Annotated in this window: 36 protein-coding genes and 1 riboswitch (1 of these 37 only partly in view); of the genes, 8 read left to right on the forward strand and 28 right to left on the reverse strand. The window is 59.9% G+C overall.

The window, feature by feature from the left end; genetic code table 11:
- Both rbsK and FE782_RS24780 read right to left on the reverse strand, forming a co-directional pair.
- Window positions 1–68, reverse strand: partial view of a ribokinase gene (gene rbsK / locus FE782_RS24775; protein ID WP_138197045.1) — the 5' end (the start) only. 883 nt of this gene lie to the left of the window's left edge; 68 of the gene's 951 nt are visible here — the first part of the coding sequence; the start codon lies at window positions 66–68; its stop codon lies off the left edge, out of view.
- Window positions 65–994 carry a nucleoside hydrolase gene (locus FE782_RS24780; protein ID WP_138197046.1) on the reverse strand — a complete coding sequence of 310 codons (930 nt, stop codon included), beginning with the start codon at window positions 992–994 and terminating at the stop codon, window positions 65–67. The genes rbsK and FE782_RS24780 overlap by 4 nt, the downstream gene beginning before the upstream one ends.
- A gap of 131 nt (window positions 995–1,125) precedes the next feature.
- Here FE782_RS24780 and FE782_RS24785 point away from each other — a divergent pair, with 131 nt between their 5' ends.
- Window positions 1,126–1,902 (forward strand): AraC family transcriptional regulator, encoded by a 777-nt coding sequence (locus tag FE782_RS24785; protein WP_158299531.1) that lies wholly within the window; start codon window positions 1,126–1,128, stop codon window positions 1,900–1,902.
- A gap of 704 nt (window positions 1,903–2,606) precedes the next feature.
- Here the strand turns inward: FE782_RS24785 and FE782_RS24790 are convergent.
- The gene (locus FE782_RS24790) at window positions 2,607–3,728 is read right to left on the reverse strand and encodes an aminopeptidase (protein ID WP_138197048.1); all 1,122 of its coding nucleotides are present in this window, start codon (window positions 3,726–3,728) and stop codon (window positions 2,607–2,609) included.
- A gap of 147 nt (window positions 3,729–3,875) precedes the next feature.
- On the opposite strand from FE782_RS24790, the gene FE782_RS24795 reads away from it, so the two are divergent.
- On the forward strand, window positions 3,876–5,324 hold the full coding sequence (locus tag FE782_RS24795) for an aminotransferase-like domain-containing protein (RefSeq protein WP_138197049.1): 1,449 nt from the start codon (window positions 3,876–3,878) through the stop codon (window positions 5,322–5,324).
- On the opposite strand, the gene FE782_RS24800 is transcribed toward FE782_RS24795, so the two are convergent.
- The 6 genes from FE782_RS24800 to FE782_RS24825 all read right to left on the reverse strand — a co-directional run bounded on the left by FE782_RS24800 (window position 5,307) and on the right by FE782_RS24825 (window position 14,429).
- Window positions 5,307–7,340, reverse strand: a complete 2,034-nt coding sequence (locus FE782_RS24800) for an alpha-L-arabinofuranosidase family protein (protein ID WP_238392655.1) — start codon at window positions 7,338–7,340, stop codon at window positions 5,307–5,309. The two genes, FE782_RS24795 and FE782_RS24800, sit on opposite strands and share 18 nt — an antisense overlap.
- Window positions 7,341–7,367: 27 nt before the next feature.
- Window positions 7,368–8,291 carry a carbohydrate ABC transporter permease gene (locus FE782_RS24805; RefSeq protein ID WP_138197050.1) on the reverse strand — a complete coding sequence of 308 codons (924 nt, stop codon included), beginning with the start codon at window positions 8,289–8,291 and terminating at the stop codon, window positions 7,368–7,370.
- Window positions 8,285–9,142 carry an ABC transporter permease gene (locus tag FE782_RS24810; protein WP_138197084.1) on the reverse strand — a complete coding sequence of 286 codons (858 nt, stop codon included), beginning with the start codon at window positions 9,140–9,142 and terminating at the stop codon, window positions 8,285–8,287. Before FE782_RS24810 ends, FE782_RS24805 begins: the two co-directional genes overlap by 7 nt.
- 132 nt (window positions 9,143–9,274) lie before the next feature.
- Window positions 9,275–10,894, reverse strand: a complete 1,620-nt coding sequence (locus FE782_RS24815; RefSeq protein WP_138197051.1) for an extracellular solute-binding protein — start codon at window positions 10,892–10,894, stop codon at window positions 9,275–9,277.
- A gap of 146 nt (window positions 10,895–11,040) precedes the next feature.
- Window positions 11,041–12,687 (reverse strand): response regulator transcription factor, encoded by a 1,647-nt coding sequence (locus FE782_RS24820; protein ID WP_138197052.1) that lies wholly within the window; start codon window positions 12,685–12,687, stop codon window positions 11,041–11,043.
- Window positions 12,684–14,429: a sensor histidine kinase gene (locus FE782_RS24825; protein ID WP_138197053.1), complete on the reverse strand. Its 1,746-nt coding sequence runs from the start codon at window positions 14,427–14,429 to the stop codon at window positions 12,684–12,686. Before FE782_RS24825 ends, FE782_RS24820 begins: the two co-directional genes overlap by 4 nt.
- A gap of 164 nt (window positions 14,430–14,593) precedes the next feature.
- Between FE782_RS24825 and FE782_RS24830 the strand changes: the two genes are divergently transcribed.
- Complete coding sequence (locus tag FE782_RS24830; RefSeq protein ID WP_138197054.1) at window positions 14,594–14,869, forward strand: hypothetical protein; 276 nt, start codon at window positions 14,594–14,596, stop codon at window positions 14,867–14,869.
- Between the two features lie 65 nt (window positions 14,870–14,934).
- Here FE782_RS24830 and FE782_RS24835 read toward each other — a convergent pair whose 3' ends face one another.
- A complete protein-coding gene (locus FE782_RS24835; RefSeq protein WP_138197055.1) occupies window positions 14,935–16,443 on the reverse strand; it encodes a sulfatase family protein in 1,509 nt (502 codons plus the stop codon).
- A gap of 127 nt (window positions 16,444–16,570) precedes the next feature.
- Here FE782_RS24835 and FE782_RS24840 point away from each other — a divergent pair, with 127 nt between their 5' ends.
- A complete protein-coding gene (locus FE782_RS24840) occupies window positions 16,571–17,443 on the forward strand; it encodes a helix-turn-helix transcriptional regulator (RefSeq protein ID WP_158299532.1) in 873 nt (290 codons plus the stop codon).
- Here the strand turns inward: FE782_RS24840 and FE782_RS24845 are convergent.
- From FE782_RS24845 to FE782_RS24880, 8 genes are all read right to left on the reverse strand, one after another.
- Complete coding sequence (locus FE782_RS24845; protein ID WP_138197057.1) at window positions 17,433–17,990, reverse strand: NUDIX hydrolase; 558 nt, start codon at window positions 17,988–17,990, stop codon at window positions 17,433–17,435. The two genes, FE782_RS24840 and FE782_RS24845, sit on opposite strands and share 11 nt — an antisense overlap.
- A gap of 132 nt (window positions 17,991–18,122) precedes the next feature.
- Entirely contained in the window at window positions 18,123–20,747 is a 2,625-nt protein-coding gene (locus tag FE782_RS24850; RefSeq protein WP_138197058.1) for an exo-rhamnogalacturonan lyase family protein, read from the reverse strand.
- 15 nt (window positions 20,748–20,762) lie between these two features.
- Window positions 20,763–21,464 carry a DUF1961 family protein gene (locus FE782_RS24855; RefSeq protein ID WP_138197059.1) on the reverse strand — a complete coding sequence of 234 codons (702 nt, stop codon included), beginning with the start codon at window positions 21,462–21,464 and terminating at the stop codon, window positions 20,763–20,765.
- Window positions 21,465–21,477: 13 nt separating this feature from the next.
- Window positions 21,478–22,749 carry a rhamnogalacturonan lyase family protein gene (locus tag FE782_RS24860; protein WP_138197060.1) on the reverse strand — a complete coding sequence of 424 codons (1,272 nt, stop codon included), beginning with the start codon at window positions 22,747–22,749 and terminating at the stop codon, window positions 21,478–21,480.
- A 77-nt stretch (window positions 22,750–22,826) separates the two neighbouring features.
- The gene (locus FE782_RS24865; protein WP_138197085.1) at window positions 22,827–24,416 is read right to left on the reverse strand and encodes an extracellular solute-binding protein; all 1,590 of its coding nucleotides are present in this window, start codon (window positions 24,414–24,416) and stop codon (window positions 22,827–22,829) included.
- 68 nt (window positions 24,417–24,484) lie between these two features.
- Complete coding sequence (locus FE782_RS24870) at window positions 24,485–25,369, reverse strand: carbohydrate ABC transporter permease (protein WP_138197061.1); 885 nt, start codon at window positions 25,367–25,369, stop codon at window positions 24,485–24,487.
- A gap of 22 nt (window positions 25,370–25,391) precedes the next feature.
- Window positions 25,392–26,366, reverse strand: a complete 975-nt coding sequence (locus FE782_RS24875) for an ABC transporter permease (protein WP_138197062.1) — start codon at window positions 26,364–26,366, stop codon at window positions 25,392–25,394.
- 155 nt (window positions 26,367–26,521) lie between these two features.
- Window positions 26,522–28,849, reverse strand: a complete 2,328-nt coding sequence (locus FE782_RS24880; RefSeq protein ID WP_138197063.1) for an AraC family transcriptional regulator — start codon at window positions 28,847–28,849, stop codon at window positions 26,522–26,524.
- Between the two features lie 412 nt (window positions 28,850–29,261).
- Here FE782_RS24880 and arfA point away from each other — a divergent pair, with 412 nt between their 5' ends.
- Both arfA and FE782_RS24890 read left to right on the forward strand, forming a co-directional pair.
- Complete coding sequence (arfA, locus tag FE782_RS24885; RefSeq protein ID WP_202914601.1) at window positions 29,262–30,770, forward strand: arabinosylfuranosidase ArfA; 1,509 nt, start codon at window positions 29,262–29,264, stop codon at window positions 30,768–30,770.
- A 234-nt stretch (window positions 30,771–31,004) separates the two neighbouring features.
- Window positions 31,005–32,729 (forward strand): cellulase family glycosylhydrolase, encoded by a 1,725-nt coding sequence (locus FE782_RS24890; protein WP_138197065.1) that lies wholly within the window; start codon window positions 31,005–31,007, stop codon window positions 32,727–32,729.
- 47 nt (window positions 32,730–32,776) lie between these two features.
- Here FE782_RS24890 and FE782_RS24895 read toward each other — a convergent pair whose 3' ends face one another.
- From FE782_RS24895 to FE782_RS24905, 3 genes are all read right to left on the reverse strand, one after another.
- The gene (locus FE782_RS24895) at window positions 32,777–33,661 is read right to left on the reverse strand and encodes a bifunctional 5,10-methylenetetrahydrofolate dehydrogenase/5,10-methenyltetrahydrofolate cyclohydrolase (protein ID WP_138197066.1); all 885 of its coding nucleotides are present in this window, start codon (window positions 33,659–33,661) and stop codon (window positions 32,777–32,779) included.
- A gap of 57 nt (window positions 33,662–33,718) precedes the next feature.
- Window positions 33,719–33,797, reverse strand: a riboswitch (ZMP/ZTP riboswitch).
- A 48-nt stretch (window positions 33,798–33,845) separates the two neighbouring features.
- Window positions 33,846–34,337, reverse strand: a complete 492-nt coding sequence (locus FE782_RS24900; RefSeq protein ID WP_138197067.1) for a DUF3221 domain-containing protein — start codon at window positions 34,335–34,337, stop codon at window positions 33,846–33,848.
- A gap of 77 nt (window positions 34,338–34,414) precedes the next feature.
- Complete coding sequence (locus FE782_RS24905; RefSeq protein WP_138197068.1) at window positions 34,415–35,698, reverse strand: adenylosuccinate synthase; 1,284 nt, start codon at window positions 35,696–35,698, stop codon at window positions 34,415–34,417.
- Window positions 35,699–35,807: 109 nt separating this feature from the next.
- Here FE782_RS24905 and FE782_RS24910 point away from each other — a divergent pair, with 109 nt between their 5' ends.
- Window positions 35,808–36,686 carry a LysR family transcriptional regulator gene (locus FE782_RS24910; RefSeq protein WP_138197069.1) on the forward strand — a complete coding sequence of 293 codons (879 nt, stop codon included), beginning with the start codon at window positions 35,808–35,810 and terminating at the stop codon, window positions 36,684–36,686.
- 118 nt (window positions 36,687–36,804) lie between these two features.
- Entirely contained in the window at window positions 36,805–37,791 is a 987-nt protein-coding gene (locus tag FE782_RS24915) for a glycoside hydrolase family 43 protein (RefSeq protein WP_138197070.1), read from the forward strand.
- Window positions 37,792–37,837: 46 nt separating this feature from the next.
- Here the strand turns inward: FE782_RS24915 and FE782_RS24920 are convergent, their stop codons facing one another.
- The 7 genes from FE782_RS24920 to FE782_RS24950 all read right to left on the reverse strand — a co-directional run bounded on the left by FE782_RS24920 (window position 37,838) and on the right by FE782_RS24950 (window position 44,084).
- Window positions 37,838–38,236, reverse strand: a complete 399-nt coding sequence (locus tag FE782_RS24920; RefSeq protein ID WP_138197071.1) for a DoxX family protein — start codon at window positions 38,234–38,236, stop codon at window positions 37,838–37,840.
- Window positions 38,233–39,945 carry a proline--tRNA ligase gene (locus FE782_RS24925; RefSeq protein WP_138197072.1) on the reverse strand — a complete coding sequence of 571 codons (1,713 nt, stop codon included), beginning with the start codon at window positions 39,943–39,945 and terminating at the stop codon, window positions 38,233–38,235. Before FE782_RS24925 ends, FE782_RS24920 begins: the two co-directional genes overlap by 4 nt.
- 325 nt (window positions 39,946–40,270) lie before the next feature.
- A complete protein-coding gene (locus FE782_RS24930; protein ID WP_138197073.1) occupies window positions 40,271–40,810 on the reverse strand; it encodes a hypothetical protein in 540 nt (179 codons plus the stop codon).
- A 111-nt stretch (window positions 40,811–40,921) separates the two neighbouring features.
- Window positions 40,922–41,452 (reverse strand): GNAT family N-acetyltransferase, encoded by a 531-nt coding sequence (locus FE782_RS24935; protein ID WP_138197074.1) that lies wholly within the window; start codon window positions 41,450–41,452, stop codon window positions 40,922–40,924.
- Between the two features lie 54 nt (window positions 41,453–41,506).
- Window positions 41,507–42,292, reverse strand: coding sequence for an ABC transporter permease (locus FE782_RS24940; RefSeq protein ID WP_138197075.1), 786 nt, complete (start codon window positions 42,290–42,292; stop codon window positions 41,507–41,509).
- 5 nt (window positions 42,293–42,297) lie between these two features.
- Window positions 42,298–43,101, reverse strand: coding sequence for an ABC transporter permease (locus FE782_RS24945; protein ID WP_138197076.1), 804 nt, complete (start codon window positions 43,099–43,101; stop codon window positions 42,298–42,300).
- Window positions 43,098–44,084, reverse strand: a complete 987-nt coding sequence (locus FE782_RS24950; protein ID WP_338016916.1) for an ABC transporter ATP-binding protein — start codon at window positions 44,082–44,084, stop codon at window positions 43,098–43,100. Before FE782_RS24950 ends, FE782_RS24945 begins: the two co-directional genes overlap by 4 nt.
- Window positions 44,085–44,394 lie beyond the last annotated feature (310 nt).

The following is a 44,394-nucleotide window of genomic DNA, read 5'->3' on the forward strand; positions in this document are numbered from 1 at the left end:
ATCCGGCGGGAGGAGACGACGAGATCCATGTTCAGGCTCCCGACGACGACGATGTTCGGCGTCTTCATTCCGTCCGCGCTCCCCCGGCGATCTTGCGGAACAAATCCCGGAAGATCGGGTCGCGGTGCAGATGGCGGACGTACCGAATCGGATGCCGGGTCGGATCTTGAATCCAGCGGCCGTCGTCCGAGATGCGCGGGCTCGGCGCCAGGTAGCTGGGCGCCCAGTCCGGGTTCGCCAGCCAAGCGATCGTCGAGATGTCCCAGATGACGCGCGTATAGGCGTAATGGTCTTTCGCGCAGTTCTTATACGTTTCGTACAGGTACTCGCCGATCGGGCCGGAATCCTTGACGTAATCTCGAATTTCCGAAAGCGACGTGTGCAAATGCGACGCGACGCCCATGCACGGTACCAAGACGACCGGGGCGCCGCAGTCGAAGACGACGCGGGCGGCGGGAACGTCTTGGTACAGGTTAAACTCCCTCGTGTCCGGCCATGAGAAAGCGTGTCCGCCCAGCCAAACGACGACGATGCGGCCTGCGATCGACGGCTCCATCCGGATCGCCGACGCGACGTTCGTAATCGCGCCGATCGCGACGACGTACAGCGGATCGGACGGGTCGCTCGCGAGCGCCCGTTCGACGAGGTCGCTGGCGGCCTCGCTTTCGACGAAGCCTTCCTCCTTCGGCAAATACGACGTCGAGCCGCGGTAAACGGGCACGTCTTCTCTGCCGAGGAGCGGCAATATTTTCAATATTTCTTGGTAGCTCTTCTCCATGCCGTCGGCGGGTCCCGTCGACAGCTCGTTGAAGAACGGCGCGGCGTACAGCGCTTCGACGGCGACGCTGTCCGGCGACGTAAGCGCGTATGTAACGGCGAACTGGTCGTCGATTTCGTTGAACGTATCGGTATCGAGCACCATCCGGATCTTCCTTCCGGGGTGTCGCAGATGGCGGATCAGCCGTTCTTCGTCGATCGCGGGATAAGTCGTCATACGTAGTCCCTCCGTATCATGATTTGGTCCGTTTCCTTCTACATCATAAATAAAAACGGACCGTTACGGTATCACGAATCGGTCCTTTTATTGTATGATTTGGCTATGACGTTCCGATGGAGGGATCAGAGATGGAAGCGACGCTGGATTTCCTGTTTCGCGTCGATCGGCGCGCGGAGGAGACGATTCCGTTCCACCGGCACCGGTGCTACGAGCTCGTCTACTATGTCGCCGGCGAGGGATTGACGCGGATCGGGCGGCGCGAATGGGCGTACCGACCGGGCGACTTCGCGCTCGTGCGGCCGCATACGCTGCACGACGAGCGGCGAACCGCCGCGGCCGACGTCGTCTGCGTCGGCTTCGCGCTGCCGGAGTCGGCCTTGCCGCCGCTGCCCGAGGGCGTCTTCCGCGACGCCGGGGCGGAGCCGCTGCTGCCGCATCTCGCGCGGATGCTCGAGGAGCTGCAGGGGCAGCGCCCCCGCTTCGGCCGCATGCTCGACTTGCTCGCAAGCCAGCTCGCCGTCGAGCTCGAGCGCCGGCTGCCGGCCGAGGCGCCGCCGGCGGCGGAGGACCCTTTTCAATATACGCTGAATTATATGAACGAGCACTTCTCGCAGAAGATCGACTTCGCCTCGTTGTCCGCGCTCGCCGGCTACAGCTACGACCGATACCGGCATCTGTTTAAGGAGCGCACCGGCTTTTCGCCCGGCCAATACGTCGTCAACAAGCGGCTGGAGCACGCCTGCAAGCTGCTGCGGCAGACGGGCTTGTCGGTCTCCGCCGTCGCGATGGAGTGCGGCTTCTCGAACGACGCGCAGTTCTGCAGCGTCTTCAAGCGCGAGCAGGGCATGACGCCAGGACAATACCGCGAGCGTGGCCTCGAGGGGTCGCCGGCGCATGCGACGTAGTTCGTCCGGCGCCGCGGCATGTTCGCGCTAAGCGCCGGGCTTTCCCGACTGACGCTGATTCCCACGCGAATTGCACTGCGATGCAGCACCTATTGCACCATGACGATCCATAATTTGCACTATCGCGCAACACTTCCCCATCCGTATCGTCCGACCGACTCCCGTTCCCCCGTGGATTGCACCATGATGCAGCACTTATTGCACCATGACAATCTATAATTTGCACTATCGCGCAACACTTCCCCATCCGCATCGTCCACCAAACTCCGTCCCCCCGCAAATTGCACCATGATGCAGCACTAATTGCACCATGGCGGTTCATATTTTGCACTATCGCGCAACACTTCCCCATCCGCATCGTCCGCCAGACTCCTGTCTCCCCGCGAATTGCACCATGATGCAGCACTTATTGCACCTTAGCGGTCCATATTTTGCACTATCGCGCAACACAGCAGCTCTTTCCCGCCCCCATTTCCCAACTGAAAAGGGGAGCGTTCCACCATTTTGAATTTGTCGTTAACTCAGGAGAACCGTCGGGCCGATTCTCCTGAATTGGCGCGGGCTCGGCGTTTGCGTTCTTCCTGAGTTAAGGCAAAAATAAAAACCGATACCCCCCATTGGTATCTCCTTATGCGACGGATCCCGGAAACACAAAGAAACAGGGGCTCGTTACGCAAAAAAAAAGCGGAGGCCGAAGCCCCCGCTTATGTTTCCGCCCCCATCAGCCGCTCCGGATTTAAAGCGAGCAGTTCGTCGACGACGAATCGCCCGTCCTTGCCGATCAGCGCGTCGTCGAAGTAGATTTCGCCGCCGCCGTGTTCGGGACGAAGCAGCAAGACGATATCCCAATGAATCATCGAACGGTTCCCGTTGTCGCATTCCTCGTACGCGTTGCCGAGCGCGAAGTGGACGCTGCCGCTGATCTTCTCGTCGAAGCCGACGTCGTTCATGATCCGGTCGACGTACGGATTGACGCCGATCGCGAACTCGCCGACGTACCGCGCGCCCTCGTCGACGTCGAGAATGTCGAAGAGCTTCGCGTCGTTGTCGCTGGACGCTTCGACGATGCGGCCGCCCCGGAACGTAAGCGACAGCCGGTTGAACGTATGCCCGCGGTATGAGGTCGGCGCATTGAACAGAACCGTGCCGTTGACCGAATCCCGCACGGGCGCCGTGAACACCTCGCCGTCCGGCAAATTAACTTTCCCGTCGCAGGCGATGCCCGGAAGTCCCCGGATCGAAAACGACAAGTCCGTCCCCGGCGCGACGACCCGAACGCGATCCGTTCGCTCCATCAGCGCGGCGAGCGGCTTCATCGCTTCGGACATGCTGCGGTAATCCATCGTGCACGTCTTGAACAGGAAGTCCGTGTACGCCTCCGTGCTCATGCCGGCCAGTTGGGCGTACGCCTTCGAAGGATAGTTGAACAGTGTCCACCGCTTCCGATGCGTCTCGTCCTTCACCGGCCGCATCGCCCGCTGATAGGCGTTCCGGCGCTCCGCCGGGATGTCGGCGTATTCGGCGACGTTTTCTTCGCCGAGCACGTGCACGACCGCGTCCATGTCCTTCATGCGGGCCAGCTTGTAGGAAGCTTCCGCCTCGAACTGGGCGTCCGTTCCGCCGATCTGGAGCTTCCGGAGCACCGAGTAATCCGTAATTTCGACGAACGCGAGACCGCCGGCGCGGTGAACTTCTTCGACGAACGCCGAGACGGCGCCCATATCCTTCACGTCGAGCGCGTCGATGAGCACCTTCTCCCCCGGCTGCACGTTCAGCGAATAGGTGACTACGGCGCGGGCCAAAGATTTCATACGCGGATCTATCATAAGGAACATCCCCTTTTCTTCTAGTCATCAACGACGCAACTTCCCCATTGTAGCGGAAGCGACCCGCGAAGTCTCCATCCAAGTTGGTTGGTTCTCGAACCAACCAAGTGATAAGATAGAGCCATCATCGAAAATGGGAGCCCCAGCATGCGACCGAACCTGCATTGGAAGCCCGACCGCGCCTCGAGCGCGGGGCTCGCTCGGCAAGTCGTCGAACATCTCAAAGGGAAAATCGCGCGCGGCGAATGGACGGCGGGGACGAAAATTCCGCCCCAACGCGCGCTCGCCGAAGCGCTCGGCGTAAACCGCAGCACCATCGTCGCCGCCCTGGACGAACTGACCTCTCTCGGTCTGCTCGAGGGCAACCGCGGCGGGGGCACGCGCGTCGTCAACACGACCTGGGGCCTGCTGACCGCGTCCGCGCCGCCGAAGTGGAACGAATATGTCGCTTCCGGGCTGTACGAGTCCAATCTGCACATCGTGCAGCGCATCAATCAGCCGCCGCCCGGCCTCATCCGCCTCGGCTCCGGAGAACTCGCTCCTTCGTTGCTGCCGCAGGAGCAGACGCGGCGGCTGTTCGAGCGGCTCGCGGAACGCCCCGTCCCGCTCGGCTACGAGGAGCCGCTCGGCAATCTGCACCTTCGGGAGAAGCTCTCCGAATGGCTGCGCGTTCGCGGCGTCGAGGCGTCCCCGTCTTCGATCCTCATCGTCTCCGGCGCGATCCAAGCGCTGCAGCTGATCTCGCTGTCTCTGCTGCGGAAGGGCGACGCCGTCCTGACCGAGACGCCCTCGTATCTTAACTCGTTGCAGGTGTTCCAGTCGGCCGGCATGCGGCTGAGAGGGCTGCCGATCGTAAACGGCGGTCTGCAGGCGGAGGCGGTGGCCGCCAGCCAGCGGCAGCTGAAGGCCGCGCTGCTCTACACGAATCCGACGTTCCACAATCCGACCGGCGCGACGCTCGACGCGCGCGGACGCGAGGCGCTGCTCCGGGTATGCGAGCGGGAGCGCCTCCCCGTCGTCGAAGATGACGTGTATCGAGAGCTGTGGCTCGACGCGCCGCCGCCGCCGCCGATCAAGTCGATGGACCGCCAAGGCACGGTCCTGTACCTCGGCAGCTTGTCCAAGACGCTCAGTCCCGGTCTTCGCATCGGCTGGGTCGTCGGCCCGGAGCCCGTCGTCGGCCGGCTCGCCGACGTCAAGATGCAGACCGACTACGGCGCCAGCTCGCTCTCGCAATGGGCGGCGGCGGAGTGGATCGGCGGCGGGCTGTACGACAAACACGTCGCGACCGTGCGCGGCGAGCTCCGCGGACGCAGAGAAGAGATGCTTTCGCTGCTGCGCGAGCATCTCTCCGGACTCGCCTCCTGGACCGTCCCGGAAGGAGGCTTCTATATTTGGTTGACGCTTGCGCCCGACGTCGCCGTCGACGCCGGACGGCTGTTCGACGACGCGCTGCGCCGGGGCGTGCTGCTGAATCCCGGGTTTCTCTACGACCGGGGAGACGCGCGTTCGCTGCGCCTATCCTACGCGTACGCCTCGACCGAGGAGCTCGATCGAGGCGTGCGGACGCTCCGAGATTTATTGCGCGGCCGTTAATTCGACCGCATAGATCGAATGCGCCTTCAAGCGCAGCGACAGCGCCCCGCTTCCCTCCGTCGCGGCCTCGAACCGCCGGCTGACGACCGCCTCCGGCTCGAACACGTCGTTGACGAGGTCGATGCGGTCTCCCGCGATTTCCCGTACGACCGCGCCGGGCGCTGCTTCGAAGCCGTTCGCGCGCAGCTCCGCGTCGACGTCCTCGAGCGAGCGGTTCACGACGAGGGCGGTCAGCTTGCGTCCGTCCCGGCTGATGCAGCAGACGACGTCGAGCGTCGGCAAGCCGTCCGTCGGCACGCCCCACGCGTGCTTCGGCGCGTCGAACGTATCGCAGCTCAGCTCGTGTTCCACGACCCGGGCGATGTCCGCGTTCGCGAACAGCTCGAGCGCATAATACGTCGGCGTGCCGTAGACGAGGTCGCCCTTGCCGCTCCAGCCCGGCACGCGCCCCTTCTTCTGGTCGGCGTAGTTGTCGCCGACCCGGATGCAGCCGCCGAGCCAACCGTTCACGAGGTCCGAGAAGCTGCCGATCTCCACGATGTCGCAGCTGCGAATCATCTCGTTCAGGTTCGCGGCGTTCGCGACGGCGGCCTCCAGCGTATGCTCGTTCGGCAGCCCTTGGCGAATCGTGTTCGGGTAGTACATCGTGTTGTACTCCGTGATCGCCAGCTTCACGTGCCGCGCCTTCTCGCTGCTCCGAATCGCGTCCGCGGCTTGGCGAATCGCATATCGCGACACCTCGGGATAGCTGACGATCGCGCGGAACTTCTCCTCCGCCGGCGCGCGCTCGGCGGCGTCTCTGCCCGGATACCCGTACGTGGAGTAATGCTGGTAAATATGCATCGTGAGGTAATCGATATGCTCGCCGGCGATGTCGAGCACCGTCCGGTTCCATGCGTCGTCCGTATGGCCGCAGCCGAGCAGGACGAGCTCCGGGTCGACGGCCTTCATCCCTTTCGCGAAAGCGACGAGGCGATGCGCGTACTCCTCCGCGTCGCAATGCCCGACCTGCCACGGACCCCACACCTCGTTGCCGATCTCCCAATATTTCGCCCGGAACGGTTCGACGCGGCCGTGCGACGCCCGCAGCGCGCCGAGCGGATCGGTCTCGGCGTCCGCGTTGCAATACCGAATCCACTCCGCCGCTTCCTCGGGCGTGCCCGAGCCGTCGTTCACGCAGATAAGCGGTTCGACGCCGAGCCGTTCGCAAAACTCCAAAAATTCGATCGTGCCGAAATATTTATCCGCCTGGTGATCCCATGCTTCGTTCATGACGTTCGGACGTTCGTAGGCCGGTCCGACCCCTTGCCGCCAATGGTACGCGCTGATGTAGTTGCCGCCGAGCCGCATCATGCCGGCGTTCAGCCGCTTCGTCATCTCGAACACGTCCGGCTTGACGAGGCCGACATGATCCTCCGGCAACAGCGACACGTGATCCAGCCACAGCGCGCCGGTCGAGATCGAATCCTTCCACGTCTTCTCCTCGGAGCTGATCGTCAAGCGGAACTCGGCGTCGGCGCTCGCGGCGGAGACGCGGATCTCGGTCTTATACTCCCGCCAGTCGTGGCTCTCGATCGCGACCTCGGCTTCGCCGAGCGTCTTCCCCGTGATGCGGTCCACGATCGCGAGCCGCAACGATTCGATCTCCCTCGTCGCCCGAGCGAACAGCTTCGCCTCGTAACGAATGCCGCCGCGGACGGAGACGCGCTGCGCGATTCCCGCGTAACACCGGTCGTCGCTTGCGATTCGAATTTTCTGGCTGTGGCCGGAGTGTCGCGGCGCCGGCGGCTCCAACGAGAACGCCGTATTTTTCCCGTTCGTGATCGGCATCCATTCGCCGGAGACGCCGGGGGCGAATTCCGCCTCCTTTTCGAAATCCATAGTCTTCAAGGGGAACGCCAACATCGCATCCATATGGTCGCGGATATCCTCGACGAAATGGCCGAACAGGAACGGTTGTATCTCGCCCTTGCGGACGCGGTCGCCATGGATGACCAGCTTCGCATGATTCGCCAATCGGTTTCAGTCCTCTCCGTAATTTCTTTACCCTTTGATCGAGCCGATCATAACGCCCTTCACGAAATGCTTTTGCACGAACGGGTACATGATCAGCACCGGAATGCTCGCGATAATGATGAGCGCGTATTTGATGCTCTCGGCGAGAAGGAGCTTCTCGGTCATGCCGAACGAGGAGCCGCCTTCGTCGAGGTAGCTGCTCTGGCTGATGATCAAAATTTCGCGCAGCACCAGCTGCAGCGGATACAGCGCGTCGTTGCGCAAATAGATGAGCGCGTTGAAGAACGCGTTCCAGTGCCCGACGGCGTAAAACAGCACCATGACGGCGATGATCGGCTTCGACAGCGGCAGGATGATATGCGTCAGCATCCGAACGTTCGAGCACCCGTCGATATGAGCGGCTTCCTGCACCTCCCACGGGATGTTCGACTGGAAATACGTGCGCATCACGATCAAGTTGTACGTCGCGATCGCGTTCGGCACGAGGAGCGCCCAGACCGTGTTCACCATGCCGAGATCTCTCACGAGCAAATACGTCGGAATCAGCCCGCCGTTGAAAAACATCGTAAACGTGACGACGAACATAAAGACGTTGCGTCCGGGCAAGTCCCTGCGAGACAGCGGGTAGGCTGCGAGCGTCGTCAGGAAGATGTTCACGATCGTGCCCGCGAACGAATAGAACAAGGTGTTTTTATAACCGACCCACACCGCCCCGTAATTGAACACTTCGCGATAGGCGTCCAGCGTAAAGCCGACGGGCCACAGCCACATCTCTCCGTTCATGACCTGTCTCGGGTCGCTGAACGATGCGCTGAGGACGAAGAGCAGCGGATACAATACAATCAGTAAGATGACCGCCGCTACCGCGTTCACGCCGGCGTCGAACCATCGTCCGTCGTCGATGGCGCTCCGCGCGCGAACGGAAGCGGCGCTTCTCCGTTCGGTTACCATAGGCTCGTCTCCGCTTTCTTCCGAGCGTACCGGTTAATAAGCACCAGCAGGGCGAAGTTAATGACGGAATTGAACAAGCCGATCGCCGCGCTGTAGCTGAAGTCTCCTTGCAGAATACCGTTCTGGTATACGAACGTCTGAATGACGTCGCTGGCGTCCTTGTTCAAGCTGTTTTGCATCAGCAAGATTTTCTCGAAGCCGACGTTCATGAAGTGGCCGATATCGAGGATGAGCAGGATGACGATAATCGGGAAGATGCCGGGAAGCGATACGTGTCGAATGCGCTGCCACCGTCCCGCGCCGTCGATTTTGGCGGCCTCGTACAGCTGCGGGTTAACGCCGGCGAGCGCGGCGATATAAATAATGGACTGCCAGCCCATGTTTTGCCAAATGTTCGATCCGATGAAGACGGTCTTGAACCATTCCGCCTTCTCCAGGAACGCGACGGGCTCGATGCCGACTTCCTTCAGCGCGAAATTGACGAACCCGGCCTGCGGGTTGAGGAACAGTTGAAGCATGCCGACGATGACGACGACGGAAATGAAGTGCGGCATGTAAGTGACGTTCTGCAGCAGTTTCTTGTACCGTTCGCCTTTCATCTCGTTGATCAGCAGCGCGAGGAGGATCGGAATCGGAAACGCGAACAGGAGCGAGTAGATGCTGATCGAAACCGTATTCCATAACAACCGGCCGAAATAGTATGAAGAGAAAAATCGATCGAAGTTTTCGAAGCCGACCCATTCGCTTCCTGTAATGCCTCTTGCCGGGTTGAAATCTCTGAACGCGATTTGCAAGCCGTACATCGGCCCGTATTGGAACAAAATGTACCACGCCATCGGGATGAGCAGCATCAAGTATAAATCGTAGCGGGTGAACACTCTTTTGAACGTGCGCTCCACTGGCGTCCCTCCATTCCCGGCGGGTCCGGCGGCAAGGGAGGGCGGCCGAACCGCCGCGCCCCCCTGCCGTCGAAGTCGTCGCCGTTACTTCGTCTTGTCGTAAGCGTCTTGGTAAAACTTCTGAAGCTGCTCGAGATTCATCTTGTTCAGCGTACCGACGTATTCGCCCCACTTGTCGAACGAGAGGGCGCCGGTGACGAACTTGGCGGCGCTCTCGTCGACGAAGGCGTCGATGTCTTGCCGCAGCGTGTTGACTTCCTTCGCCGTCTGCTCGTCGAACATCGGCGCGCCGTAAATTTTGTCCGGCAGGTACGGATCGAGCGCTTCCTGCGCCGCCTGCACCTCCGGCGGATTGATCGCGGACGCGTTGTTCACGTTGACGTACTGCGGAGATCCCCCGCCCGGCCAAGGCGTGAATTGACCGATCGTCACCCCGGTGCCTCGCGGATCCGTCAGGATCGCTTCGGTATATTCCGGCTTCCCGTCCGGTTGGAAATCGAACGTTTCGCCTTCGATGCCGTACCGCATGAAGATCGAACCTTCTTCGCTGAAGAAGTAGTCGATCCAACGCATGGTCGCTTCCGGGTACTTGTTGACCGACGTGATCGCGAACGTGCCGAAGTCGCGGGCGACCGGGCTGCCGTTGACCATCCGGTCTCCGTTCGGTCCGACGAACGGGGCGATGCCCGCGTAATCTTCTTTCCGATTCACGAACGGGTCGCTCGCTTGGTTGAAGAAGTAGCCGAGTTTTCCTTCGCCCATCTTCGCCACGTAATCCGCGCCGGTATGCGTCAGCAGCTCCTGATCGATCAGCTTTTCCGAATACAGCTGATGCAGGAACTCGAGCAGCTGCTTGAACCGATCGTCCTCAATCCAGAGGTCGACCTTGTCGCCCTCGATATTGATGCGATATCCCATCTGGGTCTGCAAGCCGAACGAACCCGACATGCTGTTAATGAGATCCGGCAAATTCCAAGTCGACAGCGGAATTTCGTCCTGCTGTCCGTTGCCGTTCGGGTCCCCGTCGCGGAACGCGCGCAGCACCTCGACCACGTCCTCGTGCGTCTCCGGCGCCTCCAAATTGACGGCGTCGAGCCAAGCCATGTTCATCCAGTGTTTGTTCGTGCGAGCCGCCCCGAGCGTGAGGATGGCCGGCAGCGCATAAATATGGCCGTCCGGCGCCGTAATGGACGCCCGAATTTCCGGGTACTGTTCTAACAACGCGGTGATGTTCGGCGCGTACGAATCCAGTAAACCCTCGAGCGGAATAAGCATGCCGCTGCTGCCGTAGCGGATGGCCTCCAGCGGCGTTATCCCGGCTTTGTACAACGCATCCGGCAATTCGTTCGAAGCGAACAACAAATTTTTGCGTTCCGCGAAGCCTTCGTCGGGCACGTCCTCCCAGACGATGTCGATGCCCGTCATCTTCTCGTATTCTTTGAACATCAGCATGTCCTCGTAAGGACCGTTCGGCGGCGCCTTGCGCGCGAACATCTTGAGCGAAATCGGCTCGTTGACGATCGGGAACCCTTCCTTGTTCAGCAGTTCGCCTTCGGCGGAGCCGTCCCCGTTGCCCGCGCTCCCGCCTTCGCTCTGCGGCGCCGGCTCCGGCCCTTCGGCCGAGTCCGTGTTGCAGGCGAGCAGCGCCGTCGACATGAGGGCGACCGCCAGCGACACCGACAATCCCTTTTGCAACGTTTTCATACGAGCGACCTCCTTAAGGATTCATCTATTGTGTAACCGCTTTAATCTTACAAAACGCAAGGAAATGAAAGCGCTACAATATTTCCTAAAATACTACACGATTTTGCACGCGCTCCTTTGCGACCGGAAACAAAAAAGCGCGCCGCTCAGCGCGCTTCGCCATCTCCGCTCTCCCGCCGCTCCGGGCCGTTCGCGTAAGAGTTCGGCGTCATCCCTACGATGTCCTTGAATACTTTAAAAAAGTAATTATAGCTGGAAAATCCGACGTCCTTATAGAGATGTTTCATCTTCACGGTTCCTTGCCGGTGGCGGATCAGCTGCTTCGCCTGTTCGATGCGGACCTGATTCAAATAGTCCGTGAAGTTGACGCCCGCCTGCTGCTTGAACAGCCGGCTTAAATACGAGGCGGTGATGCCCGCATGCTCCGCCGCTTGCTCGAGCGAGATGTTCTCGCGGTATCGTTGACGTACGAACGATTTCGCCGCCTTCACGTACGCGGAGCCTCCTTCGTCGGACGAGTCCCTCGGAAGCTTGCCGAGCAGCGCATCGAACAGCGACAACGTCCAATTCCGGATATCGTCGAGCCGATCGGCCCGGCTCAGGTCGCTTCGCGTCAGGTAGGCGCCCTCGTAGAACGTCGCTTCTTTGCCCCCCGACTTCCTCCATACCTTCTCCGCTAAGCTCACGAGCTCCCCGACCGTCAGTTGGATCGATTGCACGGTCGCCCCGCGGCTTCGGATCGCCTCGAAGATGCCATGGATCAGCGACCTCGTCTTCGCCTCGTCGCCTTGCTCCAAAGCGAGCTGCAGCTCCCGCTCTTCGCCCAAACCGAGCGTGAAGGCCGGCTGTCGGCCGACGGCGGAACTCTCTACGTCGATCCACCGCAGCTGCTGCTTCTCCGCGAGCGAGCCGTCGGCTCGTTCGTAGACGGAGCGGACGCCTTCGACGTCGCGCATCGGCTGGAACGCGCCGAACACCGCTTTCACGTTCATGAGCGAGAGAAGCGAACGCTCGATGCGCTGCGTGCAGGCGTGGAGCCTTTGCCTCATCGCGTACTCGCTCTTCTCCCGATCGAACGAAAACAAAAATAGATATTTGCCTTGTTCGAGGTCCGAGACGATGCCGTTCAGCTCACCGAACTGCTGATGGCAGAGGTCCGCGACCGATCGCGACAGCTTCATCTTCTCCTGCGTGGCGAGCAGCTCGGTGAACAAGGCGTAATTCGCGAGCTGCATGACCCCGAGCATCAAATTGCGGGCGCCGATCGGCGACAAATTCGCGAAATATTGGATCGCCCGCCCGAGTTCCTCCTCGGTGCCGAGCGCCAAGTCCTTGGCATACTTCCGAGACAGCTCCAGATTCATCAGCTTCCAGTGTTTCTCCAAATACGTCTCTTCGCGCCGAAGCCGGTGGGACTGTTCGATTTCGTCTTTCACCTTCGCAAGCAGGGCGGTCAGGCCGGGCCCGTCCACTCGGTGTTTGAGCAAGTAATCGACGGCCCCGTGCCGAAGCGTCTCTCGGACGTAATCGTAGTTGTCGTAGCTGCTGAGGACGATGGTTCGAACGTCTCCCCCCAGCTCCGACAGCCGCTTGCACAGCGCGACGCCGTCCATGCCGGCCATGTGAATGTCCGCCAGGACGAGCTGCGGGGACAGTTCTTCGATGAGCGCAAGCGCCTCGAACCCGTTGCTCGCTTCGCCGACGATGTCGAAGCCGTGCCGCTCCCAGTCCACCAACCCCCGAATGTAATTTCGCGCCAACATTTCGTCGTCTACCAAAATCGTACGAATCATCGCGCCTCCGCCATCCTCTCCAACGGGATCGTTACGACCGCCTTCGTGAACGACCCGTGCCGGCTGTATAGGGACAGTCCGTACGCTTCGCCGTACACCATGCGGATGCGTTCGTGCACGTTCATGATGCCCATCCCTCCGCGCCTTACGTTGTCCTGCATCACGTCGGTGTCGAACGCTTTCGCGATTTGCTCCTCGGTCATGCCGACGCCGGTGTCCGCGACCTCGATCTTCATGCGGCCTTCCTCCCGATACGCGCGGATTTGAATCAGGCCGGGTTCGCCCAGCGGACTAATGCCGTGGTAGATCGCGTTCTCGACGAGCGGTTGCAAGATCAGCTTCAACACTTCGCGCTTCGAAAGCTCCGGTTCGATATCGTAATGAATGTCGAATTGATTGACGAACCGGTAGCGCTGAATGTTGACATAGCTTTTGACATAATCGAGTTCTTCCTGCAGCGTCACGAATTCGCGGGTGTTGCCGAGAACGCCTCGCAGCAGATCGGTAAGCGACGTCGACACCTCCTCGATGTTCTTCGCATGCTGCAGATGAGCCATGTATTTGATCGTATTTAACGTATTATACAGAAAATGCGGTTTGATTTGGGCTTGCAGCGCCATCAGCTCCGCCTCGCGCTTTTGCCGTTCGCGCTGCTTCATGTCTTCGACCAACGTTCTGATTTTGTCCAGCATCCGGATGAACAACTCGTTCAGCTGACCGACCTCGTCTTCGGCATCGATCTTCGTCGACACGCTCAAGTTGCCGTCATGCACCCATAACATCGCGTTGCGCAGCCGTTTCAAGTTTTTCGTAATTTGCGACGAAATCGCGATCGAGACGAATAACGCGACGACGAACGCCAGCAGGACGACTTGCGCGATCGTATGACGGAAGCGGATCGAATCTTGAATCAACGCGTGCTCCGGAATCGTGCCGATCGTCGTCCATCCCGACTTCTCCGACTTATAGCTAACGACGAGATGCGGCTTGCCTTCGACCTCCGTCTCGCCGACGGAATTCGTGCCGAGAAGCTTGCCGAAGACGCCGGACAGCGGCGAGTCGAAGACGTTATTTTCCGATACTTGCCCGTTCGTATTGAAGACGAAATCCCCGTCTTCGTCGATGACGTAAATATGACTGTCCTCCGACGGCTTAATGTTATACGCGTTCTCGATCACTTCGTAGTTGAGGTCGATCATGACCGCGGCATTCGGCGATTCGCTGTATTGAATCCCTCGGCCGATCACGAGCGTCTTGCTCTGTCCGGCGCGTTCGAACAACACCTGCTGCCCGGTCGAAGCCAAGAACCGTTCGAATAACGGCGCGTTCAGGTTCGAAGCGTCCAGCCAAGGCGCGCCGACGAAAAAAATTTTCCCGTTCCGGTCGACGACCGATATTCTCGAGATATGCGACTTATAGGCAACCAAATACGACAGGAAATTTTCGATTTTCTTTTGCTCGAGCACCCATTCGTACGACACTTCGAAGTGGGGACTGCGCAGCACGTCGATCACGTTCTCCTCGTTCGCCGCGACGGTCGTCAGGAGGAGGCTCGTATCCTCCAGCAGCACGTTCAGGTTTTCGTCCGCGCGGCGAAGGCTGTCCGTGACGTACTGAATCGCGTTCGCCTTGATGTTCTCCGTTAAATTCCAATAGATGATCAATCCGACGCTCAGCAGCGCGAACAGCATGACGGCGCTGAACGCGACGAACATTTTCGTTTGGATGCTTTTCCTCAGCATAGGCCACTCCGATGTATGAAAGCGTTTTACTTTCAATTATATACGAACCTTCAAATATAAAAAAATATTAAGCGACAACGAAGTCCGACAAACTTCGCGGCGAAAGCTGTGTAATATAGTCCTTGCACCACTTTTTTCAAAGAGAGAAAGGGAGGAACACGCTTTTGGAGAAGGTCTTACACGGTTCCGTCGGAGGGAAAATGAAGCAGCAGGCGCTATGGTTCATTCAGCTTGAAAAGGAGAGGATCCTACATAATTATTTAAGCGGCTGCGCGTCGAAAGATCAAGCCGTCGGCGGACTGAACACTCTCTACCAAATCGCTTCTTATTTGCACGATAAGGACGTCATGAAAAATTTATGGCTGTCCATCGTCGACATCCAAAACGCCCGGTTCCCCGGACTACGCTCTTCGGGAGCGCCCGGAACGATAGGTTTATAGCAGTTTCATAGGGGGGAAGGAACGGCGCTCGCGTCCGTTCCTTCTTTTTTTGTTCCGCGGGCCGATTACGCGTGGTGAATGCGCGGCATCGCCAGCGGCTCCTTGCCGAGCTCCGCCCAGACGAATTTCAACAGCAGCTCGCTCTTGACCGCCGCGAACGCGGGGTCGCCCCACCGATTGTTCAACTCCTGCGGATCCTGCTCGAGATCGAACAGCTCTCCGTACGTCTGATTATAGTAGACGGTCAGTTTATAACGCCGGTCAACGTACGTCTTCTGATGGATCGTCGTCGGTTCGTGCCTGAACTCGCACAAAATATGATCCCTCGCCGCGCTCTTCTGTCCCGTCCACACCTCCGACTGGTCCACCCCCGACATGCCGTGCGGCATCGGGATGCCCGCGAACGAGAGGAACGTCGGCGCCAGGTCGACGAGCGACTGCATCGCGTGCGACACGTCCCCGGCCGGCACGCGTCCGGGATACCGAACGAGGAACGGCAGCTTGATCAAGTCCTCGTACATGAACCCCCCCTTCGCCTGCAGCCCGTGCTGCCCGAAGAAGTGGCCGTGGTCCGTCGTGAACACGACGATCGTGTCGTCCGCCAGCCCCAGTTCGTCCAGCCGGTCCAGGATGCGGCCGATATATTTATCGAGCAGACTCACCATGCCGTAGTACGTCGAGACGAGTCGCTTGCGTTCCGCTTCGGGCAGCAGATGCGAATGATAGCCGTGAATTTCCTGCCCGGTTTCCTTCAAGTACGAGAAGTCCGGCCGTTCGGTTTGCGTTAAGCCGAAATGCGGCGGATTGTTCTCATGCTCTCCCGGCGCCGCCTCGGGAATCGTCAGCGCGTCCGGGTCGTACATCGTATCCCAAGGCTCCGGGACGAGATACGGCGGATGCGGATCGAAGAAGCTCGCCCACAGGAAGAAGCTGTCGTCGTTCGAGCGGTACTGCGTAAGGAGGGCGTTCGTGCGCTCCGCGATCCACGTATTGTAATGGTATTCCTCGGGGATGTCCCATTTGTGCAGCTTAGCCTTATCCATCGTGCCGGTCGGCGGCAGGAAGTAATCCCGCCAGTTCGCGCAGCCCTTCTCCTCCAGCCAGATCGCGTAATGCTGCCCGACATGCGCCTCGTTCGTATGGTTTCTCGCCAGCTCGACATGATCGAAGCCGTAGAAGCGCTCGTCGAACCGCCGCCAATAGTCCAAATCCTGCAGCAGCGGATACGCTTCCAGCGAGGGATACTCCTCGGTGCTCTTCAACGGTTGAAAATGCGCCTTCCCGACGAGCGCGGTTCGGTATCCGTTCGCGGCGAAGTCGTCGCCGACGACATGCCGGTCCTCCAGCAGCTTCGTCCCGAGCGTCCAAGCTCCGTGTTGGCTCGGGTATTGACCCGTCAGAATCGACGCTCTCGTCGGCGTGCATGTCGGATTGGGACAATAGGCCCTCGCGAACGTCGTGCCTTCGCGAACGAGCCGGTCTAGATTCGGCGTATGCAGCTCGGCGTTGAAGGCGCCGATCGTATTCCAATGCTGTTGATCGCTTGTGATGAGCAGAATGTTAGGACGTTTCAATGGATGGCCCCCTTATCGTGTAGAACCGGAATATAGAAATCATATGAAACCGGCGGGCCGGATACCATGCCAAAATGTTATAATGATTGTCATATTGTTAGGTCGTATCGGAACGGAGGAAGGAGAAGTGCAGGAATATGCAAGAGAGTTCGCCGAATTTCGGCTGCAGGTGCCTTCGGAGCTGCTGCGAGCCGGAGGCGTCTATCTGCTGCGTTCGGGCCGGAATCGGGCGAAACCCGATTACGACGTCGGACCGAAGATGATCGAATGCTTTAGCTTTCATTTCGTCGTGGCGGGCAGCCTGCTGCTGACCGACGAGCGGGGCCGAACATTCGCGGTGGGGGAGGGGGAAATGTTTTGTCTATTCCCCAATGTGTCGTACCGGTATAAGATCGCGGATGCGTCCTCGGAATTGCGGATGCAGTGGTTCGCTTTCGGCGGGCCGCAATCGCCGCATCTGTGCGCCGCGCTGGGGTTGACGCCGGAGCGCCCGACCATGGGCGTCGATCTCGGCCCCCGTTGGCGCGAGCTGGCGAACCGCCTTCATGCGAGCGTCGGCGGCGGCGATCCGATCCGTCAGCTGCGCTCGTTCTACGAGCTGATCGAATGGATGCGCATCGGGACGCCGCAGCAGGATCGCCCCGCCCGGCCGCGGGATTGGCTCGCGCATTGCGCCTCTTACATCCGGCTGCACTATGCCGAGCCGATCCGCGTCGAGGCGCTGGCGGAAGAGGCCGGCGTTCACCGCTCGTACCTGTCCGACGCGTTCCGCAAGGAGTACGGCATGTCGCCGAAGCAATACGTCACGAGCCTGCGCATGGCGAACGCCGCGGATTTGCTGCGGGACAGCGAGCTGCCCGTGCAGGACATCGCGGCGACCGTCGGCTACCCGGACTTGTTCGCCTTCACCCGGGCGTTCACGAAGCATTATCGCATGTCGCCGACCGCCTATCGGCTCTCGGGGGCGGGGGCGGGCTCCTCCGATACGCTTACGCCCTGAACCCGCGGCCGCCTTGCATCGGCGGGTTCGGCTCGCGGTCGAACGCCAGACCCTCCGACTTGCCGCGCAGCGCCACGTCCACGAGCCATCGCGTGAACGGCGCCACGTTCATCCGCTCCATCTCCTCCGGGCCATAGAAGCCGGCGCCGTCGACTTCGACGCCGTCCGGCGTCGGGTCGCCTCCCTCGTATTCCATCGCGAACGCGATGTACACGTTGTGGATGCTTCTAGGCTGGTCGCGCAGCGCGACCACGCTCTTCACGGACGCGCGGACGCCGCTTTCCTCGAACACCTCGCGGCGAATCGTCTCGTCGATCGGCTCCAGCTGCTCGATGTAACCGCCCGGATTCGTCCAATATCCCTTCCCGGGCTCCTGCGCCCGGCGCACGAGCAGCACCTTGCCGTCCTTCGCGACGAGCGCGCCGACGCCGACGCTGTAGTTGCCCCAATGCACGAAGCTGCACGCCGTGCACGCGCGTCGCGGCGTTCCGTCGATATCGCGCGATTCCAGCGGTTGTCCGCAAGCCATACAAAACTTCGCTTCCATCCCAGCACCCCTGACCTGTCATAGCGGTTATCGTTCCATACTCCCCAATATAAGGCAGGTCGGGGGCTAGGACAATCCTTTTCTCCGCTTAAAGCTCAGGCTCCTTATGTTCTGCGAACACGCGCGGCAGGTTTACTTGGCCTCCCTCCCGGCTGCGACGGCCGCCAACATTTCGATGGAGTCCGGCAAATGCTCCCCGATCAGCTCAAGACAAACGATCAGATTGATCGACCATTGGGAAACCGTATTCGTAGAGATCCATGGAATTTCTTGAATCGGCCGTATGTATTCGAGGCGGGGGACCGGCCGCGCTTCAAGCGGCATGGTCACGCTCCAGCCGAAGCCGCTCCGAAGCAAATAATCCCAAGCTTGCTCGGCCAACGCCCTGTTCTTGTCGCGGTCGGCCGCGAACGCCATCATCGCCGTCGACAGCATCGGAATGTTCCAATCCTTGCCCTGCAGCGCGCCGCCCGTTCTCCGCGCTTTCTCTTCCTTCGGAAGATTGTAAAACTCGCCGTATTCCGCCAGCATCCGGTCCCATTCCGGGTCCTTCAGCAGCATGGCCATCTCCTGCCACACCTGCGCGCCGCCCATGCAAATCATCAGGTGATGTCCGTAATTTTCGTCGCCGAAATACATTAGCTCCCCGGTTTTCGGCTCATAACCGAAGACGGGACCGGTCAGCAGCCGGTGAGGCATCCCTTTCAAGCACTCGACCCCGCGCAGCATCTTATCCCGGTAAGCGGCGTCCTCGTAACGTTCCCATTGAACCAGCCAGTTGGAGCAAAACGCCGACCAATCCGGTCCGCTGCGCGTATGCGTCGGAAACTCGTCCTTGGCGAAGTACGCGCGCATCGGATCCAGCCGGAGCGTCGCGTAATCCGCGTCCTTCGCCTCGTCCATGATGTCTCCGATCCGCTCATCCGCCGTTAGATAATAGTAATATTTATGCAGCCCGGCCATGCCGATCCTCGCTTCCTTGCAGCCGCAGCCCCAGTGCAGCACGTTATGCCTAGACCCGAGCCCGGCGTATTCGCCGATATGGTAGACGTCTACCTCGCTCGTATGTCTCGTCATCGCTTCCGCGAACCGGAAGACGTCCTCCCGCCCCGAACGCAGGAACATATACCAGAGCCAGATGTTCGGAGCGAGCTCCGTATTTTGCCAGGCGCAGCCGCCGATGTCGTAGCGCCATGTATGGCGGACCGGGTCGTAGCTGTGCATCACGTCGCCGTAGTCCCAGAAGCCGTACCATCTTCGCTGCTCGATTTCATCCTGATAGAACCGGACGAGCCGATCCAACGTATCCTCAAGTTGAACCTTTAACGGGGTGGATCGGTCCGGCAAACTCCAGGCTCCGAGCGCTTTCGTCTCGTAGAAGCGGGCCGGCTCGCACACGAGCAGCGGCGGCGACTCCTTCTCCCGAACCATCGCGGCGAACGTCTCCGCGTCCGGCGTCCCGTCGCAGCACCACCAAGTCAGCTCGCTCGTGTTGCCGACGCCGTACGGCGTGCTGCGCAGCTCGTCGGCGCCTTCGTAACAAGATCTCACATGCGTTTCCGTATCGTAATGGCGCAGATCCATCGCCGGAGCGTCCGGCGACCAAAACCATGCCGTCACGGACGCTTCGTCCCGGTCGGCGCCGGACGCCTCGAGCGCGGACGGGAACTTTTCCCAGAAGCGGCGCACGCCGACGGCCAGCCCGCCCCCTTCGCCGCCGGCATACGCCAAGCCGCCGGATCTGCCCCCGACGGCGGCCCGAATCCAACCGCACCCTTCCTTCGTGCGCTTCACAATCGCGTACGAGTCGGCGGTTTGCTGCGTCAGCTTGAAATCCCCCCATACCGGGGAATCGTCAAGCAAGGAGAGCAGCTCCGCGTCCTCCGACTCGTCGAGGACGATGCAGGCGCCGGCCGTCTGCCGTTCGTACAAGCTTCGCTGACGCTCCGGCAGACGAAACGTCATGAGCCCCTTGGGCGATTCGGCGAACCCTCCCGTGTCGCCCGCGAACCGGATATGCCGGTTGTAGAGCGGTCCCTTCATCGGCACCGAGAAGCGGATCCCCAGCCCTCGAATGAAATCTTGGTGCGGGTTCCCGTCGTAGAGGAACGTATGGACCGCCCGAACCGAAGCCGCGCCCGCGTAGAAATACAGCCGCAGCGTGAACGGCAGCCACTTGCGCCCGCTCCCTTCGATGCGATGGCGGCCGGCGATCTTGACGACTGCGCGAATCGGGCCGGCCTGCTCCACCGTCGTTCGCTCGACGGCGCTCTCGATCGGTTCCAGGGCGACGGCGTTCCGCCCGGACGTCCGCACGCGCGCCTCGCGCACGCCGACTAACCGGCCGTCCGTACAAACCGGCACGCCGTCCCGGAGCATCTCCCGAATGATCGAAGCGCCGGAGCGGTTCAACGCGCAGCTCATCGCTCCGGTATCCACTTCGACGGCGGCGTCGGTTTCCTTCACGACGAGCGGAGCCTCTGCGCGGACGCCCTCCCCGATCTCCAGCGCGTACCCTTCCTCCGCCCCGCCGGCAGGGAACATTGCTGCGTGCGCCGTCCACTTCACGCTGCCGTCCGGCCAATACGCCGTCGGCCAGCTCTGCACCGCCACCTTCGTCCCGCTCCGCCCGCGCAGCGCGAGCGATGCGTCCCGATGCAGCGCGCCTTCCTTCCAAGGCACGCCCCAGGTCGCCCCGGACGCCAGCGCGGGCGGCTTCCCGAGCCATGCCAGCGTCGCTCGATCGTTCGTCTTCATTCGCCCTCATCTCCTTTACAGTCGATACACCTCTAGATCGGAATATTCGGCGATCAATGGCGCCATCTGCCGAAAGCCGATGCGCCCGCCGCCCAGTACGGGTCCGTACGACTTCCCGTCGTCCGCGAACCGGAAAATCGGCAGCTCGTCGATCGAAAACTCGATGGAAGGGCCGCGCTTAAGCACCTGCATCCGATACGGCGGATCGCAGTCGGCCGCGCCCGGAATCGGGTCGGCCCCTTGCGCGACGAGATGAAACCCGTAGCTCTTGCGTAAGTTGCAGGTCTGGAATCGGCGTTCCGACGCGTTGCTTTTTCGAAAATACGAGATGTGGTACGCGTCGATGTCCCCGTGGTGGTATTGATCGTATATGCCGGTTCTCCGCGACAACGCCGGATCGAACAGATCCTCCCCGTTCCGCCCCGCGGCGGCGAAAAATAAAATGCAAAGCCCCGGCTGGCGGACGGGCCAAAACTTCCACCGGATGGCGATGTCCGCCGGGAACGTCTCCTTGCACCAGTAGACGATATTCGCGGCTTGCCCTTCCCCGGGGTCTCGCCGGCTCTCCAGCCGCATCCGATCCTGCGGGAACGTGACCGCCCCGTCCCCCTCCATGACGAAGTCCGCCGTGTCGCCGGCGTTCGCGAGCCGGTTGGCATACAGCAGCTCCCCGAGCTCTCGTTCCTCCTCGCGCCCCTCGTTCCTGACGCCGTCCACTTGCGATCCCCTCCTACCGATATTCTCCGCCGGGATACAGCGTGGAGCTGTACAGCCGCTTCGGCTGAGGCAGCGGCACTCCGGGCCGCGCCGGAATCAGCTCGCTCGCCCGGCTGCCGAAAATCGACACCGTCGACGCGTCGTAAATCAGTACCTGCTCCCGGCCCGACCCGATCAAATCCGCATGCGCGGCGTAGCCGTCGACCGGGAACGACGCGACAGCGTTCATATGCCCGTCGTACAGCGTCGGATAGACGCCGCCCCCGCGCCGGTACGCCAAAATATAATCGAGCGGTCCGTCGTCCCAATGGCGGAGCGTCTCGACGATCGTCAGCCAGCCGCTCGTCCGCCGGTCCTCCTTCCATAGCTCCCGCCCCTGCGAGTCTAGAAGAAACATCCCGTCCTTCCCGCTTTCCGTCCATCGGCCGCCGGTATCCCCGCGGCGGATCCGGTCGAGGCCAGCGACCTGCAGCCCCGGTACATCGTCCCGGAACTTGCCTAACGCGACATGCTGAGATTCGATCGATCCGTCGTACCGCCACAGCTCTCTCCCGCGCCGGTCGTACATGACGGTTACGCTGCCGCCGATGACGATCTCCTCCTCGCCGCGCGGGTCGCCGTCGACGTCCCCGACCCAGATGCAATCCGCATGATCGTCGAGATCGCGGGCGGACCAAAGCTTCGTCCCGTCATGATCCAGCAAATCGTAGCCGGCCATCACCTCGTCGCGCCCGTCTCCGTCGAAATCGTATACCCACGGGTAATGTCCCGGATTGCCCTCATGCTTCCACAGCAATCGAAAATCGCGATCGAGCGCCCATAACGTGCGGTATCGATCCTTCAGGATGACGTCCCGCGCCTGCGGCCCGCCCGTCAGGTTCGCGATGACGATGCAATCGTGAGCGTGCGGCCCCGGCAGGTCGAACGAACGCTTCGTCTCCCCGGTGCGTCCGTCCAAGACGAGGAACCGCTTGTTCATGACGCACGCTACTTCGTTGCGGCCGTCTCCGTCGATATCGTAAATTTGCGCCGGATAATCCGATCCGGGCCCCCCGCAATCGGGATCGGGCGTGCCGACCTGCCACAGCAGTCGTCCGTCCAAATCGAAGGCGGTCAAGCACTGCACCTGATGGGGGACGTACCGGTCGTCGATGCCGCCGTCCGGCTGGACCATTACGATCTCCATGCGGCCGTCCCCGTCGAGATCGCCGAGCAGCAGCTTGTTTCGGAGCCCCGCCCGCCGGATGTCGATCGTCTTCAGCAATACGGCTTCCGCTTGAGCCATCCGCGTTCCTCCTCCGATGAAGCAATGGACAGTACGGCGAACGTTCGCGCACTGTCCATTCCCGCTAGAAATTATTATTATTTGGACGCTTTATAGAGCTTATTAATTTCGTCGATGTAATCTTGACCGCCCGTAGACAACCACAGATCTATTGCGGCGTCGAGGCCGGCGTCGTCGATCTGGCCGACGATGTACTGAATGCGCGCGTCGTTGATAATGTTGTCGAGCTGCTGCCCCTTCTGCGCATACACTTCGGAGACGAGCGGCTCCGCCGGGTTGCCGACGATGATCTCCTCGTTCTTCTTCTGCACGTCGGCGATCATTACATTGATGGCCGTCTGCTCGCGCGTCGGAATGACCGGCCCGATATACATCGTCATTTGGTTCAAGCTGAGGCGTTCTTTCTTAAGGCCCGCTTCTTGATCTTCGATCGGGACGACAAACCCGTCGACCATGTTGTAATGACGCCCTTCGATGCCGTTCTCCAGCACCATTTGCATCTCCACGTCGTTCAGCTGGTCGAGGAACGTCAATACGCGCTTCAGTTCTTCCTCGGTTTTCACCGCGCTCTTGGATATGGCAATGACGCCGTTGTAGCCGGACGTCGGCATGTCGCGGTGGCCCTTCGGACCGACCGGCGCCTGGAACACCGCCGTATACGACTCGTCGCGTTTGCCGTATTTTTCCTGCATACTGCCGTCGAGTCGGCGGGCGTTGTCCGCGACATCGACGAATACGCCGACTTCTCCGTTGACGAACGGGTCGTTCCAAACCGCCGAGTCCATGACCGCGAAATCTTCGTTCACGAGCTTCTCGTCATACATCTTCTTGAAAAACTTGAGCGCTTCGCGATATTCCGGCGTCATGTGCGTCGGTACGAGATTGCCGCTCGCATCCTCGCCCCACTTGTTCGGCGCGCCGAACCACACCTGCATAATGTCCCACGGCCCGTGCCATTTCGTAATGACGATGCCGTACGTATCGTCCTTCCCGTTGCCGTCGGGATCGTTCTCGCTGAACGCTTTCATCACGTTGTAGAATTCATCAAGCGTCTTCGGCGCTTCGAGACCGAGATTTTTCATCCAATCGCTATTGAGCGTCATCCCGTTCCGGCCGAGGGTGCGCGCGCGGTAAATGCCGTAGAGTTTGCCGTCGATGCTCGTATTGTTCAACACGACGGGATTCGCCTGGGCAAGATTTTCATAGTCTTTCAGATACGGCCCGATTTCCCAAAACGCGCCGTTACGCGCCGCGTTAATAAAGCTCGGATTTTTCGGATCGGTAACCATGAGCGTGGGCAGCTCGCCCGACGCCAATGTGATGTTCATCTTGTCCGGGTACGAGCTGTTCGGCACGAACTGCATCGTCAGATCCGCGTTCGTGTATTCCTCGATCGTCTTAATAATGATGGAATCGTCATCCGGATACCCTAGGTTTTCCGGATCGAATCCCGGCACCATGAACGAAATTTTCAACGGCTCCTGCTTCGCGGGTTCCTGTTCCGCAGGCGCCTCCGCGCCTTTGTTGTCCGTCGTTTGCTGCGTTTCTCCGCCGGTCGAAGGCGCCGGTTCGCTGCCGCCTCCCGAGTTTCCCGAGCATGCCGCGAGCGCCGTCATGACGGCGGACAGCAGGATTGCGAGCGATGTTCTCGTTGTCCGTGTTTTCATCGACATCTGTCTTACCCTCCTTATATTGGATCGCTTGTTTTATATAGATATCGCCGGTCGGCGACGATCTACCCCTTAATGGAGCCTAGCAGCACGCCCTTGGCGAAATGCTTCTGCAAGAACGGGTACACCATGAGAATCGGAACCGTGCCGACCACGATGACCGCCATCTTCACCGATTGCGCCGGCGGCTCCACGAAATCCGGGTCCAAGTTGTTGATATCGCCGGCCGCCATCTGCGACAGCATGACGATCTCTCGCAGCATGACCTGCAGCGGCCACATCTTATGATCGTTCAAAAACAACAGCGCGGAAAAGAAGTTGTTCCAATGGCCGACGGCGTAAAACAACCCGAACGTAGCGATGATCGGTTTCGACAGCGGAAGCACGATGCGCCATAATACCCCCAGGTCGGTGCAGCCGTCGATGCGAGCCGATTCTTCGAGCCCCGCGGGCAAATTCTGAAAGAAGTTTTTAATGACGATGAGATTGAAAGCGCTGATCGCCCCCGGCAAAATGACCGCCGCATATCGATCCAACAACCCAAGCTCTTTCACGATGAGGTACGATGGAATCATTCCGCCGCTGAACAACATCGTAAAGATGATCATATTCATGAACGCATTGCGTCCGAGCAAATCTCTCCGGGACAACGAGTACGCCATCGTCAGCGTGAACGCGAGGTTCGTTGCCGTACCGAATACCGTAATGATCACGGAGTTGGCCATCGCCCGAAACATCGTATCGGTCGAAAAGATGTACTGATACGCCGAAATCGACGGGTCGCGGGGGAATAAGAAAAATTTCCGTTCCGTCAATTCGACCTCGGTCGCGAACGATCCGGCGATGATGTAAATGAAAGGGAGTACGGTAACGATCGCGAAGAGAGCAAGAAACGTATAATTACATGCGTCGAACGCTTTTTCCCCGAGGGAATCGTGTTTTCGGTTCATGCGCCGGGTTCCTCCCTCCCGTTTATAAAATGCCTTCTTGTCCGAACTTTTTCGCGAGCCAGTTGCTGCCGTAGATCAATACGATGCCGACGAGCGATTTAAATAAGCCGATCGCCGTACTGTAACTGAACGCGCCTTGCGTAATGCCCACGAAGTACACGTACGTATCGAAGACGTCCGCGACGGAACGGTTCAGCGAGTTCGTCATCAGGAAGATTTGTTCGAAGCCGTTATCCAAGAAATTCCCCAGCCTTAAAATCAATAAAATGACGATCGTGCTGCTGATCGCGGGAAGCGTAATATGAATGAGCCGCTGGAATCGGGTGGCTCCGTCCACCACGGCGGCTTCATATTGCTCTACGTCGACCGAAGCGAGCGCCGCAAGGAAGATGATCGTGCCCCATCCGGTTTCCTTCCACATGATTTGCAGAATGATGAGCGGCCGGAACCATTTCGGATCCGACAGGAAGTTCACCTTCTCTCCGGTGACCGCCGCGACGACTTCGTTGACGATCCCTCCGGACGTCGTCAAGAAGACGTACGTCATACTCGCGACGATGACCATGGATACGAAGTGCGGCACGTACACCATCGTTTGCACGAACCGCTTGAAAATCCCCACTCGAATTTCGTTCAACAACAATGCGATGGCGATCGGAGCAGGGAAGAAAAACGCCAGATCGTATACGGCCAAAATGAGCGTGTTGCGCAGCAGCCGAGTAAAATCCGGATTGGCGAAAAAATTACGGAAATGTTCGAAGCCGACCCATTCGCTGCCGGCGACGCCGAGAAACGGCGAGTAATTTTGGAAAGCGATCAAGACGCCCCACATCGGCACATATTTAAAGAGCAAGAAATAGAGCAGTCCCGGCGCAAGCAGCAAATACAACCACTTATCTTTTTTCACCTTCGACAGCCACGGGTTTCGTTTCGCCGCCGTCCGGATCGCGGCCGCGGCTGCGGCGTTGTCGGTCTCGCTGGGCAAGGTCGCGTTCATCGGCTCATCCTTTCTTTTTGTTTCACAGTATCCCGTTATCGGAGATGTACCGGCAAGCCCACATTTTTGCAGAAGAAAAGCCTTGAAGATCAAGGCTTTTCGAGGGCTATGGTACTTTTTTGGCGGGGTGGTATCGTTTTGCCGCCTGCGATTCGTCAGGCCTCCGCCTGCTCCCGGTATTGCCCCGGAGTCACGCCCACTTGCTTTTTGAAAATGCGGTTGAAGTACCGCTGCTGGTATCCGACCTGAAGCGCGATGTCGTTGATCTTCCTGTCGGTTTCGCAAAGCAGCTTCTTCGCCTGCGCGATGCGAAGCTCGGTGACGTAATCGATAAAATTGACCCCTGTCACCTGCTTAAACAGTTTGCTAAGCGTATAGGGACTCGTACCGACCAAGTCGGCGCATCCGTCAAGCGAGATGTCCTCCGCGTAATGGGCGTGGATATAATCGACGGTGTTTTCGACCATCCGCTTCATTTGACTGTTCGCTTTCGCATCCCTTTCTTCAATAAACGGGACGACGACCTTCTCTTTCATCCAATGCAGCATTTTGTCCGGTTCGCGGATCTGCGACAATTGAGCGAACATGTTCTCTCCATGGAACAAGTGGCGCGTACTCGTTCCCGATTGCAAGATCGCGTGCTGAATGGAGCCGAGGAGTTGAAGCATGCTTTGCTGTACATGAATTTCGGTTCCGCGGCCGGATCGGCTTTCTTCCAGGAAAAGAGTGATCAGCCGCTCCGCCTCTTCCCGATTCCCGTTCCGCATCGCATGAATGACGTCCCGCTCCAACGCGAAAGGATACCCGATTTCGTCGGTTCCGGAATCCGTCGGCAGATGCTCCATATCGATCAGCTGATTCTGATTGACGAATTTCCGGTAGCCGGTCGCGCGCTCGACCTCGATAAACATATCCGGAACGTGCCGAATGCCGCCGATTTTACCGCTGATCGTGATCGTGACCTGCATTTTGATAATCCGATTCACAGCCTTCGTAATTTCTTCCCCAAGCGCGTGCAATCGTTCGGAAACCGGGGTGTCCGACGGCGACATCACCAATAAACCGACGGTCAAATCATGAAAATTCACTACGCTGAATTGCTCGAAGCGTTCGGCGGACAGCTCTTCGATAATGTTGGATGCCGCGAACGTAACCAAGCTTTCATCCCCATGCGCGAATCGTTCCGTTAAAACGTCATACCCGGTAAGCTGAATATGCACGATATGGAACACGTGATCGTCTACGTTCCATCCGTAGAGCTTCACTCGTTCCTTCAAATCGTGCTCCGAATAAGAATTCAGATGTCCTTGAAGCAGCTGAAGCAAAAATCCGGCTCTGACGTGAGAGCGTTGTTCATCCAACCGATTCCGCAGCGAAAGGCTTTCGTTCGTTAAATGGTTCCACTGCCTCTCCAAAAATTGAAATTCGTCCACCGCTTGCGGATGGAACGCTCCCGTCTTGTCCCCCGAGAGTCTCTTCATTAACCGTTCGACGGGAGAGTACACCCGCCGGGAGGCAAGCCATGACAAGAGGAGAGCCAGCAGCACGCCGGACGCGCTGATCGTAATGATCATGTTGGACACGGCGACGACGGGCGATGTGATCGACGTCATCGGCGCCGCGGAAATGTAGGTCCAGTCGGAGGAGATGCGCTTCATCGTTCCGTAGGATACGGAATACGTCACCCCGTCCGAGGTGAATAGGAAGGTGCCGGCCGGTTCGTTCCGCCGCATCACTTCGCTCTTGATCGCGCCGCTTATCGCCTTCTCGTCGGAATCGTCCGAAACGATGACGCGACCTTCCTTGTCTAGAAGCAAGGTCAGCCCTTCGTTATACGGCGTCATCGTTTTCAATAAGTTCATGACCTTGTCGCGCTTCAGCGATACGACGATGACGCCGAACGGCGCCGTGCTGTCTCCCGGAATTTTGTGAATCAGCACGATCGGAGCGTTAACTGGCGGCGTAGCGGATGCCGGAGCCGGCAGCCGATTCGTCCAATAAATATTCCGACCCTCTTCGATCAACCGTTCGAAGCCGGAGACGAGGGCATTGTCCTTCAATTCGTAGTACTCCGGCTTAAATAAAACCGGCTTGTCGCGGTCGATAAATAACTGTACTTCTTCAATTAATGGATGCGACCCCTGCAGCATGAAGAGGGTTTTCGTAACGTCCCAAGTCTCTTTGAAGTAATACACGAAGTTGAAATCCTTCAGGTTGGACCCGAATCGCGGATTAAACGCCCAATGCGATATATCCAATTCCACGGAGCTCATTTGATCGTCGATGTTTTGCGCCCGTTCCGCGATTTGCTTTTGGTGAAGCTCGCTGACGCCCTTCTCGATCGATCCGACGGCAAACCAATAAATGCAGCCCCCGATGATCAGCCCCGGGATGCTCGTCGTGAACAAAAACCAAATCAAGCTTTTCCAGTAAAAGGTTCCCTTCTTTCCGGCCATTGCGTATTTTTGGACTCGCTTCAGCAAAAAACGATCACCTGCCAGGAATTAATTTTTAAGAAATCGCTTACAATTCAACGTGTTCGACTGCCATCAATTGTATGTAACAGTATAAACGAAGGATGAGCTCACGCAAATAACGAGTAAGGAATTATGGGACATCCGATGAACGCGTAGTGATCGAGGCTTTTCTCCATTTAGGATCATCATTCGTTTGTCATGTATTTTAGGGATCGCGCGTTTCCCCGGCAATAGTACTTTTTTGCACCGGTTGAAAAACCGGGTGCACTTTATAATGAATTAATAAACACATTAATTAATTGAAAAATACCGCCTATATGATTTCATTATTGCATAAATCCATGAAATATTGTTTAATAATTATAGGTTATTTATTGACTAAATTAATAATTTTATTAATTCATGGAGGCTGCAGATCATGACCAAATCCGCATCAATGATCGTCGACAAAGACTTCGTCATCGGCAAGGTCGACGACCGCTTATACGGCTCGTTCATCGAACACTTGGGGCGCGCCGTATACGGCGGCATCTACGAGCCCGGCCATCCCGAGGCGGACGAGCGAGGCTTCCGCAAGGACGTCTTGAAGCTCGTCCGCGACCTCCGCGTGCCGATCGTCCGTTATCCGGGCGGCAACTTCGTCTCCGGCTACGACTGGAAGGACGGCATCGGCCCGGTCGCGGACCGGCCGAAGCGGCTCGAGCTCGCTTGGCGCACCGTCGAACCGAACTTGTTCGGCCTGAACGAATTCGCGGACTGGTCGAAGGCGGCCGGCTCCGAAGTGATGTGGGCGATCAATCTCGGCACGCAAGGCATCGAGGACGCGCGCAATGTCGTCGAATACGCGAACCATCCGTCCGGCAGCTACTGGAGCGATCTGCGCGTCAGCCACGGCTACCGCGAGCCGCACAAGATCAAGACGTGGTGCCTCGGCAACGAGATGGACGGCCCTTGGCAGATCGGCCACAAGACGGCGCACGAATACGGCCGGCTCGCGCAAGAAGCCGCCAAGGTCATGAAGTGGACCGACCCTACCATCGAATTGGTCGCCTGCGGCAGCTCCGCGCTCGGCATGAAGACGTTCGCCGACTGGGAAGCGACGGTGCTCGACCATACGTACGAGCACGTCGAGTACCTTTCGCTGCATACTTACTACGGCAACGCGGAGAACGACACCCCGACGTTCCTCGCCCGCTCCCTGCAGATGGACGAATTCATCGACAGCGTGACGGCGATCTGCGATTACGTCAAAGCGAAGAAACGCAGCAAGAAGAAGATGTTCCTCTCCTTCGACGAATGGAACGTCTGGTTCCACAGCCACGAATCGGATAAGAAGCTCGAGCCTTGGCAAGTCGCTCCGCCGCAGCTCGAAGACGTATATACGATGGAGGACGCGCTCGTCGTCGGATGCATGCTGATCAGCCTGCTCAAGCATGCGGATCGCGTGAAGATGGCTTGTCTCGCTCAACTCGTGAACGTCATCGCTCCGATCATGACGCAGAACGGCGGTCCCGCTTGGGCCCAGACGATTTACTACCCGTACTTGCACGCCTCCGTGTACGGCCGCGGGCAAGCGCTCGTCCCGCTCGTGCGTTCCGACAAGTACGACACGAAGGATATTACCGACGTTCCTTACCTGGAGAGCGTTGCGGTGCATAACGAGGAGTCGAACGAAGTGACGATCTTCGCCGTCAACCGCCACTTGGAGGAGTCGCTGGCGTTCGAAGCGGATTTGCGCAGCTTCGGGGCGTGCAACCTGATCGAACATCTCGTGTTGGAAAACGACGACCTGAAGGCCGTCAACACGGCGTCCGCCCCCGATAACGTCCGCCCGCACGCGAACGGGAACGCGTCGGTCGACGGCTCCCGCGTCCTCGCGACGCTCGGCAAGGCGTCCTGGAACGTCATCCGCCTCCGGACGAAATAATGCAGCGATCCGCCGACGATTGGTCGGCGGATTTTTTTATCGCACGTACGCATCCTATAATTTCCACATGATTTCACCTCTAATTTTTGGGATTCTGCCCCATTTTCAACTATGTTAGAGTATTTCTTGTTACCGCTTTCTGACAGCGCTTTCCAAAGATGAGAGGAGGGACTTCGCGCGAGTTTCAAAGCTGTCATCATTCTACTTACATCCTAGAGGAGGTACGTGCAACACATGTTATCGACACGGAAGCTTACCGGTATGGCATTGACGTTATCTCTCCTGTTCGGCCTGCTCGCCCCCGCCGCCGGCGCCGGCGCGGCTTCCGAGGAGAAGCGCGACGAGATCGTCGTCCCGAAGAGCGAGATGCAATCGTACGTCGACGCGATGCAGCCCGGGTGGAATCTCGGCAACACGTTCGACGCGACCGGCGAAGACGAGACGTCGTGGGGCAACCCGCGCGTGACGCAAGAGCTCATTCGGCACATCGCCAAGGAAGGCTACAACAGCATTCGCATCCCGATCACGTGGGATCATCGGATGGGCGAAGCTCCGGATTACGCGATCGATCCGGCGTTCATGGACCGCGTCGAGGAAGTCGTCGACTGGTCGCTGGACGCAGGGCTGTACGTCATGATCAACCTGCACCATGATTCTTGGCTCTGGGTGAACGGCATGGGCGCCGACCGCGACACCGTGCTCGCCCGCTTCAACGCCGCGTGGACGCAGATCGCCGAGCGGTTCAAACATCATTCGAACAAGCTGTCGTTCGAAAGCATCAACGAGCCGCGCTTCTCCGATGGCTGGGGCGAAGCCGGCGAGGCGCACTTCGCGATGCTGAACGAGCTGAACGCCTCCTTCCACGACATCGTGCGCGCCTCCGGCGGCAACAACGCCGATCGCCCGCTCGTGCTGCCGACGCTCGAGACGAACGCGAACCAAGATCGGCTCGACGCGCTGGTCGACACGTTCGAAGCGCTCGACGACCCGAACCTGATCGCCACCGTCCACTATTACGGGTTCTGGCCGTTCAGCGTCAACATCGCCGGCTTCACCCGATTCAACGAAGAGACGAAGAACGACGTCGTTCAAACGTTCGATCGTGTCTATACCACGTTCGTGTCCCAAGGCATTCCGGTCGTCTTGGGCGAATACGGTCTGCTTGGCTTCGATAACCATACGGGAACGATCGAGCAAGGCGAAAAGCTGAAGTTTTTCGAGTTTCTGCTTCATTACGTGCAGGAGCGGGGCATTACCCATATGCTGTGGGACAACGGACAGCACCTGAACCGAACCGAGCTGGAATGGAACGACCCGCAGCTGATCGATATGCTGAAAGCCAGCTGGAAGGCGCGTTCCGCGACCGCGGAAACCGATTTGATCTTCGTGCGTAAAGGCGAGGAGACGCAGGATGCCGTCATCGCGTTCGACTTGAACGACAGACGATTGGTCGGTCTTCGTCACGACGGAAAGCAGCTGCGCCGAGGCGAGGATTACGCGTTCGACGGCAATGCGTTGACGGTGAAGGCCGCCTTGCTGTCGGAGCTGACCGCGTCGGGGGAATACGGGGAACGCGCGGAGTTGGCCGCGGACTTCAACCGCGGCGCGGATTGGACGTTCGACGTCATCGTCTTCGATTCGCCGGTTCTTGAGGACGCGACGGGCACGACGGAGTCGTTCTCGATCCCGACCGCGTTCCATGGCGATCGCTTGGCGACGATGGAAGCCGTATACGCGGCGGGAGGCAACGCCGGCCCGCAAAACTGGACGTCGTTCAAGGAATTCGCGTACGCGTTCTCGCCGTCGTACGACGCGAACGAGATCAAGCTGACGCCGAACTTCTTCAAGGAAGTGAACGACGGCGAAGTGCTGCTGACGTTCCATTTCTGGAGCGGGGAGAAGGTCGCGTACACGATAACGAAAGCCGGCGAATCCGTAACGGGGAACGCGGCGGAATGAGCCGAAGGGGACTGTCTCATCCGGAGACGGTCCCCACTTTTTTGCGCTCATATGATCTTATAATGCGGTTCGATTTTCGTTCGATTTTCGTTCGCTCGCTTCTCCGCCGCGTCTACGGTGTGCTTCAGCAGCGTCGCGATCGTGACCGGACCGACGCCCGCCGGAACGGGGGTGATCGCCGAGGCGTTCGAAAGGCACGCGTCGAAGTCGACGTCGCCGACGTTGCCCGGATTGTAGCCGGCATCGAGGACGACTGCGCCGGGCTTGATCCAATCGCCTTGCACGAACTTCGGCTTGCCGACCGCCGCGACGACGATGTCCCCGGCGCCGACGACGTCCGGAAGCCGCTCCGTCTTGGAGTGGCAGATCGTCACGGTAGCGTTCCGATTCAGCAGCATGACGGACACCGGCTTCCCGAGGATCGGACTTCTTCCGATGACGACGGCGTGCTTCCCCTCTATGGGTAGGTTGTAATAATCCAGAATCGACACGATCGCCGCCGGCGTGCAGGACGGGAAGTCCGCGAAGCCGAACGCATTCCTCGCGAAGCCGAGCGTCGTCACGCCGTCGACGTCCTTCTCGATCGCGATCGCTTCGAACGCCGCTCGCTCGTCGATGCCATGCGGTACAGGGTGCTGAAGCAGAATGCCGTGAACCGCCGGGTCGTCGTTCAAGCGGCGGATGACGTCGACGAGCTCTTCCGTCGTCGTCGCCTCCGGCAGGTCGACGCGGACGGAATCGATTCCCAGCCTCCTGCATGCATTGCCCTTCATCTTCACATACGTCGCCGACGACGGATCGTCTCCGACCAGAATCGTCGCGAGCCGCGGCACGACGCCGCGCTCCGCAAGCGCCCCGATCCGCGCCGCCAGCTTCTCCTTGATGGCCGCAGCCACCGCGTTCCCGTCCAAGATCAACGGTTGTTCTCTCATTCGATCCCATCCCTTCGAAGGTGTAAGAAAACAGAAAGAGGCAAGGGGTTTCCCCCTTACCTCTGCCCAGGCGTTCGGCCGTTGTCGCCATGCGCTCCCCCGTGGTATCCACGTTACGCCAGTTACGCATGCCCTTAAGTTTCCTATATTATAGTTCGAGATTCCCGCCGAAGCAACGACCGTTTTATTCCGGTGCGTCCTTCACCCGTTCGACCTTCTCCGCGTCTTCGACTCCGATCGTGACGCTCCATTGATCGAGCGCCGCGTCGTACTCGGCTTGGCGAACGACCGGGACCGCCGCGGATTCGTAAGCCCGCAGCGCTTCCCGCACCGCGTCCGCCTCCGATAAATCCGCGCCGGACGGCTTCGGGCTGAGGACGATCGTCGCGCGATCGGCTTTCGCCCGCGCCGGGTACGATTCTTGCGATTCGCCGTACCACACCTGCACCCTCTGACCGACCTTCGCCTTCCTCGGCGCCGAGGAAAACCAGATCGCCGAGCGATCCGCCGCGACGACCAACATACGATCGTCCTGCTTCTTCACGACATACCCTTCGATCCCTGGAGGCGGCCCGACGGCTCGATCCTCGAACGTCCCCCGGCACCCCGCGATCGTCGCGGCCGACAACAACGACAGCGCCAAAATCCAAACCGACGTACGGCGAAACGCGCTCATCCCATCCCTCTTTCCAAGGCTACCGATATACCCCTAGACGATCTTTTCGGGAAAAGGGTTGCGTTCCGCTCGAAGGTTTACCGCCGCCGAATGAGTTGTTCCCGCCGGGGACCGACGGATACGTACGAAACCGGAACGCCGATCGACGACTCGACGAATTCGACGTACCGCCTTGCCGCGGGCGGAAGCGCCTCGAACGTTCGGCAGTCTGCGATGTCGCAAAGCCAACCGTCGAGCGTCTCGAGCACCGGAGCGGCCTTCTCCAACGCTCCGGTCGTCGGGAAGCGCCCGACGACGCGGCCGTCTTCCAGGCGATACGCCGTGCATACCGGGAGGCGGTCCAAGTACCCGAGCACGTCGAGGTTCGTCAGCGCGACCTCGGTCGCCCCTTGCAGCCGGCATCCGTACCGCGTCGCGACGGCGTCGAACCAGCCGACGCGCCTCGGGCGGCCCGTCACCGCCCCGTATTCCCCCGCGTCGCCGCCGCGGCGGCGGAGCTCCTCGGCGGCGGAGCCGCTCAGCTCGGTCGCGAACGGGCCGGCGCCGACGCAGCTCGAGTATGCCTTCGTAACGGCGAGTACGTTCGCGATGCTTCCCGCCGGCAGCCCCGCTCCGACGGACGCGAAGCCGGCCAGCGGCGAGGACGACGTCGAGTACGGGTAGATGCCGTGGTCCGGGTCGCGCAAGGCGCCGAGTTGTCCCTCGAGCAGGACGGACTCGCCGCGCCGAACCGCTTCGTAAAGCAGCTCGCTCGCGTCGCAGACGTAGGGCCTCAGCCGCTCCGCCTGCGCGAGCAGCGCGTCCGCCGCGTCGTCCGCGCGGAGCGGCTCGCGCCCGTAGAGATGGCGAAACAGCACGTTCTTCGACTCGAGCTGCCGCTCGATACGGCTCCGGAGCCGCGGCTCGTCGAAGAGATCGGCCGCCTGCACGCCGATCTTCGCGTACTTGTCCGCGTAGAACGGCGCGATGCCCCGCTTCGTGGAGCCGAAGCTCCCTTCGCCAAGCCGCCCCTCCTCCAGCTCGTCAAGCAACCGGTGCGCCGGCAGCACGAGCTGCGCTCGGTCCGACACGCGCAGCCGCGGCGCCGGGACGCCCCGCTCCTCCAGCATGCTAAGCTCCTGCAGCAGCACCTCGACGTCCAGCGCCGTCCCCGGCCCGATCACGTTCGTCGCGTTCGGATGAAATACGCCGGACGGCAGCAGACGCAGCGCGAACTTCCCATGCCGGTTCAGTATCGTATGACCCGCGTTGCTGCCGCCTTGAAACCGTACGACGTAAGACGCACCTTCCGCCAGTACGTCCGTCATCTTCCCCTTGCCTTCGTCACCCCAATTGGCGCCTACGATCGCCGTAACCGTCATTTCTTCCGCCTCCCGCTCTTGCGTCTTCCTACGGGGATGATTATAATCCCTGTTATAGCATTAGAAAAATTGATATATCTAATATCAGCCATAAACAGGGGTAATGTCAGTGGAAGTCAACTTAGAGTGGTACCGCGTATTTTACGAAGCGGCGAAGACAGGAAGTCTGACGGGCGCCGCGGAGCGGCTGCACATTACGCAGCCGGCGGTCAGCCATACGCTGAAGCAGCTCGAGGCGACGCTCGGCGCGGCGCTGTTCTTTCGCACGACGAAAGGCGTGCGGCTGACGGCGGAAGGCGAAGCGCTATTCGGGTACGTCCAACAAGCGCTCGGCATGGTGGAAGCCGGGGAGAGAACCGTCGCGGACATGCGTCAGCTGACGCGGGGAGAAGTGCATATCGGCGCCAGCGATACGCTGTGCAAGCATTACTTGCTGCCGTATTTGGAGAAATTTCACCGGGATTACCCGGAGATCCGCATTCACGTCACGAACCGGACGACGCCGGAGACGATCGCGCTTCTGAAGGAAGGCGCGATCGACTTCGGCATCGTGAATATGCCCGCGGCGGATCCGAAGGTCGACTTCCGCGGCAGCGCGCCGATTCAGGACATCCTCGTCGGCCGACCGGACGACGACGCGGTCGCGCAAGCTCCGCTGTCGTTGGAGCGGCTTGCGTCGTATCCGCTGCTGATGCTCGAGTCCGGCGGCAGCACGCGGCGGTTCCTCGACGACTTCGCGCTTCGGCGCGGGGTTCGCCTTCGGCCGGATTTCGAGCTCGGCAGCATCGACTTGCTCGCCCAATTCGCAAGCGGCGGCTTCGGGCTCGCCTTCGTTCCCAGGCAGTACGTCGAGGCGGAGCTCCGGGACGGACGGCTCGTCGAGATCGCGATCGACCCGCCGCTCCCCGAACGTCGCGTCGGCATCGCCACGCTCCGCGGAGTTCCGCCTTCGACCGCGGCGAAGCGATTGCTGGGGCTGCTCCCGTAACCCCTCGGGCGCTTCATTTGTCCAACTCCACGGCGGCTTAGTCCATGTACGCGCTTCCGCCGTTGTGATACCTTGACATAAGGTTCAATTCAATTCAGCGCCGAGAGGAGCGAATCGTATGGCAGAGCGAACGAAACCGACGAACGAACCGTTAGTGACGCATATCTACACGGCCGATCCGTCGGCTCACGTTTTCGAAGGAAAACTATACATCTATCCGTCCCACGATCTGGACTACGAAGCGGAGTCGAACGATAACGGCGACCAATACGCGATGGAGGACTATCATGTTCTCTCGATGGACGATCCCGCCTCGTCGAAGGCGGTCGACCACGGCGAAGCGCTTCACCTCCGGGACATCCCATGGGCCAAGAAGCAGCTGTGGGCGCCGGACGCCGCTTACAAGAACGGAACGTATTACTTGTTCTTCCCGGCGAAAGATCATGACGATATTTTCCGTCTCGGGGTCGCGACGAGCGCAAGCCCTGCCGGTCCGTTCGCGCCGCAGCCGAGCTACATTCCGGGCAGCTACAGCATCGACCCGGCCGTATGGATCGACGACGACGGAGCGGCGTACGTCTACTTCGGCGGCCTCTGGGGCGGGCAGCTGGAGAAGTGGCAGACGGGCGAGTTCCGGCCCGATGCGACGGGCCCGTCCGGGTCCGAGCCGGCGCTCGGACCGAGGGTCGCCCGCCTGACGGACGATATGCTCGCCTTCGAAGGGACGCCGAAGGAAATCTCGATCGTCGACGAGGACGGACGGCCGATCCAAGCCGGCGACGAGGATCGAAGATACTTCGAAGGGCCGTGGATGCACAAATATAACGGCAAGTATTATTTGTCTTATTCGACGGGCACGACCCATAAGCTCGTATACGCGGTCGGCGACGACCCGCAGGGCCCCTTCACGTTCAAGGGCACGATCCTCACGCCCGTCATCGGCTGGACGACGCATCATTCGATCGTCGAATATAAGGGCAAATGGTATTTGTTTTACCACGACTCGTCGCTCTCCGGCGGCGTCAACCACAAGCGCTGCGTGAAGTGCACCGAGCTGTTCTATAACGAGGACGGCACGATTCGGACGATCGAGCCGTACGAGTAAAGATACGCAGCCGACCCCGCCATGGGGTCGGCTGCGTATTTTCGTCTTATTTCGTTCTTGCAACGCCGGACCGCCCGGCCCCCAGGCGACCGAAGCCTCCGAGCTTCGCCGGCAAGAACAACGCCAGGAGTACCAAATACAACAACTGCATGACGACGTCCGCTCCCAACCCGGCAATGAGCGTCGCCGCCACCGCCCCGATCATGACGATTGTCAATACCGCCGCCGAGAAAGCCGCGATCTCGCGCTTCCAGAACCCGACGATCAGCGCCAACGCCGCGATCGTCTCTATCGCCCCTACGACGTACATAAAGCCCGCTCCCAGTCCCATCGTCTCCGTGAACATCGCCCGGATCTGCTCGGCGCTCGAGAACAGCTTGCTTGAACCCGCCATCAGAAAACCCGCGACCAACAACGCTTGAACAACGCCGATCGCCCGTTTCATCCTTTACTCGTCCCATTCCCGATCAATCGCGCGAGCGCTTCGTCCTTCGGGACGACCGTCCGCTCCCCGGTCGCTCGATCGACCCATTCGACGTTCCCCTCCGCCGCATGCTTGCCGACGACGATGCGCACCGGGACGCCGATCAGTTCGGAGTCGGCGAATTTCACGCCGGCGCGCTCGTCTCGGTCGTCCAGCAGCGCTTCCACGCCGTGCCGAAGCAGCGTCGCATACATCGCCTCCGCCAACGATCGCTGCGTCTCGTCGCGCAAGGCGACCGGCACGAGGTGCACCCGGAACGGCGCGATCGACGCCGGCCACGCCAACCCTCGCTCGTCGCGATGCTGCTCGGCGACGGCCGCCAACAGCCTCGACACCCCGATGCCGTAGCAGCCCATAATAACGGGGACTTCCTTGCCGTCCGCATCGTTCGCGACCGCGCCCCCGGAGACGCTGTATTTCGTTCCGAGCTTAAACACATGGCCGACTTCGATCCCTCGGTGGTACCGGAGCTCGCCTTCGCCGCAATGCGGGCAGATTTCCCCTTCCGCCGCGTTGCGGAAGTCGCCGGTGCGTTCGACGGGGAAATCCCGGCCCGGGACGACTCCGATCCAGTGCATGTCCGCTTCGTTGCCGCCGACGACGCCGCTCGGCATTCGCGCGACGGCCTCGTCGACGATTACCGGGATCGATAACCCGACGGGACCGGCGAAGCCGACCGGCGCCCCCGTGACGGCCTCGACCGTCGCCGCGTCCGCCAGCTCCAGCCGCTCGACGCCGAGCGAGCGCTTCAGCTTGATTTCGTTCACTTCGTGGTCGCCGCGTACGAGCACGGCCGTCGGCGCGCCGTCCGCCGCATAGACGAGCGTCTTGATCAGGCGGCTCGGTTCCGCGTCCAGAAACCGCGACAGCTGCTCGATCGTTCGCGCGTTCGGCGTTCGCAGCTTCTCCAGCGTCGTCTCCCCGGCGGCGCCGGCCGGCTGCCGATCCGTACCGGACGCCGCCCGCTCCACGTTCGCCGCTTGCTCGCAATGGGTGCACGCGACGATCGTATCCTCGCCGATATCGGCGAGCGCCATGAACTCGTGCGAGCCGCCCTCCCCGCCGATCGCGCCGGCATCGGCTTCCACCGCGCGAAACCGTAGGCCGCATCGTTCGAAAATACGTAAGTATGCATCGTACATGCCGCGGTACGACGCGTCCAACCCTTCCCAGGACATGTCGAACGAATAAGCGTCCTTCATTAAGAACTCCCTGCCGCGAAGCAATCCGAACCGGGGACGCCGTTCGTCGCGGTACTTCGTCTGCACCTGATACACCGTAACCGGCAGTCTGCGGTAGGAGCTGATCTCGTTCCGGAACAGCTCGGTGACGACCTCCTCGTGCGTAGGACCGAGCGCGAACTCGCGTTGATGCCGGTCCTTCAAACGGATCAGCTCGGGACCGTACACGTCGTACCGACCGGACGCCTTCCACAGCTCCGCCGGTTGCAGCGCGGGCATCAGCAGCTCCTGCGCCCCCGCGCGATCCATCTCCTCGCGAACGATTCGTTCCAGCTTCCTCAGCACCCGCAGACCGAGCGGCAAGTACGAATACACGCCCGCCGCGAGCTGCCGAATATAACCCGCGCGAAGCAGCCACCTGTGGCTCGCCGTATCCGCATCGGCCGGCGATTCGCGCAGCGTACTGGAAAACAATGTCGATTGCCTCATCGCTCTCCCCCTCCTTCATGATGAAAAAAAACAAAAAGACGCATTCGTTCAGGGACGAATGCGTCGCGGTACCACCCTAATTCCATCGCCGAGAGGCGATGCTCGTGACGATAACGGTCGGCGCCGGCAGCGGATACTCGCACTTCCCCGCTGCAGCTCGCAAGGCGGGAAGCTTCCTTCGGCGAGAGACCTTGCAGCCGGGGGTCTCTTCTCTGCATCGCCGTTCCAGGAATCTTATGTCCTTGGTCGAGGCTGTTGATGATTTCAATGATTGGAAATCAATTTACAACATAACGGGACCGCGGTCAAGCGCATCGATGTTCGGTTATTTCTTTTTCCAGACGGATGCGTATTTCTTTCGGTATTTCGGGTCCTCCTCGAGCCCGATCAGCTCGAGCGCGAGCGATTTCACGGCTTCGTCCGGGTCCGCGTCGTACAGCTTCCCCAGACTCTCGACGATGTCATACCGAATCAACGTGCCGTTCTTCTCGCCCGCGCATTCGCGGAACCGGCCGGCAAGGCCTTCCATGACCATCCGCTTCCGTTCCGGTCCGACTAATGCGATCTTCCACATCGACAGCAGGCAATGCCTCGCCGTAACGAAGCGCTCGTCCTTCGTCGCCTCCAGCAGCTCGGGGAAGACGGCCTCGATGCGGCCTTCGGGATCGCTCTTCGCGAGATTGGACAGCAATTGCGAAGCGTGCGAACGCCGGCGGTTATCCTTGTGCGTCAAATCACTTGCCAGCCGATCCCACGCGTCGTACGACCACTCGACAGGCTCCTCCGACAGCCGGTTCAGCTCGTGGAACGCTTCGCTCGCGGCGTCTCGGTCAGGCGAAAACAGTTGTTCGATCAATGCTTGCACGCGCGATTGTCCCCCTAAGAAATGCTTTAGATCCACTATATGAAAACGAGATAAGAATTGTCAACCATATAGTTGAATGTTGAAGATTACATCGCTTGCGGCTCGTTCCCGCTATAATTCAATCACCATATGGATGTCGTGAGGCTCCTTCTCGAACAGCTCAGGATCGACCTCGGGCGTCGGCTCGCCGCCGTTCTTGCGGTAAAAGCTTACCGCCGACTCCGTCTCCGTCGAGGAGACGTACAGCTGCTTCGCCCCGAGGTCCGCGGCGACGGCAGACAGCTCGCGCAGCAGGCGCGTACCGATCCCCCGCCTCCGATGGCTTCTCGACACATACATAAGATCGACGGCGAGCCGGTCCCGGCGGTCGCCGCGGAAGGCGCCCGACAGGACGCCGAAGCCGACGAGCCGACCGTCCTCGAAGCAGCCGACGGCCGTCCCGCCGGCGGACAGCTCCTTCCGGAAGCGGTCGATCATCTCGCGCGTCTGCTTATCGTCCCAAGCCGGGCTTTCGATATGAACCTCTTCCGCGGTCAAGCTGCCTTCGGTCATCGCATATAGGCGCTCGATCGTCTCGGAACGGTCGATCTCCGCGACCCGGACCGCGTCCTCCGGCTTCAGTTCTCTGTAACGAAGCTTCATGCGGAAGTCCCTCACTCTATTCGAACATGCTTTCGTTTGAGTATACCTCTACTCCTACGACCCCGTCGAGCGGTACCGTCGAACGCCGAAGCGCCAGACGAGAAGGCAGGGGAGCAGAAACAATGCGCCGCCGAGCGGCATGAGAACGTACAGCGCATCGGGACCGCCCGGCGGACGGCCAAGAATGTAAAGCAACGGCAAGTAGCTCACCAAGCCGAAAGGAATGACGAATGTGAACAAACCGGTCACCCACTTCTCGTATATGGTCAGCGGGTATTTCGACATCTCTCGACCGCCGTCCGTGAACACGTTGACCGTCTCCAATCCCTGTACCGTCCAGAAGCTTAAGGTCGCGCCAAGGATGAAGATTCCTGTGAAAACGAACGCCCCGCCCGCCACCATCAAGGCGAGCGTCGCCGCCTTCGCGGCCGTCCATTCCACGTTCGACCCGTATACTGCCCATGCGAGGACCGCCGCGCCCTGCAGCATCCGACCGAATCGGCTGAAATCGAATTTCGAGCCGAGCACCTGAAGGGCCGCGCTCCGCGGGCGGACGAGCAGGCGGTCGAACTCGCCGGTGACGACGAGCGACGAGAACGCGTCGAAGCCTCGGGCGAAAAATTCGCTCAGCGCGAACGACAGATGCACGACGCCGAAGCACATCGCGACTTCGAAGAACCCCCACCCTTGCAGCTGTCCGAACCGCTCGAACATGAGGTAGAGCCCGGCGAACACAGTGAACGGGACGAGAAACTGTCCGAGCGTGAGCAGCCAGAAGGACGCGCGATACTGCATCTGCGACTTGAAGTGAATCGCCATGTACTTGAAATACAATCTCATCGGCCTCAACCTCCTTGCACGACGACGTTCTTCAGCGCCCGTCGCATCAGCCCGCGTCCGACCAGCGCGAGCGCGGCGAGCCAGAGCAGCTGGATCGGAATGCCTTGCAGCGCCTCTATCGTCCCGATCTGTCCGGAGTAGACGCGGAACGGAAAGTCCGTCGTCCAGCGGAAGGGCAGCAGGTTCACGACGGACTGCAGCCATTCGGGCATGAGCGGCACGGGGATGATCATACCCGCCAGAAACTCGCCCGCGACCGCGACGATTAAGATCGACCCGACCGGCGAGAGCGTCCAGAATACCGAGACGTAGATCAGCATCGAAATCGCAACCACGACCATCAGGCCGAGGCACAGCGAGACGAGGAACAAGGCGAACGCGGTCCAGGTCGGCGGCACGCTCATCCGGTACGGCTCGGGCAGCAGGAAGATCAGAAGCAGCAGCGGAAGGCAGCGCAGCGTGACGCTCGACAGCCGCGTCGCCAGCAGCTTCGCGTACCAGAACCGATAGATGCTGCAGGGCCGGCACAATTCGTAAGCGATGTTCCCGCTCGTAATGAGATGGAAGATGTCATTGTCCCGAAACCATAAGGCGATGAAGCCGAGGAACATCTGCTGCAGCCAGATATAGCAGACGAGATCGTCGAGCGGCAGCGGCGGTTCGACGGCGCTGTGCTCGTAGAAAGCTATGTATGCCATGATGAAAATGAAGCCGAAAAAAATTTGGGTCGCGATGCCCGCGAGCGCGGCCGCCCGATATTGCAGGCCGGTGACGAAGCGCAGCTTTAAGACGGAAACATAGGCGTTCATATCCGATGCTCCCGGTACAGCTGCACGACGATTTCGTCGATCGGCTTCGCGTCGACGGCGACGTCCACCAGGTCCACATGCTCCGAGAGCGCGGTCACGACGCTCGCCATGCTGACCTTTTCGCTGTCGTAACTGTACACCGCCCGCTCGGAAGACCAGGACAGCCGCTCCGCCCCCGGCACGTCGACCGGCGCGTCGTGCTCGCGGAAGTCCGCCGTAAGCGTGCGATACGTACCGAACCGGCCGCGAAGAGCGCGCAGCGAGCCGTCATACAGCAGCGTGCCTTTGCCGATCATCAGGATCCGATCCGCCAGCGCCTCGATATCGCTCATGTCGTGCGTCGTCAGGATGACCGTCACGCCGCGCTCCTGATTCAACGTCTTGATGAACTGCCGCACGGCAAGCTTGCTGACGGCGTCCAGACCGATCGTCGGTTCGTCCAGAAACAAGATCTTGGGGCTGTGGAGCAGCGAAGCCGCGATCTCGCATCGCATCCGCTGGCCGAGGCTGAGTTGACGGACGGGGGTGTGAAGGATGTCGCCTAACTGGAGCGCTTCTGTGAGCGAAGACACATTTTCCCGGTAGCGGTTCTCTTGAATCTTATAAATGTCCCGCAGCAAATCGAACGAATCGACGACGGGCACGTCCCACCACAACTGCGAGCGTTGGCCGAAGACGACGCCGATGTTGCGCACGTACGCCGCTCGCTCCTTCCAAGGCGTGTATCCCATGACGTTGCAGGCGCCGGCGTCGGGCACCATGATGCCGCTCATGACCTTGATCGTCGTCGACTTCCCGGCGCCGTTCGGTCCGATGTAGCCGACGATTTCCCCTTCCCCTATCGAAAAGGATATGTCCCGCAGCGCCTCCACCCGCGCATACTCCCTTGCGAACAGCGCCCTGACCGCTTCCTTGAACCCTGCGGCGCGCCTCGCCACTTTGAACGACTTTCCGATCCCGTTCAGCGATATAATCGGTTCCAATCCCTTGCCTCCTTCGGTCCATGTCTGTGGATTGCTTAAAAAATATAGCCGAACGGGCAAAAAAAATATAGACTTATAAATTCCGCCGGGTTATAATACTATTATAGAGGCCGAGGGTACTCTAGTTTAGTTAAGAACTGTCAAAAATCGGAATGCGATAAAACAATGTCGCTTTTTTTTTATTTTTGTTGCGTTAAGAGGAGCTCCCGGTTGCGGGAAAGCACTGAAAAAGTCGTGGTTTTGTTGCCCTGAGCAACAGAATCACGACTTTTTCCCGTAGGGTAACGAATAAGGGGATGGAGTAGGAGCC

Source organism: Paenibacillus antri, from assembly GCF_005765165.1.
In the GTDB taxonomy this organism is placed as follows: Bacteria; Bacillota; Bacilli; order Paenibacillales; family YIM-B00363; genus Paenibacillus_AE; species Paenibacillus_AE antri.

Coding starts and splice junctions, on each gene's coding strand:
- FE782_RS24865 (WP_138197085.1), bottom strand. CDS start 24,416: ATGAAAACACGGACAACGAGAACATCGCTCGCAATCCTGCTGTCCGCC.
- FE782_RS24845 (WP_138197057.1), bottom strand. CDS start 17,990: ATGGAAGCGAAGTTTTGTATGGCTTGCGGACAACCGCTGGAATCGCGC.
- arfA (WP_202914601.1), top strand. CDS start 29,262: ATGACCAAATCCGCATCAATGATCGTCGACAAAGACTTCGTCATCGGC.
- FE782_RS24900 (WP_138197067.1), bottom strand. CDS start 34,337: ATGAGCGCGTTTCGCCGTACGTCGGTTTGGATTTTGGCGCTGTCGTTG.
- FE782_RS24935 (WP_138197074.1), bottom strand. CDS start 41,452: ATGAAGCTTCGTTACAGAGAACTGAAGCCGGAGGACGCGGTCCGGGTC.
- FE782_RS24940 (WP_138197075.1), bottom strand. CDS start 42,292: ATGAGATTGTATTTCAAGTACATGGCGATTCACTTCAAGTCGCAGATG.
- FE782_RS24905 (WP_138197068.1), bottom strand. CDS start 35,698: ATGACGGTTACGGCGATCGTAGGCGCCAATTGGGGTGACGAAGGCAAG.
- FE782_RS24945 (WP_138197076.1), bottom strand. CDS start 43,101: ATGAACGCCTATGTTTCCGTCTTAAAGCTGCGCTTCGTCACCGGCCTG.
- FE782_RS24785 (WP_158299531.1), top strand. CDS start 1,126: ATGGAAGCGACGCTGGATTTCCTGTTTCGCGTCGATCGGCGCGCGGAG.
- FE782_RS24805 (WP_138197050.1), bottom strand. CDS start 8,291: ATGGTAACCGAACGGAGAAGCGCCGCTTCCGTTCGCGCGCGGAGCGCC.
- FE782_RS24780 (WP_138197046.1), bottom strand. CDS start 994: ATGACGACTTATCCCGCGATCGACGAAGAACGGCTGATCCGCCATCTG.
- FE782_RS24790 (WP_138197048.1), bottom strand. CDS start 3,728: ATGATAGATCCGCGTATGAAATCTTTGGCCCGCGCCGTAGTCACCTAT.
- FE782_RS24820 (WP_138197052.1), bottom strand. CDS start 12,687: ATGATTCGTACGATTTTGGTAGACGACGAAATGTTGGCGCGAAATTAC.
- FE782_RS24875 (WP_138197062.1), bottom strand. CDS start 26,366: ATGAACGCGACCTTGCCCAGCGAGACCGACAACGCCGCAGCCGCGGCC.
- FE782_RS24925 (WP_138197072.1), bottom strand. CDS start 39,945: ATGAGGCAATCGACATTGTTTTCCAGTACGCTGCGCGAATCGCCGGCC.
- FE782_RS24895 (WP_138197066.1), bottom strand. CDS start 33,661: ATGAGAGAACAACCGTTGATCTTGGACGGGAACGCGGTGGCTGCGGCC.
- FE782_RS24815 (WP_138197051.1), bottom strand. CDS start 10,894: ATGAAAACGTTGCAAAAGGGATTGTCGGTGTCGCTGGCGGTCGCCCTC.
- FE782_RS24920 (WP_138197071.1), bottom strand. CDS start 38,236: ATGAAACGGGCGATCGGCGTTGTTCAAGCGTTGTTGGTCGCGGGTTTT.
- FE782_RS24850 (WP_138197058.1), bottom strand. CDS start 20,747: ATGAAGACGAACGATCGAGCGACGCTGGCATGGCTCGGGAAGCCGCCC.
- FE782_RS24915 (WP_138197070.1), top strand. CDS start 36,805: ATGGCAGAGCGAACGAAACCGACGAACGAACCGTTAGTGACGCATATC.
- FE782_RS24890 (WP_138197065.1), top strand. CDS start 31,005: ATGTTATCGACACGGAAGCTTACCGGTATGGCATTGACGTTATCTCTC.
- FE782_RS24825 (WP_138197053.1), bottom strand. CDS start 14,429: ATGCTGAGGAAAAGCATCCAAACGAAAATGTTCGTCGCGTTCAGCGCC.
- FE782_RS24810 (WP_138197084.1), bottom strand. CDS start 9,142: ATGCTGCTCATCCCGATGGCGTGGTACATTTTGTTCCAATACGGGCCG.
- FE782_RS24860 (WP_138197060.1), bottom strand. CDS start 22,749: ATGGCTCAAGCGGAAGCCGTATTGCTGAAGACGATCGACATCCGGCGG.
- FE782_RS24870 (WP_138197061.1), bottom strand. CDS start 25,369: ATGAACCGAAAACACGATTCCCTCGGGGAAAAAGCGTTCGACGCATGT.
- FE782_RS24795 (WP_138197049.1), top strand. CDS start 3,876: ATGCGACCGAACCTGCATTGGAAGCCCGACCGCGCCTCGAGCGCGGGG.